Genomic DNA, 57,671 nt, shown 5'->3' with positions numbered 1-57,671 from the left:
ATGAAAAAACACCACGTCATGTGGTGTTTTTTTTGCTTCATTCGCTTGTGCGAGGCTGAAGGTCATTCATTTTTAAACTAAGCATGTTTAGTTATGACGTTGTGAAGTTATTTTAAGTCGTCTTTGGCTTCATATATTTACGACTGATCGCGTAAATAGGATAGAACACAAAATGCAGTAAAAGCAAAAACATACAATTGATAATAAATGCAGCAATATACGGTGGTGCATGCATGGTCGCCACAGCAGCGACAAAAGATTGAAAAAGTAATACCGCACTCAAAACGACATAAGCCCAATAGCGATGCCTATCCCAAAATTGGCTCAGTTTTAGTAAATTACCGACTACAAAATAGAGGGAACAATATCCACAGACCATCGCAATCGCGCTATGATCGGCCGTCATTTGCTCGCCACTAATATAGTGCGGATAGGGTTGAATGCCAGTATAAATAATATGTGCAAGGGCGGTGAGCCAAACCAGATTAAAGAGAATGAACATCAGCGGTTTTTTGACAGACAGATTTATGGACATGTTATAAGCAACTTTTTTCATTCTATTTAAATTATTGTATGGGATAGCTTATGGAACCCGTAGGTCCCATAAGCGGTTCAAATTAAAAATAAAAAAAATTAAGCTTAATCGTTCGCTTGGGTTAATTCTAAAGCACGTTGATAGGCCACTTTCTTTTTAATCCCAGTTAAATCTGCAGCCAACTGAGAGGCAGCTTTAACGGACAAGTCTTGAAGTAAACGGGTCAACAATTTGTCTAACTTTTCTTGCTCTAGGTCTTTTTCTTCGGTCGCACCACCAATCACCAATACGATTTCGCCTTTTTGCTGATTGTGATCAGATTCGACAAAATGAACCAATTCGCCCAAAGACATTTTTTTAATAGTTTCAAATGTTTTGGTAATTTCACGTGCAAAGCCCACAGGACGATCTGCACCAAAGACATTCGACATATCTTTTAGGCAATCCACAATACGGTGCGGCGCTTCATAAATAATCATGGTTTGAGTTTCGTCTTTCAGTTTTTCCAGTGCTAAAAGACGTTGTGACTGTTTAGACGGTAAAAAGCCTTCGAAACTAAAACGGTCACTGGGTAGGCCGACAGCACTGAGAGCTGCAATGGCAGCACAGGCACCCGGCACAGGAATGACACGAATATTTTTTTCTTGTGCAGCACGAACCAGTTTAAAGCCGGGGTCACTGATCAATGGTGTGCCTGCATCACTAATCAGCGCCATATTTTCACCCTTTTCGAGGCGTTCAATCAGCTGGTCTATTTTGTTGCTTTCGTTATGGTCGTGGCAGGCGGTTAAAGGTGTATTGATACTAAAATGTTTAAGTAATTGTGCTGAAGTTCGTGTATCCTCAGCGGCAATAATTTTAACCGACTTCAAAACATCAATTGCACGATAACTAATATCATCTAAGTGCCCGATTGGAGTCGCAACAACAAATAACTGAGCACTCATAGGTTTCTCCATGTTGGATAATAAGAAAAAAATAATGGTTTTTTGCTTGCTAAGCAGTTTAATTTCAGCAGCACAAGCAGACGTATTGGTCATTCTACCTGAATCTGGCCCTATGGCGCGAGCTGCATCCAGTATTAAGCAGGGTTTCAACAGCGCGTATAATTCATCCGACTATAAAGTACCCGTAAAATTTATTAATTCGGATCAAAAGCAGATCGCAGCTTTATTAAAAAAACACGTCAATAAAAAAACACAACTGGTCATTGGACCACTTGCACGTCAAGACGTCGAAGCCTTGGTCAAGGCCAAACCGAAAGTCCGTGTACTTGCATTAAATGAATCTTCAAATCAAATCACCAATGTTTGGCAATATAGTTTGGCCAAACGTGATGATGCTGTAGCTTTAAAAAATATTTTTGAAAAAGATCAATTAAAAGAAGTGATGGTGTTCAGGCAGCCAGGGACAGAGGATGAGCATGAACTGATGTTAATGGTGCTCATGAGTCAAACACCTCTGCCATTACATGTTATTGATCAATTGCCTGCAAAAATAAAGAAATATCAGGGGGTGTTATTGCTCGGTAATAATCAGTGGTTAAATAGTCAAAATAATTTACCTAAAAAGCAAATTTACACGTTGGCCAATGCAATTGAGGCCGATCAACCAGTACCAATGGGGGTGAAGTTTTGTGATGCACCAGCATTGTATGATGCGAAGTGGTCAGATGTAATGCGGGCTTATGAACATAATCCTGTTGCGATGCCATATCAACGTTTAATGGCTTTCGGTGGTGACGCGTGGCATATCGCGAAGCAATATTTACAAGAGCCCAAATTAAAAAGTTTAGAATTTCAGGGCAGGACAGGATTAATTAAAATCAGTGACAATCAAATTCACCGTATTCCACATTGCTATCAACGAACTAAAAAGGGTATTGAGCCGATTTCAATTTAATAGGAAAAGTTAGATTGAGGGTGTGGATATGATGAACTTAGGCCAGTGGGCAGAGCAGCAAGCGCTAACATGGGCACAGCAGCAAAATTATGTCTTGGTACAACGTAATTTACATAGTCGTTATGGCGAAATTGATTTGATCGTGGCTCGAGAAAAGGATTTGGTTTTTATTGAAGTTAAAGCGCGTTCAAATACCCAATATGCGCAAGCGATAGAAACAATCTCGATTCACAAACAACGTAAAATGATGAAGACCGCGTTGCATTTTTTAAATGAACAGTCACATTTTTATGATTATTATTGTCGCTTTGATGTGATTTGTTTTGATTTTTATCAACACTTTGCAAAAACACTACAGCAAGACTTTTCAAAATACCCGTATGATCAGCAATGGATTGAAAATGCTTTTACTTTTGATCAAGAGTTGATTAATCTCTGATAAAAGAAACTGTGTAAATGCATAGAAAAATACCGGTGTAAAAATTTTAGGAGTTGTGCTGAGTGGTTAAGCGTATTGCAATGACGATGCTTTGTGTCGCGAGTTTATCAGGATGTGCGAGTTTTATTTCAAATGGTACAGGCTCAGCACCTGTAGGAACGGAAAGTGGTGCACGCTCTTTGGGGCAAGTATTTATTGACTCATCTATTGTTCGTACTGCAAAAATTAATTTATATAAATTAGACAGTCGTTTTAAACAATCTCGTGTCAATATTGAAAGCTTTCATGGCAATGTGTTGTTAACAGGCCAAGTGCCTGATAATCACTTAAAAGAATTGGCTGAAGAAAATGTTCGTTCAATGAGTGATGTTAAAACCGTACATAATTATATTACTGTGGGCAACCAAATTAGCTACAGCACTATTATGCAAGATACAGCTGTAACAGCTAATACCCGTGGGCTAATTATGAAAGCGCCTGTGGTATCTGACAGCAAAGTACACATTCATACTGAAGATGCTGTTCTTTATGTGATGGGCCGTTTAAACAGTGCGGAAATCACAGACTTAAATCAAATCTTGCAACAAGTGGGTAATGTAACGCGAATTGTCACTTTAATTGACAATGTTGAACAAAGCTCAAATCCACAAGAGCGTAGTATCAACTCGAGCTTTACCACACCAACTGTTAGTAATGTGCAGCCTGAAGTACAAACGCCCGTTGCCATTGATCCAGATGCAGTTGATCCAAACCACGCACAATAAATCTCAATTATTTAGTATCGAAAATCTATGTCGAGCAAGTTTCAGCTTTGGTCACAACAGCTTCAACAAAAGGTGGAGCTGGCAAAATCACTTTATCGAGACTTTAGAATCTATGATTTTGGTAGTCTTGCACTCAATCGGCTCACACCTAAAAAAGGTTATAGCATCCAAAGTAATATTGCGTATGGCTTAAAAGCCCGTCATCGTTTGGATTTATATCGTACTGAGCAACCACGTCAAAAGCGCCCACTGATTGTATTTGTACATGGTGGCGCATGGATGCATGGTGATAAAAAAGACTATGGTTTTATTGGTGAAGCCTTTGCTAAAGAAGGTTTTGATGTTGCGGTTATAAACTATCAACTTGCACCAGAACATATTTTTCCTGCATCAATTGATGATTTGAGTCTAGCATTAAACTATTTGACGCAATCACAGCATAAGTTGCAGATCGAACTAGAAGATTTGGTGTTGATGGGGCATTCAGCAGGGGCATTTAATGTCATGTCTGCGCTGTACCATCCTCAGCCATATCAATTACAAATCCGTGAAAACATTCGTGCCATTGTCGGCTTGGCTGGGCCTTATCATTTTGACTATAAAGGTGACCCAATTTGTGCTGAGGCTTTCGATCAAGATGTCCCATATCAGCAAGTGATGCCGTATTATTTTGTTGAATCTAACAAAGTAAAACACTACTTATTTACTGCCGCGAATGACGATATTGTTGGGGTAAATAATAGTGAAGATTTAGACCGTCAATTAAAGGCATTGGGAAATCACAGTCAGTTAATAGAAATTCCTCGTGTCGGTCATATCACGATGATTGGGTCAGTATCGAGCTTATTTAGTCGTTTCTTTAAAACCAAAGCTGAAATTATGCGTGTTTTAGATGAAATTAGCCCGAAGGTTTAGAGAGCTGTAAATGGTATGGATAAACCGCAAATCTATTGCGGTTTATTTTTTTGTAAATACCTTTTGCTGCTTGATTAAAGCCAAGCCTCTGTATCATCAGCTACCGCTGTTCCATGTATCGCATGCATAATCATGGCGTGGGCAATACTACCTTTAAAGGGGATTTCTGGCAGATGATCAAACTTGAAAAATGCGGCATCCGCAATTTCTTCTTCTTGTAACTGTAATTCACCAGCTGCATATTCGGCTTTAAAAGCAATCATTAAATTACTCGGGAAAGGCCAAGGTTGGCTAGCTAAGTACTGGATATTTTTAACCTGTATGCCAACTTCTTCCAAGGTTTCGCGACGTACAGCTTCCTCTAAAGTTTCGCCAACTTCAACAAAACCGGCAATTAAGCCATACATTTGCCGTGCGTTACGCGCATTTTTTGCTAAGAGGATTTCGTCCTTGCCACGTGTAATAACGGTAATGACGCAGGGATTGACCCGTGGATATTGGTGATAGCCACAGGCAGGGCATACCATTGCATATTCAGTCGCGTGAACTTCAGTTGCTGTACCGCAATGGCTACAAAATTTATGATTACGACGCCATTCTAAAAGTTGAATTGCACGACTAGCTTGTTCAAACTCTTTGACATTCCAGAGTTGCAAAAGCTGACGTATTGGAATGAGTTGTAAGCCTTGAGGAATAGGCTCATCTTCGAGGAGGTCACGGGCAATCACTTGATCACCCGTACCTATATTTAAATCACTTGCGAGTTGCTCAACTTCTGGAAGTTGAAAGTTTTCATCGACCAACAATTGCTGTTGTTTAAAGATATAGGCAAGTGACAATTTAGACATTAGGCTGCTGCAGATTTCAGTTTTTCGCTACTGTCCAATGCTACCTTAAACATCGTGTGTAATACAGGTTGTTTGTTCTTTAAATTGTCAATGAGCATGTCAGCACTTGCCAATGAATCTAATGCTTGATTCACTTCATTTGCATCAATCGCTGTTGATGATTCAACTCGTTTCAAAATGAATTGAGCAGTTGAATTCAGCGCATTTTGAGCTGCATCTGCATTGAGGAACAACATTGCACCACCAATTTCGCGGAATTGAGTTGCAGTCGCTTCAAGTTGTGTTAAATCTTGGTTTTGTAAATACTGAACCAAAGATTGGCTAGCAGCATCAATTAAAACCTTGGTCTCATTTAACAGGGCAGCATGTGCTTCATCTAAACGGTCGAGTGAAATATTCATATTATTCACACGAAGTTGTAAGCGGCTAGAGGTGTGATGACGCTCAAGCACACCAATCGAGTTCATGGCAGACAAGATATTGTTCATCAACTGCTGGGCAAAGCTTTCATCTTGTAAAATCTCAGCATTACCTAATGACGCAGCTTGACGCGACAGGTCGTTATAAGCTTCATTTAAGTTCAAGACTTTGAAAATATTTGCCAATTCGTTCAATTTCGCTTGAAGTTCTTGGGTTTTTTCAGGCGTCATATTTTGATAGTTAAATTCAATATCATTACGAATTTGCGTCATTTCAGTCGTAACCAATTCACCAATGGTATGCATGGTTTCGAAGTCAGGACCATATAAATGACGACTGAAAACTTGCAATTGGGTGTCGGTAAGAAGATCTTCACCGATATTTAACTTGCCACGAATATGATGAGAAATGTCATCTTCTTGGCTAATGCTTAGACTTAAGACATTGGCTAAATCAGAAATGGATGCTTTAAAGCGCTCAGTTCCTGCAAAATATTGAGCCATATTGCGTTCAATGCTTACCAAGGTACGTAAACGAGCATCGGTAATTAAGATTTGATCAATTTGATTAAACGCAACAAAAACCAAGTTCCAGTATTGTTTGCTTGGATGTTTGTCTGAAAGACCTGCTAAATACGTACCGACCAATTTAATCGCTTGCAGATCCAGCTCAGTTTCTTCTTGTTTAATCAATTTATTCAACGCCAACTTATACAGACGGTGAACGTATTTTGATTTTTCAAGTGCAGGCGCTTGAGGTAAGTCAAAGTCAGGAGTAATACAATCGAGTAGGGACTCAATGTGTTGGCCTTCCGACGTTAGAGGTTTACCCAAAGACAGTTCTAGACGATTCAGACTGTCGAGTAGGAACTGTGGAATTTTAACTTCACGCAGGCAGATAAATTCGATATAGCGTTTCAGCATGGTTGTGCCTTCGCTCAGTGCGATGACATTTTGAGTGTTAATTTGCGCAGGATTCCCCATGATCTTGCGCATTAACTCTGCTGAATATTGAGCGATTTTTGCCAAACTTGGCATATCAACTAAAGCTAATACTTGAGCACATTGTTCAAATTGAATCAGTGCATCATCAATCCCGAAAGGTAAAGTTTGATCTTCAACTAAGGTGCTGACTGCTGATTCGACTAACTTGATTGAGTTATCAACCTCATTTTTTATTATCAGCAAAGCCGTTGGATCAAAATGGATAGAGGTTTGGTAAGACATGTATCTGCACCTTTCCTAGATGTTTTATCTTGTTTATTAACCGCCCCTTAAGGCGGTCCATGTTTATGGTTTTACTATAGCGTATGTAAGAATTGTTTATATACAAAAAGTAACACGAAATTTAGATTTTATTTCGCAAAAAGGCAAGGTGTACCATGTTTTTCTTCAAATTGTTTGACCCATGTCTCATGGGCTTCAAGTTCATCTGCTGAAGGTAAAATCACTGGTAATTCAATTTCAACAGCGGCGCGGGTTTGCGAACCATCTTCATTTTGCGAGTGGGTCAGTGCATCGATATCAAAGGATACCTGACCGCCCGTCATTGCTAGGTAAACGTCAGACAGAATTTCAGCATCGAGTAAGGCACCATGGAAGGTACGGTCTCGTTGTGGAATTTCATAGCGACGCACCAACGCATCGAGTGAGTTTTTCTGGCCTGGATGCTTGGCTTTGGCCATAGCCAAGGTATCGGTAACTTCGCAAACTTCCGATAAGGCCACAAAACCTGCGCGTTTGAACTCCATATCAAGGAAGTTCATATCGAAGGTTGCATTATGCGCAATGATTTCTGCGCCTTTTAGATAGTCAAATAATACATCAGCAATTTCAGCATACAGTGGTTTGTCTTTTAGAAAGTCATCACTGATTCCGTGAATATTTTCAGATTCGCCGACAGGTTTTTGCGGGTTGATATAAATATGAATTGAGCTGCCGGTCAGTTTACGGTTAATCATTTCCACCGCACCGACTTCAATAATGCGGTCGCCATCTTGGAAATAGAAACCCGTAGTTTCCGTATCCAAAATTAATTGTCGTGGGCCAGATACATCGACGGTTGCTGGTGTAATGACAATCATCGGATGGATTTCAGCAGCTTGTTTAGACTGTATAGGAGCAGCTGCGCTCAACGTTGAAGCAGTGTCAGTTGTTTGTTGTTCTATCGCAATGTCATCAATCTGCTCTGCATTGTTCGCTGTCTCAGCAGCGATTTCAAGTGACGGAGCAATTTCTAGCGGCTGAGCAATTGAAGATTCCTGAATTGAAGCGTCAACAATGCTTTCATTTGAAATCGTAGCTTCTTCAGAGATTTCTTCTTCATCATCACTATCAGCAAATTCGAGTCCAAACGGATCATTTAATAGCCAGTCAGGTTCAGCTTTTTTTTTAGGTGCTTCAGCTGTAGATGCTGCTTGTTTGATGCGTTCGAGGGTTTTTTCTGCGCCTAGATTGGCCAATTGATCAGCCATTTCATTTCCCGGATGGCCTGCATGCCCTTTAATCCAGTTCCATTCAATTTCCCGACCCTGACAAGTTGCATCCAGTAATTTCCACAGATCAGGATTTTTAACATCTTTCCAGTTTTTCTTTTTCCAACCATGTATCCACTCGGTAATGCCTTGTTTGACATAGTTAGAGTCTGTCCAAATAATCAGTTTTGCATCGGACGGACAGTGTTGAATACCTTCAATTGCAGCAGTCAATTCCATACGGTTATTGGTGGTTTCAGCTTCGCCGCCGCAGAGTTTTTCTTCTCCAGTTTCACGGATGATATAGGCCCCCCAACCCCCTAAGCCAGGGTTGCCTTTACATGCACCATCAACATAAAGCGTGATTGTTTGAGACATAAATCAAATCCGGAGAAAAACAAGCATTCAGAACCGTATATTCTATAACGCAAATGACAGAGAGAAATCCATTTCTGGCGATTTTTTTAATTTCTTGTAACATTTATACTGAAATAGCGTTAAATTAACGCCTTGTGTCTGTGTTCTGCTTCACTACAATGGCATATCTAAAAAATAAATTTTATATGAGTTGTCTGGATTTTTTTATGTATAAATCAACTGCGACTGTCTGGCAGCCTACGTTACCACAAATTTTTAAATTTACAGTCTTGGGTTCTGCGCTCGCAGCTCTTGGTCTGACGGGCTGTTCTTCATCGCAAACGACTAAGCAGAACTCAGCAAGTAAACAAGTTGGCTCAAACTTTCTCGATGCCAATAGTTTAGATTCACTCGAAGATTTACTTTCTGCAACAGACATGCGTGCCGTAGAAGGCGACCGCCTTTTAGTACTAAAGCACGGTGATGTTTGGAAGCGAATGACCGTTGGTTTCAAAATGGATTTGAACCACTGGGATACGCGAATTGAAGCACAGCGTGGTTGGTTTATTTCACGTCAACCGTATATTGACCGTTTAAGTGCGCGTGCGTCCCGTTATTTATATCACACGGTTAAAGAAGCAGAACGTCGTGGTTTGCCGACTGAGTTGGCGTTATTGCCAGTGATTGAAAGTTCTTATGACCCAGCAGCAACTTCAAGTGCTGCCGCAGCAGGTTTATGGCAGTTTATTCCAAGTACTGGACGTATTTACGGCTTAAAACAAACCTCAATGTATGATGGTCGTCGTGACGTAGTTGAATCTACGCGTGCAGCTTATGAGTTTTTAGGTGCGCTACATAACCAGTTCGGTTCGTGGGAATTGGCTTTGGCTTCTTATAATGCAGGGCCGGGGCGTATTCAACAAGCGATTAACCGTAACCGTGCAGCAGGTTTGCCAACCGATTATTGGTCGTTAAAACTGCCACAAGAAACCATGAACTATGTCCCACGTTTCTTGGCTGTTGCTCAAATTATTAAAAATCCAAGTGCTTATGGCGTAAGTTTACCGCCAATTGCTAACCGTCCACATTTTCGTGAAGTGGCTGTAGGGCCTGCAAATTTAAATGAAATTGCATCTATTACTGGTTTAAGTCGTGCAGAACTTTATGCACTAAACCCGGGTCATCGTGGCGATGTGATTGATAGCAGCAGCCCAATGCGGATTTTAATTCCTGCGGATGTGAGTCCATCAGTCGATGCACGTTTGAAAAAATTACAATCAGGTGGTTCATCAGGTTATTGGGCAAGTAATTCAACTTATAACTTACCAAAAAATAATGTTGAAATAACACCGTCACGTGTTACTCCGCCGGAATTAAATAGTAAAACTATTCAGCCCGCTAAAGTGACGCCACCTACGCTGACCACACAGCCGACAGTGACAGCTTCTGCCAAACCACCTGTAGTCGCTGCAACGGTAACGCCAAGTATTCCGTCAGGAACGAAAGGCAAAACACCAATGGGATCATCTGCTTTAGCTGCATTTGCATCGAATAGTGATATTCCAAGTGCGCCGCGTATACCAGTCGCTGTAACACCTTCGACTCCTGTGAAAGCCGTGTCTGTCGAGCCACCACTCAGCGCAAATGAGCGTGAGCAAATCATGGCGGCTATTAAAGCCGAAGGTGAGACCAAAACAGTTGATGAGGTGTTAAAACCAGTAGCGACCAAAGCAGAACAAGAAGAAGTCGTTCAGGAAATTAAAGCTATTGCGCCGAAGGGCACTGAAATTGTCGATCCTTATGATGGTAAGATTAAGTTGACAGCGATTCAGACCAGCCAGTCGATTGCGGATCAACAAGGTAAAGAACTGACCAAAGGTTTCTCTTACCCGAAAAGCGTGGCTGAAAATACAGGTGCTGATTCTGAAGAAGCCAAACGCAACCAAGGTAAAAATGTCATTCGTACAGATTCTGAAATTGTAGTTGTACCACCTAAAGGTAAACGCAGTACTTATACAGTTTTGGCAGGTGACACTTTAGCGTTGATCGCGATGAAAAATGGCGTGAATTGGCGTGATATTGCAGCTTGGAACCAAATTTCGCCAGATTCGACTTTGTATGTCGGTACGACCATCTATTTATATGATGCGAAACCGATTGTTCAAAATAACGAAGAGTCGAAAGCCAAGCCTATAGCAGATAGCTACGTAGTGAAAGCAAATGACAGTCTTACAGCTGTTGCGAGTCAATTTGGTTTAAGTACGAAGCAACTCGCAGACTACAATGGTTTAACCACCACGAGTGGTTTATATGTTGGGCAGAAATTGTCCTTAAAAGAAACACCTGCATCTAAAGCAAAATTGGAAGCTAACAAGAAAGCAGCTCAAGTTGTCGAAAAATCTGCAAAAGTTCAAACAAAATCCTACACGGTAAAACGTGGTGAATATCTAAAACTCATTGCAGATCGTTATGCGCTGTCAAATCAAGAGTTGGCAGATTTAACAACAGGCTTAACGGCTGGCAGTAGTTTGATGGTGGGGCAAAAAATTAATGTGCCATTACAAGCAGTAGCCGAGGTTGAGAGCAAAGTTGAAAAGCTTGAAAGCAAAGTCGTAAATCGCATTGAAAATGTCAAAGTTGATCCTGCTTATAAAGTTGAAAGCTATAAAGTTCAGCGTGGTGATACGCTTTACAGCATTGCGACGCAGTCAAAAATCAGTTTGTCTGAATTGGCGAGTTTAAATGACATGTCGGCAAACAGTGGGCTGATGGCTGGGCAAAGTATTAAAGTACCTGCAAGTTCAACTGTTCCAGATACTTATGTGGTGCAGTCTGGCGATACACTGACAGGTATTGCTAGCCGCTATGATTTGGGCATGGACTATGTCGCGAATTTAAATGGCATAGAGCGTAGTTCAGGTCTACGTGTTGGGCAGAAATTAAAATTAACAGGTGATGTTGCACCGGTTAAAGTAGAAACTAAAGTTGAGCCGACCAAAACTGAAAGCAAAACCAATACACGAACGAATTCTGTTGAAGCGACCGATTTTCATGTGGTGAAATCAGGTGAAACGCTGGGTGTGATTGCGAAGAAATATCATCTTCAATTGCGTTATTTAGCTGAATTAAATGGCCTAAATACCAATAGTGCGATTCGTGTAGGGCAGCGTTTAAAAGTAGATGGTGAACTACCTGCTGATGTAGCTAGTAAAGCAACTGAAACCAAAAAAACGGAAGCTAAATCCTCTACGAGCAATGTGAAACCAGCAAATACTGAAAGCTATACTGTGAAATCAGGCGAGTCTTTAAATTCGATTGCTAGTCGGACGGGGTTAACTGTGGCAGCATTGGCTGAGTTAAATAACTTGAACCCGCGTGCTGGGCTTCGTGTTGGTCAAAATTTACAAGTTCCTAAAACCATCAGTGAATACCGTATTAAACGCGGGGATACGCTGATTGGTTTGGCAAGTCGTTATGGACTAGATACATCAAAACTCGCTGAAATGAATGATATGCAACCGTCTGCTCAGTTACGTATTGGTGAAGTGATAAAAGTACCGAACTGAGTCCAAACATTAAGGAGTTAAGTTGAATGTATTCTGCTTCAACTTCGCGTTACGTGTTTGGTATGACCTTGAGCATACTTTCAACAGGGGCGTGGGCTGCATTGCAGACCACGCCTTTTCTTGCCATACATAGTAGCCCTCAATATCATCAATTACAGGCAATGCCCTATGCCAATCCTTTTGCCACTAAAGGGGGCTATATCACGACTTCGAGTATTGGGAGTTTTGATAATTTAAACAGCATGAATGGAAAAGGGCGTTCTGTTGAAGGTATCAATTATCTATTTGATAGTTTGATGAGTTCATCTTTAGATGAGCCGGGCGTGATGTATCCGTTACTTGCCGAAAAAGTGACATTTGACCCGAAAAAAACTAATTTTGTTATTTTTCATTTAAACTCCAAAGCACGATTTAGTGATGGGAGTGCCTTAACAGCTGATGATGTGAAGTTTAGTTTTGATACCTTCCAAACTAAATCAAATCCCGGTCTACAAATGTACCTAGCGGATTTGGACAAAACAGATATTTTATCTAAATATCAGGTGAGGATGAGTTTTAAATCTGGACATAATACGGATATGCCCATGATTTTGGCGCAAATGCCGATTTATTCCAAAAAGGATTGGGCAAAAAAAGATTTTACTCAAATTACATTGCAGCCCATTTTAGGCTCTGGCCCTTACACGATTGAGAAGATCGATGCAGGTAGGAGTATTCGCTACAAGCGCAATCCAGACTATTGGGGGCAGAAATTAGCTGTCAATCGTGGTCGGTATAATTTTAACCATCTGAAATATGTATATTACCGCAGCCCAGACATCGCCTTTGAAGGCTTTAAAGCGGGTCAATTTACGTTATATGAGGAAAAGACCGCACGTAATTGGGTGGGAGCGTACAATTTTCCTGCTTTTAAAGACGGTAAAATTGTCAAATATCGCTTTAAACATGAACGACCGATTCCCACAAAAAGTCTCGTATTTAATACCCGTCGTGCGCCATTTAGTGATATTCGCTTTCGGCAAGCTTTAACTTTTGCTTATGATTTTGAATGGCAAAATAGAGCGTTGTTTTATGGGCAGTATCAGCGTTTACAGAGTTATTTTAGTAATAGTGTGTTAGAAGCAAAGGGAAAACCCTCTATCCAAGAGTTGGATATTTTAAAACCGATGTTATCGCAACTTGATCCTATTCAACGACAGGGGGTTTTATCCAATTGGCAATATCCTGTTTCTGATGGCAGTGGATTTAATCGAAAAAACCTTCTGCATGCACGCCAACTGTTATTGAATGCGGGTTATCGTTATCAAGACGGCAGATTGGTGGATGCAAAATCTCAGCCTGTGAAATTTGAACTTTTGATTCAGCAACAAGATTTGCAGCGAACCTTAATGCCATTTATACGAAATTTGAAACGTTTAGGTATTCAGGTGTTATTACGACAAGTCGATGGACCGCAATACACCGAGCGTATGCGAAATATTGACTTTGATATGATCGTGGATGAAATGCCTCAATCGCTCACTCCAGCGGGTGAGCAAGCTCAACTTTGGGGCAGTCAAGCAGCCGATCAAGTGGGTAATTATAATTATGCTGGGATTAAAAATCCTGTGATCGATAAGCTCATTCAACAGGTGATCAATGCTCCAAATCGGGAGGAATTGATTGTTCGTACGCGTGTTTTAGACCGCCTGCTTAGAGCGGGTTATTATCAAATCCCAATGTTTGGGCAAAGTGAAAACTGGTTTGCCTATTGGCATATGTATAAGCAACCTTATGTCAAACCTAAACTTTCTGTAGGGATTGACTATTGGTGGAGTGATGTAGCTCAAGCCAAGCAAATAACACAATATCTACGGCAGCAATAAATACACCTGAATGACTAGGAATGTGAAAGCAACATGGGCACATATATTTTAAAAAGATTGCTCCTGATTATTCCAACATTGTTTTTCATTTTACTGATTAACTTTGTCGTGATTCAGATTGCGCCAGGAGGACCTGTTGAGCAGGCTATACAGCAAGCAGAATCCTTTCAAGGCATGGGAAACACGGGTGGTGGTGAAACTGCGACGACAGGCAGTAAATACCAAGGTGCAAAAGGCCTCAGTGAAGAAATGGTGGCAAAAATCGAAGCGCAATATGGTTTCGATAAACCATTATTCGAACGTTTTTGGCTCATGTTAAAGGGCTATGTGACACTAGATTTTGGTACCAGTTTCTTTAAAGATAAGCCTGTCACTCAGCTGCTTTGGGAAAAACTGCCAGTATCTTTATCCCTTGGCTTATGGAGTACCTTGCTGATCTATATGGTGTCTATTCCATTAGGCATTAAAAAAGCCCGTCAACATGGTCTGTTATTTGATAAAAGTACGTCTATTTTATTGGCTATCGGCTACGCCATTCCTGCTTTTGCCTTTGCCATTTTACTCATTGTATTTTTTGCAGGTGGTTCATATTTTCAGTGGTTTCCTCTACAAGGTTTAGTTTCAGAGAATTTTACTGAGTTAAGTGTATTTGGCAAAATTGCAGATTATTTTTGGCATATGGCGTTGCCTTTGTTTGCCATGGTGATTGGTGGTTTTGCTGGCTTAACTTATCTGACCAAATACTCTTTTATGGAAGAACTAAATAAGCAATATGTTCTTGCTGCTCGTTCTAAAGGTTTGACCGAATCACGTGTGCTGTATGGGCATGTATTTCGTAATGCAATGCTCATTGTTATTGCTGGTCTACCAGAAGCCTTGATTGGCATCTTCTTTGTGGGAAATCTATTTATTGAAATTATTTTCAATCTAGATGGCCTGGGATTGTTGGGGTTTGAAGCCATCGTACAACGCGATTATCCAGTGATTTTTGGCACCTTGTTTATTTTTACCTTGATGGGGCTGATCTTAAGATTAATCAGTGATGTCATGTATCAAATGATTGATCCACGAATTAATTTTGATTCGCAGGGGGCAAAATAATGTCTCCGATCATGCAAGCGCGATTTCAACGTTTTAAAGACAATAAATTAGGTTTTACATGCTTTATCAGCTTTGCCTTGATTTTTATGTTGTCTCTAGCTGTCGAGTTTATTGCCAATGATAAACCGCTCTTGGTCAAATACGATGATTCTTTATATGTGCCCGTACTAAAAAGCTATCCAGAGACCGCATTCGGTGGGGTATTTGAAACTGAGGCTGATTATAAAGATCCTGTCGTTCAGCAACTGATTGAAGAGAAAGGCTGGGCTGTATGGCCACTAATTAAATTTTCCTATCAAACACCGAATTTAGAACTGGCTGTGCCCGTACCATCTGCACCAACTGCACAAAATTGGCTCGGTACCGATGACCAAGGGCGTGATGTGCTGGCGCGAATTTTATATGGATTACGTGTGTCGCTCCTGTTTGGTTTTGTATTAACTTTTGCTTCAGCAATATTGGGCATCATGGTTGGGGCGATACAAGGCTATTATGGTGGGTGGATAGACCTCATTGGTCAACGGATTTTAGAAGTCTGGGGTGGGCTCCCGATGCTATTCATGGTAATGATTTTAGTCAGTATGTTTACACCGAGTGTGTATTGGCTCTTTGTCATTATGCTGTTGTTTGGCTGGCCCACTTTAGTCGGCTTGGTTCGTGCAGAGTTTTTACGTGCTCGTAATTTTGATTATGTCCGTGCAGCACGAAGTCTTGGCGTCACAGATAGTACGATTATGTTTCGGCATATTTTACCAAATGCGATGAGTTCCAGTCTTTCACAGCTACCTTTCATGCTTACGGCAAATATTACTGCACTGACAGCCTTGGATTTCTTAGGTTATGGCTTACCGCCTGATGCAGCGTCATTAGGTGAGTTATTGCTTCAAGGGAAAAACAATCTGAATGCACCATGGCTAGCCTTATCGGGGTTTTTTACCTTAGCGATCGTGCTGTCTTTATTGATTTACATTGGGGAGGCGACACGTGATGCATTCGATCCTAGAGGTCAATAATCATCAAGTTAATGTACCTCCCATCGTGTTAGAGGTGGAACATTTACATATTTCACATGCAGCACAGGTCTTGGTTGATGATCTAAATTTTAAATTGCATGCAGGTGAAACGATAGCGATTGTTGGAGAAAGCGGCTCAGGTAAATCGATTAGCAGCCTAGCTATACTCGGTTTGTTGTCGAGTGATCTGCAGGTCACAGGCAGCGTCAGCCTGAATGGACAAAATATTCTTGGACTGAGTCCTGAGCAGCACCGAAACATTCGTGGACAGAAAATTGCCATGATTTTTCAAGAGCCGATGACAGCTTTAAATCCCTTACATCGGGTTGAAAAGATTGTTGGTGAGTCACTGTTGTTACAGGGATGGTCGAAGGCAAAAACTCGGCAGCGGGTTATAGAATTATTAAATGGTGTTGGTATTCCTGATGCTGAAGATAAGTTAAGACGATACCCACATGAGTTATCTGGGGGGCAGCGACAACGTGTCATGATTGCCATGGCATTGGCCTTAGATCCTGATATTTTAATCGCTGATGAGCCAACCACGGCTTTAGATGTCACTTTGCAAGCGCAAATCTTAAATTTATTAAAGTCGCTACAACAGCAGCGTAATATGGCCATGATTTTAATTAGCCATGACCTGAATTTGGTCAAGCGCTATGCCGAACATGTGATTGTGATGAATCGTGGACAAGTGGTGGAACAAGGAGATGTTCAGGAAATTTTTGAGCAACCGAAGCAGGCGTATACCAAAAATCTATTAGACCATGATTTTGGTAAAGCAATACAGGTTTCACAAACGCAGACACTTTTAAAATTACACCAATTAGGAGTGAAGTTCCCAGTCAAACAAGGCTTATTGAACCGCATCAAAGATTATGTCGTTGCGGTAGAGGCTTTGGATTTAACAGTGGCTGAAGGTGAGTCGATCGGTATTGTTGGAGAGAGTGGTTCAGGGAAAAGCTCCCTAGCATTGGCTATTGCTCGGCTCATAGAAAGTGATGGCGAAATTATGTTAAATCAACACGCCATCCATCAACTTTCAGAAAAACAGCTCAGACCTTTACGTCGTGAATTTCAAATTGTCTTTCAAGATCCATTCAGTAGTTTAAATCCACGGCTCAATGTAGAGCAAACCATTGGCGAAGGTTTGGCCTTACAGCATTTATCTGCAAATGAAATTGTACAGCGTATAGATGAAGCTTTGCAGAAAGTCGAATTAGCCAGCTCATTTAAGCAGCGTTATCCACATGAATTATCGGGTGGGCAACGGCAGAGAGTCGCCTTAGCACGTGCGTTGGTATTACGTCCTAAATTATTGATACTCGATGAACCCACATCGGCACTAGATCGGACGACACAAAAAGCCATCGTGAAGCTGCTACGGCGTTTGCAGCAAGAATTTAATATGAGTTATTTATTTATCAGTCACGATTTACACGTGGTCAAAGCCCTGTGTCAAAAAGTGTTGGTACTGCGCCATGCCAAAGTCATGGAATTTCAAGACACCGCAGATCTATTTGCACGACCACAAACGGACTATACCCGTAAATTAATTGAAGCCAGCCAATACTAAAATCAAACTTATGGATATTTTGACAAGTGTCATTGTCAAAATATCCTTGACCTTTAGAAAATAGTAATTAGAGTAAATACTCAGGACTTATTATTTCATTTTGGACATTGTCATGAGCCATTTAGCTGAAAGCTTTAAAATTCGTAATACCACGTTTAAAAATCGCATCATCAAAGGTGCAATGAGTGAAGCATTGGCCAATACCGCAGGCCAACCCAATCACTTACATTTTGGGTTATATGAAGCTTGGGCGAAGGGTGGTTTAGGCTGTGCCATTACCGGTAATGTCATGGTGGATTTTTGTGCTAAAAATGAGCCGGGGGTTGTGGTCGCTGAAACTGAGCGAGATTTAGCACAGTTAACACAGTGGGCTGAGTTAGGTAAGAAGCACGGCATGGTGCAATTGGTTCAACTTTCACATCCGGGCCGTCAATGTCCTAAAGGTTTAAATAAGGAAACGGTTGCGCCGTCCGCTGTACCATTTAGTCCGATGTTAGCTACAACTTTTGGAACACCGCGCGAACTTCGTGAAGATGAAATTTTAGATATTATTCAGCGTTTTGCACGTGCCGCACACATTTGTGAAAAGGCAGGCTTCGAAGGCGTGCAATTGCATGGTGCGCATGGTTATTTAATTAGTCAGTTTTTGTCGCCACTGACCAATAAACGTCAAGATCAGTGGGGCGGTTCAAATGAAAATCGCATGCGCTTTTTGCTTGAAATCTATAAGGCAGTTCGCGCAGCGACGACCGATGATTTTATCATTTCGGTCAAACTGAATTCTGCTGATTTCCAACGCGGCGGAATTAGCGAAGCAGATGTGATTGAGGTCTTTAAGGCAATCGATGCCGCAGGGATTGATATGATTGAAATCTCGGGTGGTTCCTATGAAGCGCCAGCGATGGCGGGTGCTAAAGCAGAAAAACGTAAAGCCAGTACCATTGCTCGTGAAGCTTATTTCCTCGATTTTGCGGACAATATCCGTAAAGAAGTGAAATGCGCGTTAATGGTTACCGGCGGGTTTAGAACCGTGCAAGGCATGAATGCTGCACTAGACAGTGGAGCTTGTGATTTTATTGGTATTGCACGTCCTTTCGCTGTAGAAGTCGATTTGGCTGATCGTTTATTGGCGGGGCAGGATGTTCGTTACGGTGTGGACAAAATTAAAACTGGCATACCGATGATTGATAAAATGGCGATTATGGAAATTATTTGGTATGCCGCTCAGTTTAAATCGATTGGTGAAGGCAAACAGCCAAATCCTAAACTTTCACCGTTAAAAGTGTTTTTTAAATATCTCAAAGGAAATTTAACAGCGGTCATTAAAGGGCAAGTCAATTCACGTAAGTCGGCTTAATCAATCATTGAATTATTAGAATAAGGGCAATCGGCATACATCCATGTTATGGTTGCCTTTATTCATATCAATATTGCTTACAATAAAAATGTCTAAAATTTTAATATTAATAGTCATTCTTTCGGGGCTCAGTTCTGCCCTCTATGCCCAGTCCGTATTTCAGACGGGGGATATCATTTTTCATATCTCAAAGTCACAGCAAAGTTTAAGCATTCAAAAGGCCACACATTCGCCCTATAGTCACATGGGCATGATCGTAAATAAAAATAACCAAACCTGGGTGCTCGAAGCTATTCAACCTGTGCAATATACCGCTTTAAATCAATGGATCACGCGTGGGGAGAATGCTCACTATGTCGTAAAAAGGCTCAAACAACCCTTAAATGTGCCGCAGAAAACGAAGTTGGTACAACATGCAGAAAAGTACTTGGGCAAACCCTATGATATATATTTTGAATGGGATGACCGTGCAATTTACTGTTCTGAAATTGTTTGGAAAGCTTATCAGCATGCTTTAGGAATCGAACTTTCTCCATTACAACAACTGAAACAATTTGATTTAAAACAAAATGAAGTCCAGCGTCTAATGCGGCAGCGCTATGGTCAAAATATTCCGCTGAATGAGCAGGTGATTGCCCCTAAGGCCATTTATGATTCAAAACTTTTAAAAGAAATATTTAGAAATTAAGGCAATAAAAAAGCCCAAGTCGCAATGCTTGAGCTTTTTAATGAGTGATTAAAACCAACTCGAATATGGCGTCCCTACGGGGATTCGAACCCCGGTTACCGCCGTGAAAGGGCGATGTCCTAGGCCTCTAGACGATAGGGACAGTACAGAAAGCAAATTTTAAAACCGTTTATTTCAGTCTAAGTTTTTAGACTAAATAATGGCGTCCCTACGGGGATTCGAACCCCGGTTACCGCCGTGAAAGGGCGATGTCCTAGGCCTCTAGACGATAGGGACTTAATAAAATGTACTTCTGAAAATTGGCGTCCCTACGGGGATTCGAACCCCGGTTACCGCCGTGAAAGGGCGATGTCCTAGGCCTCTAGACGATAGGGACGTTTCAGAGGTGGGCGTATATTAGGGTGAAAATCGGGGGGTGTCAAACGCTTTTCTATAAATAAATTCAGTTTTTGTTGTTGAGTGCATAAAATTAAAACAATTTGCTAAAAATGTTTGAAAAATACATTATTTATGTCGGTTTTTTCAACACTTGTAAGATTGTAGCAATAACTTCTGGATGCGTTAAATATCCAGCAATATCGTGTGGGTGTTCAATCGATGTCTGAATTTGCTGGTTGATAATGGCGGGTTGAAAATCAAATGGTGCCTGACTCAGTGGAAAAGCGCTGAGAAAATCATCATGTGAATAAAAGTTTAACCAATCGCCTGAAATTGCATCAGGTCGCTGTAAAGGCTGAGGTAAGTGGGCTTGGATGACACGAAAAGCCAAAGGTGAGCCCAAGGTGATAAAGCGCTGTATGTTGAGTTCAGGATGTAACAGTAAAAAATGATACGCAATCACGCTACCTAGCGAATGTGCAATCAACAGGGTGGGTTTCGTTTGATGTAATTGCTCATGCAGACGAGTATGAACTGCCTGAATAAAGTGTGGATTGGATAAATAGAGATAAGTTTCGACCAAAAATTTATGCAAAAGTGTGGCATGTAATTTTGGGAAATAATTCATTAAAACTGCAAAATCGCGTAGGACAAGATCTTTGCCAAGTGCAGTGATCGATTTGAATGATTGGCTTAATCCAATAGCATCATTGAGGGTGATGTCAGGTAGATTATTTTGTACAGCATGATGCTCAAGTACTTTTGGTGATTTTTCTGGGAGTTCAGTGCGATGGATAAACGGAAAATGTGGCCACGTTTGAGGTGTCAAGGTGCTGGCTTGAAGCATATTCTGCAAATGATAACGCGTGAGTAAGTCTCCATAAAAAGGCATGCGCATATGGTGCTGTATATACGATAAAAAAGTCTCTTGATGGCTTTGCTTTAAGCCTTGAGACAACAGTGCAAGCCAATGCTGTTCGAGCGTACGTGCAGTTTGTTGTTGTTGATTCATGCCATGGATAAAGATGATCTGCATATTGCACCTCATCGACGGACCAGTTTTTATTCTACTTTTATTAAAATATAGCCATAAAAAAAGAGCAACCGAAGTTACTCTTTTATCGTGTTTGGTATGACAACGCAGATCAATCTTTGTTGTGATACAAGGTGTAGTAGCTGATATAACACGCCACAATGAAGATCATACAGCAGATAAAGCCAGTTAACATTTCTGGGTCAAATACCATACTAATACAGGTAATAAGACAGAATACAAAACCGAGTATCGGCACGATTGGGAAGAGTGGTGCAGCAAAAGCTAAATCTTTTGCAGTTTTGCCTTCTTTATACCACTGACGGCGGAAGTTGAATTGGCTTAAACAAATACTCATCCATACCACCACCATGGTAAATGCCGCGACACCTAACAAGTTTTTGAAGATGGTTTCTGGTGCAAATTGCTCAGAAAGTAAGCCCGGCATACCACCGATCATGGTCACAATCACGGCAACATAAGGAATACCCCGCGAGTTCACTTTAGAGAACACTGCAGGTAATTGCTTACTATAGGACAATGACCACATCATTCGAGATGCAGCAAATAAACCTGAGTTTGCAGCAGAAAGTAGGGCTGTGATAATGACAAAGCGGATAATGTCTTCTGCATAAGGAATACCAATGTGCTGGAATACCGTTACGAAAGGTGAACTACTTACACCTTCGGCAGATAAGCCGGCCTCTTGGTGTGGTAATAGTGCAGTAATAACAACAATGGTACCCACAAAGAAAATCAATAAGCGGAAAATCGCCGTGTTAATGGCTTTAGGCACATTTTTCGCTGGATCTTTGGTTTCACCCGCAGCAACACCAATCAGTTCAGTACCTGAGAATGCAAAGTTAACAATCAACATTGTAGCGAAGATTGGGAACAAACCTTCAGGGAACCAGCCTTGTGCAGTGAGGTTGCTAAACAGCGGTGCAGCTTCATAGCCTCGATAGCCTAAAACACCAAAAATGGCCAATAGACCTAAAATAATAAAGGCTACAACGGTAATCACTTTGACTAAAGCTAGCCAAAATTCAGATTCAGCAAACCATTTGGTTGAAATCATATTCAAGCAGAATACAAAAGCACCAAAGATTAAGGTCCACATCCACATAGAGCTGTCTGAGAACCATTCCTGCATTAAAAGTGCAGCAGCGGTAAATTCAGTTCCTAGCGTTACTGACCATGTCAGCCAATAGAGCCAAGTGATGGTATAACCCGTACCAGGTCCGATATAGCGTTTAGCATAAGCGCCAAATGAACCAGATTCTGGCATATGTACAGCGAGCTCGCCTAAGCAAAGCATCACCATATAGGCGATAATACCGCCTAAAAAATACGAAATAATGGCACCTACAGGCCCCGTTTGTGCAATGACTTCACCCGAACCAAGAAATAAACCAGTACCGATTGCGCCGCCAAGCGAAATCATCACCAGATGTCGAGTACTCATAGCGCGTTTTAACGGCGCAGAATTGCCCTGATGCGAAGCATCATTCGGAGAATGTGATGACTGCATAGAGAAAAAGGAGAATCAAATAATGAAGCGAGTAATTGTAGAGAAGAATGTAATGATGATGCAATCAATTAATATAAATTATAGATAAATAAACTTTAAGTTTGTCAGAACTGACAGAAGAATTGGCGTCCCTACGGGGATTCGAACCCCGGTTACCGCCGTGAAAGGGCGATGTCCTAGGCCTCTAGACGATAGGGACGTTTTAAGGTGCTGTCATAGTATGAATAAACATGATGTGAGTCAAAGAAAAAATTTAAATCTCAGCTCATTTGTCTGTTATTTAAACATATAAATCAACGATTAATAAATTATAGAAAAGAAAGGCTTTGAAAATAAAAAAGCGAACCCAATGGCTTTGGATTCGCTTTAAAGATTAATCATTAAATCAGCTTAATCTTGATTATGATATAACCAATAATAACCTGCATAACATGCCGCCATAAAGATCAAGCATCCAATAAAGCCTGAAAGCATTTCAGGATCTGCAGCCATACTTAAACCTGTTGCGGTACAGCAGACAAAGCCAAGGATTGGAACCAGTGGGAACCATGGTGTACGGAATTTAAGTTCTGACACGCTATGACCTTGTTTCAGCCATTGGCGACGGAAGTTAAATTGACTCCAACAAATACTCATCCACACGATCACCATGGTGAAAGCGGCAACCCCCATCAAGTTCTTGAAGATCACATCTGCGCCAAATTGTTCTGACAATAGACCCGGTAAACCACCGATCATAGTGACCAATACAGCAATATAAGGCACACCAGTTTTGCTTAATTTGCCGAAAGCACGTGGTAATTGTTTTTGTGCGGACAGCGCCCACATCATACGTGATGCAGCATATAAACCAGAGTTAGCTGTAGACAGTAAAGCCGTAATAATGACAAAACGAATCAAGTCTTCTGCATAGGGAATACCCATCAGGTTAAATACGGAAACGAATGGACTACTACTTAATCCGCCATGTCCACCGACATTTAAACCTGCATCGGTATAGGTCAACAGTGAACTGATGACGATAATAGTGCCGACAAAGAAAATGATTAAGCGCCATACCGCAGCATGAATGGCTTTAGGCACATTCTTTTCAGGGTTTTCAGTTTCACCTGCAGCGATACCAATCATCTCCGTACCATTAAAGGCAAAGTTTACGATCAATAGCGTGGCAAACAGTGGGAACAAACCATTTGGCAGCCAACCATGTTCTGTCAAATTGTGGAACATTGGAGCTGATTCATAGCCTTGGAAAGGTACGAAACCAAAGATGCAGGCAAAACCAAGGATGATGAAAATCAACACTGTTGCAACTTTCACCATTGATAACCAAAATTCTGACTCTGCAAACGCACGTGTAGAACTTAGATTAGAGATCAGTACGCCAGCTGCAAAGATCAGTGTCCATAACCAAATAGAGGTTTGTGGAAACCATTCCTGCATCAAAATAGCCGCCGCAGTAAATTCTGTACCTAAGGTGGCAGACCAGCCCAACCAGTACATCCAAGACACCATATAACCGGTACCCGGGCCAATATAATTAGTCGCAAAAGCACCAAAAGAGCCAGAAACAGGTAAATGTACGGCAAGTTCACCCAAACAGAGCATGACCATGTAGGCAATCAAACCGCCAATAATATAGGCAAGAACAGCGCCTAAAGGCCCAGCTTGTGAAATAACTTCACCTGAACCCATAAACAAACCAGTACCAATTGCACCACCAAGTGAGAGCATCACAAGGTGTCGAGTCGTCATCGCACGTTTAAGCGATGGACTTTTACCTTCAGCAGACGAGTGTTGCGAAGGTTCAGAGGGAGATTGCATAGTGAAATGAAAATTGAATGAAAGGTATATTTTATGATTGAATGCAGTGAAATGATTGATAAATCGAATTTTTCTTATAATGTGATAATACTGATCTAAAATTTAAATCTTTAGCACTGACCATTGGATTAATGGTCAGGAGTCTGATACTCAGCTTCAGAAGTTGCAGGTACTTGAGTTTGTTCAGCTACAGGGGCTTTGTTGTCATCGCGGCTCACAATATACAGATAGAGTGCAGATGGAAATAAGATGGCTAAAACCAAGAGCAACTTTTTAAACATAGGGTGTTCTTACATCAAAATAGATCAAGCTGAAGTATAAACAAAACCAGTCAGGCTGTAATTAATTAAAGTTTACGGTTTTTCTGTTCTAGATTGGACAGGATGACTTGGTAAATGTCGGGGTAGTGTTGTTTAAAGTTCCGTTGTTGCATGATCGTGATGGTTGAAGCATTTGGCTCAACACCCAGTTTTAAAATTTTTTGGGTTAAAGCGAGTTGTGGGGAGCGACCATCAAAATGTGTATTCAGTAAGTTACCATCGGTATATTTTACTGTGAGTCTAATATTAAGTAGATAATCAAAAACATTAGGCAAACCAAAACCGGCAGCTTTGTAGAGTAAATTATATGTTTCTGCACGATAGCCACGGCCGTATGTTTGATGTGTTTTTAATAATCCTAATGCATTATAAAATTCTAATTTGGCAATAATTTCTTGTTCATTAATAGAACCATCGCCATTTTTTAAAATCCTATTGATGGTGTTAAAAGTCACATCGTTTGAGCTGGGTTTGCAATCAGCAGCAATCAGTCGCTTGATATCTTGAAGTGGAAGTATAAGATGCGCTGTGTCACACATTTTTTTAACTTCTTTATTTTTCATTTTACTGTTTTGAATATTTTTATTTTCAAATTCCTGCACTATGGCTGACCAACCATATATGTTTATAAATTTATAATAACGAGATGCATCATTTGTCATCCCTTTGATCTTTTTAAAGTCGTGAATGTTTTTCACTGATGGTGCATTGGTAGCGTGATTTTGTGGCACTGGAGCATTTGCAAAGCAATACATACTCATTAGCAGGCAGCTGGTAATAACGATGTTTTTCATGGTTTGTGTGCTTTTAATAAATTGTAAACGTCAGGATATTTGGTTGAAAAGTCATTCTGTTCCATTTGTTTATAAACGTTACTATTGGGCTCGATTCCTGCATTCAGTAGTTTTTGAACCAAACTCACAGAAGGGTTACGGCCTTTGATATTGTCTAAAATTAAATTACCATCCACGCCCGTGTAATCGACTCCAATACTCAGCAAATAATCAGAAACGTCTTCAAGCCCCCAGCCAATTGCTTTGGATTGCAAAGAGCTTTTTTCTTCATACGGGCCAAATTTATACGTAACGTGTGTTTGTAAAACATTTTCCGACTTGTAGAGTTTTAATTTTTCAATGATTTCGTTTTGATCTATTTTGCCTTCTGCATTGGTTAATGCGCCATTAATAATCATAGAGGATGAACGGCCATTGAGTGGTTTGCAATTTGCTTTAAATAAGCGTTTGGTTTTATCGGCAGTGCTTTGACTCAGTGCAATTTCGCAAAGTTTTTCTATTTCCCCTTTAGGCATTTTACTTTTTAGGATGGTTCCATTTTCAAAATCACGAACGATTGACTCCCAACCGTATTTACTTGCTGTTCGGTAATACTGTATTGCTTCTTCGCTCAATTTTTTGGTTTTTTTCGCTTGTATTTGAGTGTCATGATCGTTGGTTTCGGGAATAGAAGATTCTTGGTCATCATTCAATGCTGTTTGATTTGTCTGATTGGCATCGTGCTCAACAGTATTTGAATGATTTATCGGTAGGCTGGCTTCGGGTCTAAAAATGTAGATGAAGATACCGAGACATACTATGCACAGGCCAAAGAGTAAGATTATTTTTTTCATGTTTTAGTCTATTTAAAAATGAATCAAGCGCGTTTTGAGGCGCGCTTGATAGGGGAAAGTTTAAAATTTAAATGTGACATCAGCAATGAACTGTCGTCCAATTTCAGATCTAAGTCTGTTGGTCGACTCACTAATACCTGGGGTGGTATAGATATTATGTCGATTGATAATATTGTTAATGGTTAAACCGAATATTGCTTTGTAGTCTTTAGCGAAATTGAAATCATAAGTGGTACGCATATCCCAACTAAATCGAGGTCTAATCGTATCTGTAGCATAGGCTTCCAACAGGACACCATCATATTCAACTTTGTTTTTTAGTTTATACGTATCTTTATATTCAGATTTGTAGCTTAAGAAGTTATTAATCTTTAATGGTAAATTTGAAAACTCAATGTCCCAACCAAAACGAGCAGTCCAAGGCTGATTGAAATTTTCAACAGGACGTTCATTAAATTGGATGAGGCTGCCGTTAAAGATAATATCGCGATCTTCAGCAGCCGTATTACTGTTAACGTTATATGACTCAGAATAGTCTAAATAATTTTTTTCTGATTCAGTGTAATCAAAGCCAAAGTTAAACCCGTGCAGAGAGTTTTTATATACGACTGGCAGCGTATTTCTGAGTGTGAGTGTGTAAATGTCAGCTTTTGCTTTACCACTATTACTGTATTTAAAATGATCGATGGTATTGCTGGTTGTTGGATCAATAAAACGATTTTTTGTGATTTCATCTTTGCTATCGCGATTCACCCATTTCAGACCAAGGTTCCAGTTTTTAACTTGGCTATTAATGGCAAACACAATTTCGTCAGCATAAGGGGTCTTTAAATTGGCACGTTGAATATTGGAATTAGCTAATATTAAATCTGATAACCCAGTTTGAGTCCAATAGTCTTCAGTTTGATTTTTTGTGCGTTTTAAATTGTATTCCAAAAATGCAGGCTGATCTTGCAGTTCAGTGGCTAAGGTATAGTTTGCATAATATCGATTCCATCCCGTAGTGAAGGACAAAAGATCATTTTTTAGCGGCTTATAGTTAAAGGCAGTACGAGGTGCAATATTTAAATTTTTCGACAAGCTGTCATAATCTGCACGTAAACCTATACGCGCTGAAAAATTATCCCAAGTCGATGTGTTTTCAATGAAGGTATGCACACGTTGTTGGTCAATATTAACTTTACCTTTTTGATAATACTTGCCATTTGTTTGATATTGGCCTTGATAGTTATTTTCATCCGTTGCTTCATCACAAAGAATATCACCTGCCGTACAGCTAATGCCTGAACTAGATGTAAAAGTCTTAGGCTGATTATACATATAGGCATCGTTAGGCCGTTCCCATGCAACTTTAGAATAGTCATAGCCCATACCAAAGCTTAATTGTTGCATGCTGTTGCCAATCTGAATGGTATCAAACGCATTTTTTAGACTATACGAAAATGTATCTTGGTGTAATTCAATATCACTACTTGTGGCACCTTCACCTGGATTGGAACTCCAGTTTTTAGTTGGTGTTTGCTTCCAAAGAATGCCGGTAGTTGAATCATTTTCACGTGCTTGGCTTAGCGTTTGATAGCTAATATTTTGTTTTAATGTTGAATTATTGAGTTTACTTTCTAATTCACCAAAAAATGTCAACGTTTCTGTATTGCTAATACTTTTTGAATTTATTCGCTTATCAACGAAATTTAGACTGTCCAAATCCCCTAAATCAAAGCCAAACTTCGCTTTGGTTGTGTCCGAAGGTGTGTAAAAAAGGGTAGTCCCTAAGTTGATATTAATACGCTCGCTTTTGACTTTACTGCGATCTTCTAAACCACTCATTACTGGAACGATGGATTCACGTTTAGAGGCATAACTATTGATGCCCCATTGTTCAGAGAGTTTGCTGTATAGATTCAGGCTTAGGCCGTGTTTTTTATATTCTTTATTATTTGATGATGTTGGATCTTCAAACTCTGCAGCTTCTTCTTCATCGGTAAAATGATAACGTGACCAATCACTTTCCGTGTAGTCGTAAGTAACGGAGCCGTGGATTTTGCCAATTTCAGTATTTGGTGCACAAGTTTCAGCATTAACTACACCACCTGTAAATTCGCCGTATGCTGCAGAAACATTACTATCGATCAATTCTAATTTACAAATTAAATCGGTATTTAGGGCAATCCCTTGTGAGCCACCATCAAGCTTGCCTGAATAGGAGTTGCCGCTTGCCAGAGGGTCAAGGTTATTGGTGGTATTGACGCCGTTAATTACAAATTTATTTCGGTAAGTTTGCGCGCCATTAATAGATATCTCGGATGGTCGTAGCTCAGCCTGTGAATCTGCAGAACGTTGTTCACGGCTAAACTGCACATTTGGATTAACTTTTAAAAAGTCTGTGATATTTTTCGAACTATTCGGCGTTTTTTCTAAATCTTCTTTGGAGTAGACGGTTGTACCTACTTCTGGCTTGGCTTTGACTTCAACTTCAATCGGCGACATTTTGAGATTATTGCTTTGAATAAATTGAGTTGTATCAATTTCATTAGCATAAGCTTGAGATGCTAAAGCAGTCAAAATTGCGAGATTGAGGGGAGAATAGGCAAAGCGCATGGCTGTCAACAATTATGCAGATAAAAACGATAGCGATTATCATTAACCTTATAAAAATAATCAATAGAAATGAGAATTATTTGCAATAAGTGATTTTTTAATACACAGCGAATTCAATGAAAATTTTGAATAATCAGAAGAGATGGTGATGTGTATTCAATAGACTTGAATAATCAGCTTGGAGAAAGTCTGAATAAGAATTGGCGTCCCTACGGGGATTCGAACCCCGGTTACCGCCGTGAAAGGGCGATGTCCTAGGCCTCTAGACGATAGGGACGTTTAGAAGATGGCGGTATCTTATTGATCCGCCATCATAGTGTCAAGTAGGTGAGGGCCGAGTTTGTTCAAAATATAACAGAACAGTTCAGCGGTCTTCTGAGTATCGTAAAGTGCAGAGTGTGCTTCTTTGCCATCAAACTCAATACCTGCCTGAATACATGATTTTGCCAGCACAGTTTGTCCAAACATTACAGCGCTCAAAGTCACTGTATCGAATACGGAAAAACTATGGAAAGGATTTTGATTTTTTGTCCCTGTACGTGCAATCGCTGCCTGTACAAAACCTAAGTCAAAATGGGCATTATGACCAACTAAAACCGCGTGTGTGCAGTTCTGTTGGCGACGTACTTCATTCACTGACTTAAAAATACGTTTTAATGCTGATTTCTCATCTTCAGCCATGGCCATACGCATCGGATTAAATGGATCTACACCAATAAAATCCAGTGAGCGACGGTCAAGGTTGGCACCTTCAAACGGATTGATATGTGCATGGTGGGCTTCACCCGGTACAAAATTACCTTCTGCATCATACACAATAGGAATAGCTGCAATTTCCAGTAAGGCATCGGTCTGTGAATTAAAACCTGCTGTTTCGACATCGACAACAACAGGTAGGAATCCACGGAAACGTTGACCAATGACTGGTCGAGTTTCATCTGTCACACTTTTCTCCATTGGATGGTCTTACCCGCATACAACGGAATAATTTTTTCGCCATCCAAGTAGTCTAAACTTTCAGGGATCACTTGATCTTCTTTTACCAAAGTAATGGTATTGGTATTTCGAGGGAGTCCGTAGAAGTCTGCACCAAAGTGGCTTGCAAAACCTTCTAAACGGTCGATTTTACCGACTTGATCAAATGCTTGAGCGTATAGCTCAATTGCTGTTGGTGCACTATAACATCCTGCACAGCCACATGCATTTTCTTTAGCATTTTTTGAGTGCGGCGCACTGTCTGTACCTAAGAAAAATTTAGGGTTCGCACTGGTCGCGACTTCAAGCAAAGTTTGCTGATGGGTTTGACGTTTTAATATCGGTAGGCAATAGAAATGCGGTTTAATACCACCCACCAACATATCATTACGGTTAAACAATAAATGTTGCGGTGTGATTGTCGCAGCGACATTACGGTCTTGTTCTAATACAAAATGCGCAGCTTCACTGGTGGTGATGTGTTCTAGCACCAATTTTAATTTAGGGAACTGTTTTAACAGTGGAGAAAGTACTTCATCAAGGAAACGTTTTTCACGGTCAAAAATATCGACATGGTTATGTGTCACTTCACCATGTAACAGTAATGGCACTTGGTGCTCTTCGAGTTGCTCAATCACACCATAGACTTTACTAATGTCGCTGACACCACTGTCTGAGTTCGTGGTTGCACCTGCTGGATAGAGCTTAATGGCATTAACATGCTCAGATTCTTTAATTTTTTTAACTTCACTTGCAGGTGTGTTGTCTGTGAAATAGAGCACCATGCGCGGGTCAAAGTGAACGCCTTCAGGAACATGTGCCATGATACGTTCACGGTATGCATTTGCTTCTTCAACGGTTTTTACCGGTGGTACGGTGTTTGGCATACAAATCGCGCGAGAGAATTGTTGTGCTAAATCAGGAACTGTACGCTTTAGGGCTAGACCGTCACGTAAATGTGCATGCCAATCATCTGGCTGAAGAAGAGTAATCGTATTCACAGCGATTCCAAGCTTGGAAATAAAACAAATGATAATGCAAATAATGTGAAAATGGTAACGAGATTTCTGTACAAATGACTGAACAGATATAAATAAAGAATAAAACTGTGGTATTTTTAAATGACTAAAAGAATTAGATAAATGCTTGGAAATGGAATACAAGTATAACCTTGCAAAGTTGCAATACGATAAAGAAAAAATAGAGGAACTGATTACACGGCAAACTCGTCGTGTAGGGGAAATGTTTCCTAAAAAACTGGAAACTCAATTTTGGACTTTAAGCCTCGATCGTGCGCAAACCAACATACGTCATTTTTTTTGGATGGGAGTGTTGATCTACTTTGTGCTCACGATGCTGATCATTCCCGGAGATTACTGGATAATTAATCAACAGCATTTTGTGCATGATTTTATTCGTTGTTTGCTTGGTCAGCTCAATGGTGCGCTGTGTCTTCTGACTTTATATGCCTTTGCTCGTTACGACCGTCTGAAGCCTTATTTTTCACATGCTAGTATGTTTGTAGTGTTTTGGGCAGTTATTTCAATGTCTTGGCTCACCATGACCGTGTATACCGAAGCACTTAAACATCAGGCCATGATGATCCTTTGTATGATTTACATCTTGAGCTATATTTTGACGGGGGTTAAACCAGTCCAAATGTTGATGTCTGGATTGTTGGCTGCTGTGGTCACCATGTTGATGCTTTTTTCATTAGAAGTGAAATTTGATGTGATGGTGTTGGGGCGTGTACTGATTGGAAGCTGTGTATTGGGTTTTGCAATCAGTAAGATGCTCTGTGCGCGTGAACGGATGATATTTTTGAATATGCTGCGCGCGGATATTAGTGAAAAAATCCATCGTATTCATACCACAGAGCTTTTACATTTAAGTCAGCATGATGAATTAACCAAGATTTCAAACCGACGTACTTTTGATGAAATGCTTGATACATTTTATGAGCAATCTCGACGTAATAACACCTCGCTTGCTGTGCTATTTATCGATGTTGATCATTTTAAAAACTATAACGATTTCTACGGTCATCAAAAAGGCGATGATGTAATTTCAACCATTGCCAAAACCATTAAAAATGCCATTCGACATATGGATTTTGTAGCGCGATATGGTGGTGAAGAATTTGTGGTTTTATTGCCTGAAACCGATGCGCATGGTGCTTATGCGGTAGCGTCAAATATTTATAAAGCAATCGATCGTTTAGAAATTCCACATGCCAAATCACAGGTTTCAAATCACGTCACTATTAGTTTGGGTATTACGGTATATCGTGCTGAAAATATGACGAAGGATGAACTGTTAAATATTGCCGATCAGGCGTTGTATCGTGCGAAACAATTAGGCCGGAATCAAATTTACTATCAGTCGATTCGTTCAGCACATGTGGCTTAATGTTTAATAAAATTGAGAACTTCTCTGAAATCGGCAATAAAAAACCGCGCAAAATGCGCAGTTTTTTATGACTCAACAAATCTTATTTGTTTTTGTCTTTTAATTGAGGCACTGCAGAACCTGTACCTACTGCAAGTAAGCCAGAGTTTGTGTAGATACCTAATTTAGCGCGAGTATCTGTGATATCCAAGTTACGCATAGTCAATTGACCGATACGGTCAGCAGGACTAAACATAGAGTCACCTTTCTCCATAGTTAAACGCTCAGCTTCATAAGTGAGGTTAGGAGATTCAGTGTTTAGAATAGTGTAGTCATTACCACGACGAAGTTCTAAAGTCACAGTACCAGTGATTGCTTTAGCAACCCAACGCTGCGCAGTTTCACGAAGCATTAATGATTGAGAATCGAACCAACGACCTTGGTAAAGAAGACGACCTAAACGCAGACCGTTAATACGGTATTGTTCGATGGTGTCTTCGTTATGAATACCAGTCACTAAACGTTCATAAGCAATATGAAGAAGTGCCATACCTGGAGCTTCGTAGATACCACGAGATTTTGCTTCAATGATACGGTTTTCGATTTGGTCAGACATACCTAGACCGTGACGACCACCGATACGGTTGGCTTCAAGAATGAATTCAACAGGGTTTTCGATGCGTTTGCCGTTTAATGCAACAGGGAAGCCTTCTTCGAAAGTTACAGAAACTTCTTCAGCTTTAACTTCTACGTCATCTTTCCAGAAAGCAACGCCCATGATTGGGTCTACGATTTTGATACCCGCATTAAGGTATTCAAGATCTTTTGCTTCGTGAGTCGCACCTAACATGTTTGAGTCAGTTGAGTACGCTTTCTCTTTTGACATTTTGTAGTCAAAACCGTTGTCGATTAGGAACTGTGACATTTCTGCACGGCCACCTAATTCGTCAATAAAGGTTTGGTCTAACCACGGTTTGTAAATTTTAAGTGCTGGGTTAGTCAATAGACCATAACGGTAGAAACGTTCAATGTCGTTACCTTTATAAGTCGAACCGTCACCCCAGATGTTTACGTCATCTTCTTTCATTGCGGTTACAAGCATCGTACCTGTAACTGCACGACCAAGAGGAGTCGTGTTGAAATAAGGCATACCACCAGTTGAAATGTGGAAAGCGCCACATTGAATAGCCGCAATACCTTCTAATGCAAGTTGTAAACGACAATCAACTAAGCGAGCTTTAACTGCGCCATACGCTTCCGCTTTTTTTGGAATCGCATCGTAGTCGTCTTCATCAGGTTGACCTAAGTTTGCTGTGTAAGCATAAGGTTCTGCACCTTTTTGTTTCATCCACAAAAGCGCAGCTGAAGTATCTAGACCACCAGAGAAGGCAATACCAACTTTTTTGCCAACTGGGACATTCTGCAAGATAGTTGCATTATCAGTCATTGTTAATCCTAACGATATAAATATAGGCACCGAGAATGGGTGGCCTGAAAGAATACATATATGTGCATGATTGTAGCACTTTTCTGCACGGTTTTTCTAAAAAATCATGAGATACAAGCGATGAGGTAGAAAAAAATGATCGTTGAAATCTATTGATGAATACTTCATCCAGTTTTTGCGGGCGGAAAAGGCATTTTCTGAAAGAAAAAGGTTGCACATATAAAGAAATCTATTTGATTTAAATTAATGGTCATACCATTATTGGGTTAATTTGGTTTTTATGCTTTTCATTGAAATGAGACTGAGGTCAAACAAAGCGTGGTTATTAGACTAAAGTATATTTTATAAAGTTTAGTTGTAAATAATAAATACAAAACAGATATTTAAAAGTTGATATGGAGGTTTTTAAACGGAAAAATAATGTTTTTGCATTACATATTGGTCATACCAAAAATAGGAAAAGCTTGAATGATTGAGTTGAAATAATTAAAAATTGCGGAGTATTTCAGCAACAGTATGAGTATTTATGTCTTTGATTTTATATTGGTCATACCAATGATAAAAAGACCACATGCTGATATTGCTTAATAATTAAATCTTAGTAAGCATTTCAAGGAGATGACAATGCTTCAATGGCAGCAAATATATGACCCAATGGGGAATATATGGATATCAAGTTTAATTGCGCTCATTCCGATTATCTTTTTTTTCTTGGCGCTTGCTGTATTTCGTTTAAAAGGCAGTGTGGCAGGTACGATCACCGTTGTACTGGCACTGTTGGTGTCTTTATTTGCCTATGACATGCCTGCGCTTATGGCATTGGCTTCGATGGTTTATGGTTTCTTCTACGGTTTATGGCCGATTGCATGGATCATTATTGGTGCGGTGTTCCTGTATAAAATTTCAGTCAAAACAGGGCAGTTTGACATCATCCGTTCTTCGATACTTTCCATTACTGAAGATCAACGTTTACAGATGCTGTTAGTCGGCTTTGCTTTCGGTACTTTCCTAGAAGGTGCGGCGGGCTTTGGTGCTCCTGTGGCGATTACCGCAGCACTATTGGTAGGTTTAGGCTTTAAGCCTTTATATGCGGCAGGTCTTTGTCTGATCGTAAATACTGCGCCAGTGGCTTTTGGTGCGATGGGTATTCCAATTATCGTTGCTGGACAAGTGTCTGGTGTTGATACGATGGAAATCAGTCAGATGGTTGGTCGACAGCTGCCATTTATGGTGCCGATTGTACTGTTTTGGATTATGGCGATTATGGATGGCTGGCGCGGTGTGAAGGAAACTTGGCCTGCGGTGGTTGTTGGGGCGAGTAGCTTTGCGATTGCACAGTATTTAACGTCGAACTTTGTCGGTCCTGAATTACCCGATATTACCGCGGCGATTGCCTCTTTAGTGTCATTAACGATTTTATTTAAATATTGGCAGCCTAAACATATTTTCCGATTTGCAGATCAAGATGCGACGATGAGTGAAGATGTTGCTGCACAAAAACAGCAAAAATATAGCTTGGGTCAAATTGCAAAAGCGTGGTCGCCATTTGCGATCTTAACGGTGATGGTCACGATCTGGAGTATTAAACCGTTTAAGGATTTATTTACCAAAGACGGTGCTTTACATGATTTGGTTATTTCGATCAAAGTGCCATTTTTACATCAATTGGTTCAAAAGATGCCGCCAGTCGTACCTGAAATGAAGGACTACGATGCCATCTATAAATTTGACTGGTTTTCGGCAACAGGTACGGCAATTGTCATTGCTGCGATCATTACCATTATTTTCTTAAAAATGAAGCCGAAAGACGCGATTGTGACCTTTGGTGAAACCATTAATGAATTAAAAATTCCAATTTATTCGATTGGGATGGTCTTGGCTTTTGCATTTATCGCCAACTATTCAGGGATGTCGGCAACATTGGCATTAGCACTTGCGCATACAGGTCAAGCTTTTACCTTCTTCTCACCATTTTTAGGATGGCTTGGTGTCTTCCTCACGGGTTCAGATACGTCAGCCAATGCACTATTTGCTGCATTACAGGCAACCACTGCACAGCAAATTGGTGTGCCAGAAGTATTACTCGTTGCTGCCAATACCAGTGGTGGTGTGACTGGAAAAATGATTTCACCCCAGTCAATTGCAATTGCATGTGCGGCAGTTGGCTTGGTGGGTAAAGAGTCGGATTTATTCCGTTTTACCGTAAAACACAGTATAACGTTCACAATCATGATGGGGATTTTAATCACCCTACAAGCTTATGTGTTCCCTTGGATGATTCCATAACACGAATTGTGTAACAACGTTAAGGAAAGCAGATGAAAGTCTCTGATAAAACTGTTCAAAGTCTTCGCGTATTGATTGAAGAAAGCAATATGCAAGTTGGAGATCGTCTGCCTGCTGAACGGAAACTGTGTGAACAACTTGGCGTCTCACGCACTTCTTTACGCGAAGCGATTTCTCAATTGACCAGCATGGGCGTGTTGGTCAGTAAAGTCGGTGCGGGGACTTTTTTAAAGCAATTACCAGCGACTTGGTCGAGTTATCAAATTGTGCAGCCTATCAGCAGTTTGATTAGTGAAGACCCTGCCTACCGTTTTGATGTGCAAGAGGCGCGCATTATTTTGGAAGGCGGTACTGCATGGTATGCGGCACAACGTGCTACAGCAGAGGACTTGGCACATATCCGACATTATTATGATCAGATTAATCATTTTCAGGCTTTAGGCAATGACGATGAAGCAGCGCGTGCAGATGCCAAATTTCATTTGGCGATTGCTGAAGCTTCACACAATTTAGTGTTGATTCAGATGATGCGTGGTCTATTTGATCTGTTGCAATTTAATGTCGTTTTAGGTCGTCGAAAAGTTTATAGCGAAGCACACCGATTTGATCAATTGCATGATCAGCACTTTCAAGTCATGAATGCAATTGAACGTCGTGATCCTGAAGCTGCACGTAAAGCAGTCTGTGGACACATTGAGTTTGTAGTACAACAGGTGCGTATGATTGATGAAGAAGAAGCTCGACGTCAGCGTGCCAGTCGATTAAACAGGATATAAGCATGATTATTTCTTCTGCCAATGACTACCGTGAAGCTGCACGTCGTCGTTTACCGCCATTTTTATTTCATTACATCGATGGCGGGGCGTATGCCGAATATACCTTAAAGCGTAATGTAGAAGATTTATCAAAAATAGCGTTGCGTCAACGTGTGCTAAATGACATGTCACAGCTGAGTCTAGAAACCCAACTGTTTAATGAAACCTTATCGATGCCTGTGGCTTTATCACCTGTGGGTTTAACAGGGATGTATGCACGCCGCGGCGAAGTTCAAGCAGCCGTTGCTGCAGATAAAAAGGGCATTCCGTTTACGCTGTCTACAGTTTCTGTATGTCCAATTGAAGAGGTGGCGCCAGCGATTCAGCGTCCCATGTGGTTTCAGTTATATGTGCTACGTGACCGTGGCTTTATGAAAAATGCTTTAGAACGTGCCAAAGCAGCTGGCTGTTCAACTCTGGTGTTTACCGTGGATATGCCTGTTCCGGGCGCGCGTTACCGTGATGCGCACTCGGGGATGAGTGGTCCAAATGCAGCCATGCGTCGTTATATGCAGTCGTGTTTCCACCCACACTGGGCGTGGAATGTGGGGTTGTTAGGTCGTCCACATGACTTGGGGAATATTTCTAAATACTTGGGTAAACCAACAGGTTTGGAAGATTATATTGGTTGGTTAGGTTCTAACTTTGATCCGTCTATTTCGTGGAAAGACCTTGAGTGGATTCGTGAGTTTTGGGATGGGCCAATGGTCATTAAAGGAATTTTGGATCCTGAAGATGCCAAAGATGCAGTGCGTTTCGGTGCAGATGGGATTGTGGTTTCAAACCATGGTGGTCGTCAGCTCGATGGCGTTTTATCTTCTGCACGCGCACTTCCACCAATTGCAGATGCAGTCAAAGGTGATATTAAAATCCTCGCGGATTCGGGTATTCGTAATGGTCTAGATGTTGTGCGTATGCTGGCGTTGGGTGCAGATACCTGTATGCTTGGTCGTGCCTTTGTTTATGCTTTAGGTGCTGCGGGTGGAGCGGGCGTTTCAAATCTTTTAGAACTGATTGATAAAGAAATGCGTGTTGCCATGACTTTAACGGGCGCGAAAACCATTGCTGATATTACGTCTGACTGTTTAGTGAAGTTAGAGAAAGAGTTGGCTGGGTGATTTTTTGAATAGATCTCTTGGAAAGTTATTCGTCATCAAAAAAATTAGCAATGAAAGTTCCCTCTCTTTGTAGGAGAGGGTTAGCGAGAGGTATTTATTGAATAATTCTCCTAACCCTCTTGCGTAGCACTGCTACTCATCCCAAAGGGAGAAGGGGTATTCATTATAGATTTTAATAACAATGACTAAAAACTTTTGATATGTGCAAATAAACCTACGTTGTTTAAATTATTTAAATCAATATTTTTTCATTGCACAACAATGCAATTCCTCTTTAGCGAGAAGAGAAAATATTGAAAATGGAAAATTCTACGAGCATGCAAACTCAATCATTACAAACCATTCAAAACCTCATCAACATCGTCGGTAAGCAACACGTTTTAACTGAAGATAAAGATACACGTTTATACCGCCAAGGTCGTCGTTACGGTGCAGGGAAAGTACTGGCTGTGGTTACACCGGGCTCATTACTTGAGCAATGGCATGTGTTGCAAGCTGCTGTAGATGCAAATTGTATTGTGATTATGCAAGCCGCCAATACTGGTTTGACAGGTGGTTCAACGCCTTTTGGTGATGACTATGACCGTCCTGTGGTGCTGATAAGTACTCGCCGTTTGGTTGGCATCCAAGTGATTAATGAAGGCAAGCAAGTGATTTGTCTACCGGGTGCAACATTAGACAAACTTGAAAAAGATTTGCTGTCATATAATCGTGAACCTCATTCGGTGATTGGTTCTTCTTGTATTGGCGCATCGGTTTTGGGCGGCGTATGCAATAACTCAGGGGGGGCTTTGGTACGCCGCGGTCCTGCCTATACAGAGCTTGCACTGTATGCACAAGTGAATGAGTCAGGTGAGTTAGAGTTGGTCAATCATCTAGGTGTCAATCTTGGCAATACGCCTGAAGAAATCCTCACAGCGCTGGAAAATAAAAATTATCAAATCAATGACATTGTGAATAATTCAAGTTGCTGTGCATCAGATCAGCGCTATTCACATGACGTTAAACAAGTTGATGAAAATACGCCTGCACGTTTCAATGCTGATCCAAGCCGCTTATTTGAAGCATCGGGTTCAGCGGGTAAAGTGTGTGTCTTTGCCGTACGTTTAGATACCTTTGAAAAGATTCCAAGTCAGGTGTTTTATGTAGGAACCAATTCACATGATGATTTGACGGAAATTCGCCGTTTTTTACTAAAAGATTTGCCGCGCTTGCCGATTGCAGGTGAGTACATTCATCGCGTGGCATATGACATTGGGGCTGAGTACGGCAAAGATTCTTTTGTATTTATTGAAAAATTTGGCACGGCAAAAGTTCCAGCTGCTTTTGCCATGAAAGATAAAGTCGATGGCTATTTAGAAAAACTGGGCTTGCGAGGTTTGTCAGATAAAGTCTTGCAGCTAGTGACAAAATTTTTGCCGAATCATTTGCCGAAACGGATGAATGCCTTCCGTGATTTATATGAACATCATTTGATGATTCGTATTGAAAATCAGGATGTTGATCAAGTTGATGCGTATTTGAAAACGTATTTTTTAGATAAAACGGCAGGCAATTATTTTAAATGTACGGATGAAGAAGGAAGCAAGGCATTTTTACATCGTTTTGCGGTGGCAGGTGCTGCAATCCGCTATCGTGATACGCATCGTTCAGAAGTGGAAGACATTGTTGCATTGGATATTGCATTACGTCGCAATGATCGTGAATGGGTCGAAACTTTGCCGAAAGCCATGGATGAGCAAATTATCCATAAACTCTATTATGGTCATTTCCTCTGCCATGTGTTTCATCAAGATTATATTGTGAAAAAAGGCGTAGACCCTTTGGCAATGGAACATGCAATGTGGCATTTACTCGATGATCGTGGCGCTGAATATCCTGCGGAACACAATGTTGGGCATTTGTATGTGGCCAAGCCTGCATTAAAAAATCATTATCAAAAACTGGATCCAACCAATAGCTTTAATGTCGGGATTGGACAAACCAGTAAGCTGAAACATTGGAAATAATGCTTTATAAAACAACACGCCGTGATGTGATATATCACGGCTTTTTTATGAGTGAATAATTTATGCGTCACACGGTATTGACCATAAAAACGAAGAATATTTTCTAAATTGTCATCCCAAAATATAAAAAAACCGCTAAAGTGTTATGCAACAAGTTGCAAAGCCAAAATAAGGATTCAGCATGACAACGACTAGCTATGCAAATATTTTAAAGCCTTTACATTTGGGTTTTACCACGATTAAAAACCGTGTCGTGATGGGGTCCATGCATAGTGGGCTGGAAGATCGTTTTTATAATTATCCTAAGCTTGCAGCTTATTTTGGTGAGCGTGCGAAAGGTGGTGTCGGCCTGATTATTACAGGCGGTATTTCGCCAAACCGTCAAGGTTGGCTGTTACCTGCTGGCGGTACCATGAATACGTTAGGTGATATCGCTCCGCATCGCTTGGTGACCCATGCCGTACATAAACATGGCGCCAAAATTTTAATGCAAATCTTGCATGCTGGGCGTTATGGCTATCAGCCTTTTGCAGTGTCAGCAAGTCCGATTAAATCTCCGATTTCACCGTTTAAACCGCGTCAATTAACGGACAAACAAATTCTTTCAACCATTGATGATTATGTCAAAACGGCAAGCCTTGCACATAAGGCCGGCTATGATGGTGTAGAAATTATGGGTTCAGAAGGCTACTTGCTGAATCAGTTTTTAAGCCGTCATGTCAACCAACGGACAGACCGTTGGGGTGGTGAAATTGAAAATCGTATGCGCCTTGCGGTTGATATTGTAAAATCAATACGTGCTGAAGTGGGTGAGAAATTTATTATCTGCTTCCGTTTGTCATTGCTTGATTTGGTTCATGATGGGAACACCATGGCAGAAGTCATTACTGTTGCTAAAGCATTGGAAGCAGCAGGTGTGACGTTATTGAACACGGGGATTGGTTGGCATGAAGCACGTATTCCGACAATTGTGACCTCAGTGCCTCGCGCAGCGTTTGTGGACTATACCGCTGAAGTCAAAAAACATGTTGCGATCCCTGTCATTGCGTCCAACCGTATCAATATGCCAGATACTGCTGAAGAAATTTTAGCTTCAGGCAAGGCGGATATGGTGCAGATGGCACGTCCATTCTTGGCAGATCCGTTTTGGGTAAATAAAACGGCGACCAACCGTGTCGATGAAATTAATACCTGTATTGCCTGTAACCAAGCCTGTTTAGATCATACTTTTAAAAATCAGCGTGCGACGTGTTTGGTCAACCCACGAGCGGCATATGAAACTGAATTGGTTTTTTTAAAGACCAAAAAACCGAAGCGTATTGCAGTCGTCGGTGGTGGCGTTGCTGGGATGTCTGCTGCAACGGTAGCGGCAAGCCGAGGCCATGCGGTGACACTATTTGAAGCTGGTGCAGAGGTAGGTGGTCAATTTAATTTGGCGAAAGTCGTTCCGGGCAAAGAAGAATTTCACGAAACGATTCGCTACTTTAAAGTTCAAATCGAAAAAACGGGTGTGGATTTGCGTTTAAATACGCGTGTAAACCGTGAACAGCTTGAACGTGAAGGGTTTGAGGAAGTTGTTATTGCAACAGGTGTGGTTCCTCGCAGCTTAAAAATTGAAGGTAGTGATGCACCGAATGTCTTGTCTTATGCAGAAGTGCTGAAAGGCGCAGCTGTGGGCAATAAAGTTGCTGTGATTGGTGCAGGCGGCATTGGCTTTGATGTATCTGAATTTTTACTCAAACCACCACATCAGCCACAACCAATGCCTTTAGCGGATTGGCAGCGGGAGTGGGGTGTTGATCCAAATCCAAACTACATAACAGAAGGTGGTATGCAGGCTGCTGAGCTCGAACCTCCTGTTCGTGAAATCTACTTATTACAACGTAAAACAACTGCAATTGGTGCTGGGTTAGGTAAAACATCAGGCTGGGTACATCGTGCACAATTAAAGAAAAATGCGGTTCGTATGCTGCGTGGTGTTCAATACAAAGCCATTACTGATGAAGGTCTTTGGGTTGAATATGAAGGGCATGATCAATTATTACGTGTAGATACGATTGTCGTTTGTGCAGGTCAGGAATCGGTAAAGCATTTGATGCCAGAACAGGGTGAGAAAACCCTTGCCAATTACCATATTATTGGTGGTGCAAAACTAGCAGCAGAGTTAGATGCAAAACGCGCAATACGTGAAGGTGCGGAGCTCGCGGCTAAACTTTAAGGATTTGGCGAAACAATATTCATTTGAAAGGTTTAGTTGTAATTTTTACTTGTCAGATGAATAAAACCTCCGTATTATGGCGCACATGGAAGCGTGGCAGAGCGGTTTAATGCACCGGTCTTGAAAACCGACGAGGGCGCGAGTCCTCCGTGAGTTCGAATCTCACCGCTTCCGCCATATTCAAAAAAGCCTCTGTAGTGATACAGAGGCTTTTTTTTGTCTTAGATTTTAATTTGAGACGGCAATCTTATTCATTAGTATTTTTAAGCAATGCTAAAAATGGATATCAGACTTAAAATTCAAGTCAGAAATTAATGCAAGGGTTGTCAAAGGTTGAATTAAAAGTAAGAGAAAAGAATGTTTATAGATTGATAGTGTTGAATTTATTTTTAATGGCCTATTTATTTAAATCTTTCACAAGCATTGGGCCGAGCTATGATCGCTTATTTTGAAAAAATATCAATTGTATTTTATTTGATCAAATGTTTAGAAGTGTCACGCCCCCTTGGCAAGGGGTAAAAAAGTGCTATATTTAAATCACGGTAGGTCATAAAACGACGCTACCAATAAGTTGGACGGATCAATGACAGCTCGTTGAGTTTAGTAATATTTAAGATGTTTTTGAATGTTACAAACAAGAAATCAGCACTAGCCTTCCAACATAGAGCCCGCAGCAATGCGGGCTTTTTAATGTCTTTCAAAATGTGAAAATATAGTGTTTTTGTCAAACAATAATTAAATAGTCAATCTATGTTATTGATATATATTTACTAAAGTAAAATAAGTTTACATTGCCATGAAATCTAACATTTACAAAGCAGGTTGTTGCGTAAAGGTGTGATATAAAAAATTCAATTATTAAAACAAGTAGAGACGTCACTATGACACAGATGATCGATATTAAAGTGAAAGACCAATTTAGTCAGGTTTATGAAGCACAAGCTTTGGTGCGTAATCCTTCAGAAGAAGATTCTCGAGCGCTATTTCATCGCATTGAACATATCATTATTGCAGGTGAAATCATCCTACCCAGTATCGAACTACTTTTTGAAAGTCAAAAATCGGACAGTATTTACAAGCTTTTAGAAGCTTAAATTGAATGAATAAAAAAAACTCACCTTATGGTGAGTTTTTTATTTTTAGAGACTGAAATTTAAGCTGTTTGATCTGCTTTAAATTGATTCAAAATATATGAAAGTAACTGATAGCGCGTCATCGGGTTGCTAGAAGACAGTTCAACGTCTTGTTTACGTACTTGGATTTCTTGAGTTAAAACCCCAGCTTGAAAACGTTGCACGATCATATGATCTTTCGATACATCATGGTCGGTCAGCACTAGTTTAGGGCCAAGGTGCAGATGTCCAATCGCATCTAGACATTGTTCTAGGCTGCTATATAGGTTGAAAAGGATGAGTGCCTGATCATTAGAATAATTGGCTAAATTCATTTTTATTATCCATGGTCAAAAATTATTGAGCAGGAATAGTGTATACGAATTGAGCAATAATAATCTGTATGGATTATTTTTCATTTAATGTCTGTCTAGCTAACTTTGGTTAAATCATTGAGACAGCTTAAATCTTTATGAAAAATAAGTTGGAATTCGCTTTAAATTAAAGCGGCTTGAATACCAATGGGACATCATAACGGGCAAATTCCTCAATGATACTGTTTAAAACCAATTGAGCTTGAGGTTCCGCTGCTGTAAAGGTGAGTTCTTGGTTCGTTTGGCTGTTGAAGCATTCGACTTGTTCTATACGCCAAATTGTTTCAATGGCGGTATTTTGAATGACCACTCGTCGAGGTTGTAATTCATCACTAATTTTTCGTGGCATGACATAGGTAATGGCCAATTGAACATTAGGCAATTCGTCTTGTGAGGTTAAGAAGGTAAATACCCAATTGCCAATTTTGCTGAGTTGCATAGGATTATCGAAAGAATCAAATTCTAAACAAAATTGTTGTGACATTGACATGCTCAAACGCTGGGAGGTCGGTTTTATTCTTGCGATTTTTTACTGTTGATTGACATTAGGGGAAGGTCGTATAAAACAGCAGTTAAAACCATAAAAGAAATAAGTGAATCGATAAAGTTAATAAAATTCAATTCTTTATATTGATATTTGTGAAGAATAACTCACCTCATTAAGTTGTTTTTTGAATGAGAAGTGAGGAAAAGTCTCTAAGTTAAACCAGTTGTTGCAGATTTTTTAGACTGTAATTAATTTGCTGTAATGCATGTTGTAAGAGTTTAGGTTGAATATTGGATTCATTTAGACAGGTTATCCATTGCATCTGACAGGCTTTTAATTCTGCAATGTCCGTGGCCTGTTGAATATTAAGCATTAATTTTTTTGCCATCAGCCCACAATAACGCTGTAAGTAACTGCACATAAAATTCTGTAACTCATCAAAATCGTGCTCGATGAAATCAACGGTTTTTTCTGGCAATACAGGATTGTTTGTTGTCGTAGTTTCAGGTGTGGATTGTGGGAATTGATGGGGTGTAGAGCCCATCGCATCCATTGGTAGGGAGGTCGTCAGTGCGTACTGTGTCTGAGTCTGAGGAACTTCCATTGTAGGCATTGAAAGTTCATTAAAAGTCACATGTTCTTGCGCTGTGAGATCAGATGCAAGGCTAAGGTTATTGAGATCGGACGTATTGCTAGGCGCTTTTTTAGGAGTATTAAAAGCAGAAAAATCGGATTTTTGAAGGCGTTGATGATCATGTGCTGTAATTGGCTGAATCAGCCCAAGTTCCATTAGTTGCTCGAGCAATGTCTCTTCAGCAATCCGCTGCTGATAATGCACTGGCATTTGGTTAAAGTCATCACTACCAATTAAGAGTAGCAGACGACGTTGTCTTGCATTTAATGCGAGCTGTCGGTCTTTTAAAGTTTGAAAACCCAGCTCAGTTTTTTGATAGTTGAACATGCCTTAATTCCATAGCTCAAAAGAATTAAGGCAATCCTATGCAGTGATAATGACAGTAATATTAAGAAAATATTAAACAATCAATGATTTATAGAGTAATGACAGCAGAGTTTTCTAAAGCTTTGCGCAAATAAGGGTCTAAGTCATCTTGACGTAATAGCCATTGCACATAGTCCGCAGGTAATTCTGCAATTGCGGTACCACGGTGTTTACCAAAATTAATACTGCGTGGAATGCGAGCATCTTCCGAAGCTTCGTATAATTCTTCGATGCTGTTGATTTTTAAGTGATGCACAATATGCATCAAAATATTGGCAGTTAAAATAATATCCATATCTGCGCGGTGAGCTTTACGGATCATTTCACGGGCTTTTTCACTGCCTTTGGTGATCATATATATCAAGGCAGAAATATTATGCGCTTCTGCATCAGGCCAAACACGACGAGCTAGCGCAAGGGTACAAATGGCTTTGATTTTTGAACTATCTACACCGCATTTTTCGAGCGCTCGAATATCGTAGTCGATATTATGCCCAATGATATATGTCGTCTCTGATGGGAGTTCAAAACTGCTGTAGTGGGGCTGACCTTCAAGATCTGATTCTAAAATATGATGAACAGCCATCGCTGCAAAAGAAATCGCTTCATCACAACGATATAGTTGATCAAAAATTTTAGATTTATCTAAGGTGATTTTGGCATCTGCCACCTGAATTGGAGCATAGGCAATCTCGATGGGTTGTCCATTTAGTGTATGGGTTTCTGTGTCGAGAATGATGGCTTGCATGTCCAGTTCCAGCATGTTGAATAATGTTTATGAATGTACATGATCACATCCATACTGACAAACCCATGCTGTGATTATTTGTAGGAATATTATGAAGATGGCTGCGCAGTGTTTAAATAATCTGCTTTTATCGCATCTGCCGAAATAAAACCTTTACAGCGGGACAAAGCTAAACCATCTTCTAAATCGACTTGTTTTAAAGGCTTTTGTCCATCTTGATATCCAAAAATGTCGCTAAGTGGATTAAGCACTAGAGTATGTTCACGATCAATGGCATGGTGGTTTTTCGGCTTTACTTTTGTGCATATGTTTGTGTAGTTGGCAGGGGGTACAGCATTTTTGTTGATTTTACATTTTGCTTTAACCTCCGAAAAATAGCCCAATCTGTATCCAATGATCAGAAATATAAGTTCAGCCATTTTTCTGAGATCGGGGTGGCTGATGTATTCGGATACTGTTGATTAATATCAAGTTAAAACAAAGTGTTAATTCAAGGTTATTTTAGTATATTAAAATAAGAGTAGTTGCTTAAAAATTAGGCTTGAACAAAAGTTTGTTCCATGTATTTAATGATTCATATTCAATGAAAAATTGACTTTAAAACAACAAACAAAATGATCATGGAATGAAAATGCTGCGTTTAACGGTTTTAGTCAGCAGTGCGCTATTTTTAGCAGCCTGCGGTAATGATAGTAATGACCAACAATTTAGTAACCCTGAAACAAACGCTGATCTCAATCAGATCAAAAATCCAGTGGTAACTACAACCGCCTATAGTCAAGACAATATGTCTGCTGTGAGTGCAGACAGCCGTTTGATGACCTATAAAATGCTAGGAGTAGATGGCAAAGTTGTTCAAGCCACAGCCTTAGTCTTTACCCCAAAAACTGTTGCTCCGGCAGGTGGTTGGAAAATTGTGGCTTGGGCACATGGAACGACCGGTGTGGCTGATAAATGCGCACCGAGCCGACAAGGTTTGCAAGGCACTGAATATTTATTGCAAATGTTATTGGCAAAAGGATATGTCGTTGTGGCACCTGATTATGAAGGATTAGGGGAACCTAGTGGACGTGAAAACCATCCTTATCTGAATCTAAAAAGTGAAGCCTTTTCGATTACCGATGCCGTTGTCGCTGCTCGAAGTTACTTAACCAGTCAAGGTAAAACGGTGTCGAAGGATTGGCTTTCGATCGGACATTCTCAAGGTGGTCAAGCCGTATTAGGTGCAGCTGAATTCGCATCGCGTGCTGACTTAAATTATAAGGGAACGATTGCCATAGCACCTGCAAATAATCTTGCGCTCATTCTTGACGCAGGCGAGAAGTTAGCAGTAGGTAAACCTGCAACTGTGCAAAGTATGATCTATGCACCTTTAGACAGTTTTACTGCGCAAATCATTGCCGGTATGCAAGGACATAAAAACAGTGTGGATTATTCGAAAGTATTTAGTGGACATTTGGCTGCGATTGCACCTCAAGCTGAAACAGTGTGTTCAGGTGAGTTAACCAAGTTAATTCAAGATGACATGCTCAGTTATGCGAGTCAGAACACGACTTTGGATAACTATGGACGCACGCAGTCAGATTTCTTAACTTTAAAGCCAATCCAAAACTTTATGAGTGAAGGTTCACAGCCTTTAACGACAGCGGTGAAAACGCCGATCATCATTTATCAAGGTAAAGCGGATCAGACCATTCCAGCAGATGCGACTAAATTTATGATTAGCCTGGCTAAGCCTGGAACATCAATTGACTATCGTGAGCAAGCGACAGCAGATCATATTAGTATTTATACCGATAATCTGGCAAATTTTGTGCAAGATGTAGAGACTCTCATGCCAAATCAATAAGTTGATTTGACTTAAATAGTGCTCGTGTACATTCAACACGGGCATTATTTATTTAAAAACAGCACAAACTTCCCTCTCTTATTTCTAAAACTTCATGCTACAATACGCGCCAATCTTAGCACGGCTTAAAAGCCCTAATTTAATAGGACCTCGCTAATGTTTGCCAACACCTCTATTGCTCAATTTGACCCTGAATTAGCTCAAGCGATCTCGAATGAAGATGCTCGCCAAGAAGCGCACATTGAGTTAATCGCTTCAGAAAACTACTGTTCACCTGCAGTAATGGAAGCTCAAGGTTCAAAACTTACTAACAAATATGCAGAAGGCTACCCTGGTAAACGCTACTATGGCGGTTGCGAGTATGTAGACGTGATCGAACAATTGGCCATTGACCGTGCTAAAGAATTGTTTGGTGCAGATTATGCAAACGTTCAACCACACGCTGGTTCACAAGCAAACTCTGCAGTTTACCTTGCGCTACTTAACCCAGGCGATACAGTTTTAGGTATGAGCTTGGCTCACGGTGGTCACTTGACTCACGGTGCTAAAGTTAGCTTCTCTGGTAAAACTTACAACGCAATTCAATACGGTTTGAACCCAGAAACTGGCGAAATCGACTATGAAGAAGTTGAACGTTTAGCTGAAGAACACAAGCCAAAAATGATCGTGGCTGGTTTCTCTGCGTATAGCCAAGTTGTTGATTGGCAACGTTTCCGAGATATCGCGGACAAAGTTGGTGCTTACTTATTCGTAGATATGGCTCACGTAGCTGGTCTTGTTGCTGCTGGTGTTTACCCAAGCCCAGTACAAATTGCTGACGTAACAACAACGACTACTCATAAAACACTTCGTGGTCCACGTTCTGGTTTAATCCTTGCGAAAGCAAACGAAGAAATCGAGAAAAAATTACAATCAGCTGTATTCCCAGGTAACCAAGGTGGTCCTTTAGTTCACGCTGTAGCGGCTAAAGCGATCTGCTTCAAAGAAGCAATGGCGCCTGAATATAAAGCTTACCAACAACAAGTTGTTAAGAATGCGCAAGCAATGGCTGAAGTTCTAATCGAACGTGGTTATGATGTTGTTTCTGGCGGTACTAAGAACCATTTGTTCTTATTATCTTTAATTAAACAAGACATTACTGGTAAAGATGCCGATGCTTGGTTAGGTGCTGCTCACATTACTGTGAACAAAAACTCAGTACCAAACGATCCACGTTCTCCATTCGTGACTTCTGGTATCCGGATCGGTACTCCTGCTGTAACAACACGTGGTTTTGGCGAAGCTGAAGTACGTGACCTTGCAGGCTGGATCGCTGACGTTCTAGACAGCAAAGGTGACGAAGCTGTGATTGCTGCAGTGAAAGAAAAAGTTGCTGCTGTTTGCGCTAAATTCCCAGTTTACGCAAAATAAAACAGACTTGAGAAAAGCCCCCTCAAGGGGGCTTTTTTTATGTCATCAGAAAAATTCAAAAGTTATCTAAACATTTATATTTCTGATATAACGGAATAAGAGATAACAAAAAATTTGCCCATCGCTATAGATCTGTTGGCAAGGTCGCAAAGGAACTTTATATGAAAAAACCCAATATTATTCTTTCAGAACAAGATTTACATCGCTTAGAAACCATGTTGGAGCATCAGTCTAAGTTGACGCCGACGATGGAGCATTTGGAAGATGAGATGGCGCGCGCTGAAGTGGTTGCTCCACAAGATGTCCCTGCCAATGTGGTGAGTATGAATGCCAAAGTTCTCATTAACATTGCACCTGCGACAGAAGCAACCGAAATTACACTGGTCTATCCACATGATTTTCGTGGCGATAAAGGTCAAGTCAATGTTTTGGCTCCAGTGGGCGCTGCCATTTTAGGTTTGGCTGAAGGGCAGGAAATAGAATGGCCGCAGCCTGATGGTCATACCATGAAAGTCAAAATCATTAAAGTGCTCTATCAACCTGAGCGTGAAGGGAATTATCTATAATTCCGCTGCGATGTACAGATAAATTCCGCACACAAAGCCATCGATACCGATGGCTTTTTTATTTTTTCTTTATTGCATTTTTAGATATGAAATGTGTAAATGTTGTTAAGCAGATTTCATTACAACCATAGCAGTTTAACTTGGGAAAACTGTCAAATAATTGACAGAGTCATGGGCACGAAGTCGGCACACTTTATTTCAACAACACCATCGTTGCTTAATAATTTGAAGAATAAGGTAGAGCCCTATGACACAATTAGAATCGAATCATTACAATCCAGACTATCAATATCAGCATATTGAAGTAAAACCTGTAACCGGTCGTATTGGTGCCGAAATTTCTGGCATTCAGTTGTCTGGAAGTTTAGACAAAAGCGTGGTCGATGAATTTAATCATGCACTATTAAAATATAAAGTTGTATTTGTGCGTGGGCAGCAAGATCTCACCGATTTAGAACAAGAAGCCTTTGCACGACTTTTAGGAAATCCGTTGAATCACCCAAGTGTGCCACTCAAAGATGGTACAGCACATACGTTGTCAATTGACTCACGTGGTGGGCGCGCAGATTCATGGCATACCGATATTACATTTTTACCCAATTATCCCAAAGCCACAATTTTAAGAAATGTAGTTGCACCTGAACATGGTGGCGATACAGTTTGGGCCAATACCGTGACGGCTTATGAAGATTTAAGTCCGGAGCTGCAAAAACTGGCGGAACAATTACGCGCGGTGCATAGTAATAGTTATGACTATGCGACTCCCAAAGGTCAGTACAATGAAGAAGGTCGCCATTTATTCCGTACCGCGGTAGAAGTGGAAACCGAGCATCCATTGGTGCGTGTACATCCTGAAACAGGTGAAAAAAGTTTGGTTTTAGGTCACTTCTTTAAACGCTTCAGTGGATATAGTCCGGCACAGTCACGTCGTTTATTTAAACTGTTTCAAGAGCAAATCGTGCAATGGGAAAATATTGTGCGTTGGCGCTGGGCGGTTGGTGATGTTGCCATTTGGGACAATCGTGCAACGCAGCATCGTGCCATCAATGACTATGGTGATGAGTTACGTATCGCCTCACGTGTCACCATTGAGGGTGATGTACCTGTCGATGTAAATGGTCAGCCGAGTACTGTACTGAAAAATATTCAAAACACCGATATTTCAAACTTGCGTTCAGAAGCAGGCCGTATTTATGAGAAAGCATCTTAAGTATGAGAGCGTCATTTAAAACAGCATAAAAACAGATAAATAATGCGAAAAACAATGGTTTTACATTTTTAAGCACTTGCCTAAGATCAATGAGATCTTAGGCATTTTTTTATAGACGTGAGCGATCAAAAGAACACCGCCCAACAGCATTTGTTGCAAATTTTACGTAATGAAGACATCTTTCAGGGCTTTAGCGATCAGACTTTAGAACAGCTTGTGCAACAGGTGAAATATTCACGGTTTCATGCGCAGCAGCACATCTTAAAACAACAACAAATCGTGCAAGATATTTATATTTTGCTTTCAGGTACGCTACAAATTGGTTGGTTGCAAAATAATGGTGAATTGATTGTCAATGATTATATTCGTCGCCAGTCGGTATTTAATTTTGTCGCACTCTTACAACAAAAGCCTTTGAATTATGATTATTTTGCTGCGACCCATGTCGAGGTGGCGATCATTTCTGGAACAACGTTTTTAGCAGTTTTACAGCGTGATCCGAAGGCGCTTTGGAATGTCGTGCAATCTCTCAGTCGACGCATGTATTTGATGTTTGAGCATAATCGTTATTTGCGAACGGCAACGCTAGAGCAGCGTATTGCTAGACATTTGATTCGACTCTATGAGCAATATGGATGTCGGCAGGAAATTCCCCTGAAACTCAGTCAGCAGGAATTTGCAGAGTCATTTAATATTTCACGCCAAACGTTGAATAAACATTTACAGCAATTTGTTCAAACACAGGTGATCGCGTGGAATTATGGACAAATCGTGATATTGGATCTTGATCGTTTAAGGCGAATGAGTGAACTCGATGAATAACTAGATTTTAAATTTGACGAGAAGCCATAATCGCAAATGGCTTCATTGACCTTACATAGATTAGTGCTTACTGATTTTATCTAAATAACCCATCATAAAAGCGGAAAAAACAAAGGTTAAATGCATGATGATGTACCACATGATTTTGTCATTGGGGATGTTTTTCGCATCCATAAAAATACGTAATAAATGAATCGAAGAAATTGCCACGATTGATGCTGCAACTTTGAGTTTTAATGAATTGGCATCCATAGTACCGAGCCAGTTCAAGCGATTGGTCGATTCATTTATTTTCAGTTGGGAAACAAAGTTTTCATAGCCAGAAAACATCACCATCACAATCAGTCCGCCCACCATAGTCATATCGACCAAAGAGAGGATGACTAAAATCAGGTCAGCTTCTGAATATTCTAAAATATGCGGAAGGACATGAATGACTTCTTGGAAAAATTTAATCGCGAGCAGTAGCAGTGCAAAGGATAAACCAAAGTACACGGGAGCCAGAATCCAACGTGCTGCATACATTGTGTTATGGAAAAAACGTTCCATTTAAGCCTCTAAAATTATTGATCTATTATTTGGTTCTAAAGTATATGAATTAAATTTTACGATAATTTTGATAATAATTCATGTAGAGTCAGTTGTTTAATTTAAATCTAGATTGAATCTTTGGGTGTCTTAAGCTTGAATTCATCTGTGTAGGTCATCATATCAGTGGAAATGATGCTGTATAGCTGCTTAGGCGGATCTATAGGCAACGGTTGAGTTTGATGGCGAAATTTGACTGATGAAATAGATGTATTTTTTGCAAAATACTACAAGACTTTTATGGCAAAACTTGTAGTATAAAAATGATTTTATTGAGTTTAATTGGCTATGTCACAAATTGATGTATTGGTGCCGTTAAAGGATATTACGGTAGATCGGGCGGAAGTGCTTTCGATTAAGCGGAATGACCTTGTGCCATTACTGACCGATCAATATCGTCTAAATCATTATGCAGATCAATTAATTCAAGCACAGTCGGTACTGCTAGATGGTGTTGACCCTCAGTTGACGAAGCAACTTAGTCAAACCATTGAGCAGTTGATTCAAGCCTTAGCCAATTCAAAAAAATATTTAAAAACACGCAAATTTAATGCCTTGCAAAAATGGTTAGGCATTGATTTGGAGTACGGTTCAGGACAAGTTGAATATTATAAAAATTTGGATCAATTGCTTGATCGGGCAAATCATCTGAGCCAAAAATTACAGTTAGAAATTCAAAAGTCCCAAGCACGTTTTAATCAATTACAGGGTTTACGTGAGCAAATGGCGCGCTATATCGTCGCGGCTGAAGAATTTTTGCTGGAATACCCACAGTTTGTTAAAAATCAGCATCCGCTTGATAACTTTGCAGAACGCTTATCGAAAAAGGTGAATACGTTGCAAACCTTACAAGCCAGTAATGATATTGCAATTACACAAATGCAGCTTTCTCAGCAGCTTTCTTTTGGTTTATTAGATCGATATAAGGAAGCTCAGCAGGTGTTGATTCCAGCATGGCAATATCATGTGAAACAAAGTCGTCAAAGTAACTCGACAAGTTCATTGGAAAAGCTTGATAATAGCCGTGAAAATTTGATTAAAACTTTAAAAAAATCATTAGAGAATTCCTCTAAGTCTTAGAAATATAAGGTGAGTTATGACCGATTTAGATGCCAAAAATTTACCCGTTGAAGTTAGCAAAGAATTGACTGAAGAAAAGTTTCAGCAACTCAATTTGCAGGAAATTGGCTTACAAACTTCCGATTTTCACGAAGTCGAAGCTGCACGTAAGGAATTGGCAGATTTAAGTCATAATAGTGTTGCTGAATATGGTAAAAACATTGCCACCAAGACGTCGACCTATACCGATGAATTATTAAATTTGGTGCAAAATAAAGATCTAGATGCGACAGGTCAAAAGCTCAATCAGGTGGTACAAGTCGCACAGCAGCTAAACACTACGAGCATTTTAAATAAATCTAAAAGCTCAGGATTTTTTGGTGGGTTACTGAGTAAATTTAAAGGTGCCAAGCAAAGTTTTGATCAGCACTTTAATACCACCAAAGAGCAAATTGATGCTTTGGTCAAAGAAATTGAAACTTCGCAAAATGGCTTAAAAGCGCGTGTAAATACCTTAGATAAAATGTTTGAAGGCGTACAAGACGAATATAAACAATTAGGGGTGTATATCGCCGCAGGTAAGTTGAAAGAGCAAGAAATTCAACAGGAAATTGCAAGCTTAACCACTCAAGTTCAAGATCAAACCACTACGCAAAAAATCTATGACCTCAATCATTTGGCAAATAATCTTGAAAAACGTGTGAGTGATTTACAGATCTTGCAACAGTCTGCGATGCAGACCTTGCCGATGATTCGCATTATTCAATCCAACAATTTGATGTTGGTCGATAAGTTTTACGCAATTAAAAACATCACATTACCTGCATGGAAAAACCAAATTAGTTTGGCGATTTCATTGCAAGAACAAAAGAACAGCGTGCAATTGGCAAATAGCATTGATGATGCGACCAATGACCTATTAAAACGCAATGCAGATTTATTGCATCAAAACTCTGTCGATACAGCGAAAGCCAATCAGCGTTCAGTGATTGATATCGAAACACTTGAACATGTGCAAAATACCCTCATTAAAACTGTTAATGATGTGATTCAAATTCAGAAAGAAGGTGTGCAAAAGCGTGAAGAAGCAACGACACGTATTCGTGCCTTACAAAACAATTTGAATCATTTGGTGATTGAATCGAGTGGTTCAAACCCTTCTTCATAGGCTATGAGGGAGGTGAAAATATAATCTGAAGGAGTATGTCTTTGCCTCCCATTGATGAATATGCGCTAAATCCGCAGCAACTGGAATCTGGGCTTCAAACCATTAAGAAGCGTCAACGCAATTTGACGTTATTGACCTTAACCAGTGTTTCTGTGCTGATCGTTTCGGCTGTGATGCTGTTTATTCAGCATGATATGGTCTATAGTTTTTTTGGCCTAAGTTCTAGCGTACAGCAACTGCATATCCCTGTTAGTGCAGGTGATTTGGCATATCAACTCGGTGAGTCCTCCGACTATTTTTCAAATTTTTTATCCTTTATTGGTTGGTTATTTCTCAAACTTATCGTTTCATTTATTGGCGCATTTTTCTTGGTTGGATTTCTAAAGAAATTTCAATTTTTTAGAATTCGATTCCAATCTTTTGTATTGAAATTTGTCGGCTGGATTTTATCGTTTATCGTGCTTTGGTCAGGCTTAACGTATGTGCAATATGACCTTAATCATGATGACCGTGCAGCAGATCAAAAATTGGTACATTATGAAAAAAATATTCAAGAAAGCCAGCTGGCTTTCGAGATGGAAGATGCACAATTGGCAAAACCCGTGCAAGCCTATTTACTTGCACAAGCTGCTTTGATGCATAAGCCTGTAGATCGTGCGACAGCAATTCCTTTGGTGCAATCCTTAATCAATGCCGAGCAACAAAATCCAGCAAAATTCCGTGAATACGGTTTTCAGCCTGAACAGCTCTGGGCGATGCAAAATCAGCTATTTGATAAAACCATGACACCGATGGCGCAAAGCGTGGAAAAACAAGTTCAGCAAGCCAATGTAGTAGAAGTTGTTGTACGTTGGGTGTTGATCGTCGTGATGGTACTCACACTGGTTTTGAGCTTAATTTTGTATCTACTATCTCAGCAGTTCAAATCACGGATAAATCGAATTGAGCAGGGACTTCATTAACACGCCTATTTTCTTTTTAGATCATTGCATTACTCAGAATAAAAATCCCCATCACATTGTATGGGGATTTTTTGATATTGGGGTAGATTAACTTGCGCGATGAAAAAGTTGTCGGAGTTCCTGTGTAGAAAAAGTCTGATCATTCACTTCGCCATCCACGAGGTAAAAAGGAATGGGGTGCTGTCCCTTTGATTTTACATACTGTGTAATTTCATGCTGACGGTCTGCAATATCTTTATGTTGAATTGAGCGCAGTACTTTTGAGCCATCTAAACCAATGCCTTCAATGATGCTTTTTAAAACGTGAATATCAGCAATATTTTGACCGTGTGCAAATAATGCATGGAATAGGGCTTGGGTCAGGGCATATTGGTCCAGAATATTGTCCAAGGCCAATATAGCTTGATGTGCCAGTTGACTGTTTGGCATACGTTTCATGTGTTCAATATTGACAATCACATCTTCGCTATAAGCGGCAAACTTTGTCATTTCGAGTTTTCGATTTGCGGCACTCGCGCCATACTTATCGGTTAAATACTGCAGCACATCTAAGCCTTGTTCAGGAATTTCAGGAACACGCTGAATCGGCAATAGCTCTACACGCGTTGCGGTATGTTCATTCCAGTTTTGCTTCAACTTTTGAAACGCCACATAACTCATGGGATAAACAATATCAAAGACAAATTCAATTTTCATTATTCTGCTCACTGTTGATTTTTATACATGTAGATCGATGGCTGATTGATGCAAGGAATAGATTGCGGCTTTATTGATGGATCTCAAAAGCAGTCAAATCACCTGATATTTCATTTGATTTAATGCCGACTTGCTGAAATGAAACTTAAAGCTTTATAAAGATTTTGTAATTGATCAGGGCGTGCGTTGGGTCTTGTATAGGGTTGGTGTAATTTCAATAAAAAATTAAAAAATGAGGGATTTATCACGATATGTGTGTACGAAATAAATCATTTTAATGTTAATATACGTCCATATATTTATGATTTAGAAAGAAATTTAATCATTTGATTTGTAAAACCGATTAATTTTATAAAAACAAACCGTTTCACCTATTTAATGGTTTGTTCTATCATTCTCTCATCAAATAAATTTACTCCTCTGGAGACGTTAGCAATGTTAGATCAAAATACTTCTGCTCAATTAAAAACCTTACTTGAACGCCTTGAAGGCCCGATTGAAATCGTCGCGACTTTAAACGGCACGGACAAATCAGACAAAATTAAAGAATTGGTAACTGAAGTTGCTGCCTTATCTGATTTAGTGACTGCACGTTTTGACGGTAACAACAGCCGTGCGCCAAGTTTTGGTATTGCAAAAGCAGGTGAAACTCCACGCGTATTCTTCGCAGGTCTACCGATGGGCCACGAATTCACATCTTTGATTCTAGCTTTGCTACAAACTTCAGGTTATGCACCGAAAGTTTCTGACGAAGTACTGAACACTATCAAAGGTCTAGGTCTTAAAACTGACTTTGATGTGTTTGTATCTTTAAGCTGCCATAACTGTCCTGACGTGGTTCAAGCACTTAACTTGATCGCAATTTACAACCCAGGTACAACTGCAACCATGATTGATGGTGCATTCTTCCAAGAAGAAGTGGAAGAACGCAAAATCATGGCTGTACCAATGGTATTCCAAGACGGCAACCACATCGGTCAAGGTCGTATGACCTTGGAAGAAATCATTGCCAAATTGGATATTAACTCTGCAGCGAAAGATGCTGAAAAGTTAAATGCCAAAGATGCCTTTGATGTTCTTGTGATTGGTGGTGGTCCTGCAGGTAATACGTCTGCAATCTATGCAGCACGTAAAGGCATTAAAACCGGTATCGTGGCTGAACGCATGGGCGGTCAGGTCATGGATACCATGGACATCGAGAACTTCACGTCGATTCAAAAGACCCAAGGTCCTAAGT

General features: G+C 40.3%; 49 protein-coding genes and 6 tRNA genes. 28 read left to right on the top strand and 27 right to left on the bottom strand.

Going from position 1 to position 57,671, the window contains the following annotated elements:
• Positions 1 to 112: 112 nt before the first annotated feature.
• Together FTU77_RS12955 and rsmI are read right to left on the bottom strand one after the other, a co-directional pair.
• Positions 113 to 535 (bottom strand): hypothetical protein, encoded by a 423-nt coding sequence (locus FTU77_RS12955; RefSeq protein WP_180055977.1) that lies wholly within the window; start codon positions 533 to 535, stop codon positions 113 to 115.
• A 104-nt stretch (positions 536 to 639) separates the two neighbouring features.
• Positions 640 to 1,482 (bottom strand): 16S rRNA (cytidine(1402)-2'-O)-methyltransferase, encoded by an 843-nt coding sequence (gene rsmI / locus FTU77_RS12950; protein ID WP_180055976.1) that lies wholly within the window; start codon positions 1,480 to 1,482, stop codon positions 640 to 642.
• Between the two features lie 10 nt (positions 1,483 to 1,492).
• Between rsmI and FTU77_RS12945 the strand changes: the two genes are divergently transcribed.
• The 4 genes from FTU77_RS12945 (at position 1,493) to FTU77_RS12930 (ending at position 4,555) form a co-directional block, all read left to right on the top strand.
• Positions 1,493 to 2,437 carry a penicillin-binding protein activator gene (locus tag FTU77_RS12945; RefSeq protein ID WP_180055975.1) on the top strand — a complete coding sequence of 315 codons (945 nt, stop codon included), beginning with the start codon at positions 1,493 to 1,495 and terminating at the stop codon, positions 2,435 to 2,437.
• A gap of 31 nt (positions 2,438 to 2,468) precedes the next feature.
• Positions 2,469 to 2,876, top strand: coding sequence for a YraN family protein (locus tag FTU77_RS12940; RefSeq protein WP_067766314.1), 408 nt, complete (start codon positions 2,469 to 2,471; stop codon positions 2,874 to 2,876).
• A gap of 62 nt (positions 2,877 to 2,938) precedes the next feature.
• Positions 2,939 to 3,640 carry a BON domain-containing protein gene (locus FTU77_RS12935; protein WP_180055974.1) on the top strand — a complete coding sequence of 234 codons (702 nt, stop codon included), beginning with the start codon at positions 2,939 to 2,941 and terminating at the stop codon, positions 3,638 to 3,640.
• A gap of 27 nt (positions 3,641 to 3,667) precedes the next feature.
• Positions 3,668 to 4,555, top strand: a complete 888-nt coding sequence (locus tag FTU77_RS12930; protein ID WP_067766053.1) for an alpha/beta hydrolase — start codon at positions 3,668 to 3,670, stop codon at positions 4,553 to 4,555.
• Between the two features lie 74 nt (positions 4,556 to 4,629).
• Here FTU77_RS12930 and nudC read toward each other — a convergent pair whose 3' ends face one another.
• The 3 genes from nudC to dnaQ form a co-directional block, all read right to left on the bottom strand.
• Entirely contained in the window at positions 4,630 to 5,403 is a 774-nt protein-coding gene (gene nudC / locus FTU77_RS12925; RefSeq protein WP_067766050.1) for an NAD(+) diphosphatase, read from the bottom strand.
• A complete protein-coding gene (locus tag FTU77_RS12920) occupies positions 5,403 to 7,049 on the bottom strand; it encodes a chemotaxis protein (protein ID WP_180055973.1) in 1,647 nt (548 codons plus the stop codon). The genes nudC and FTU77_RS12920 overlap by 1 nt, the downstream gene beginning before the upstream one ends.
• Positions 7,050 to 7,177: 128 nt before the next feature.
• Positions 7,178 to 8,674: a DNA polymerase III subunit epsilon gene (dnaQ, locus tag FTU77_RS12915; protein WP_180055972.1), complete on the bottom strand. Its 1,497-nt coding sequence runs from the start codon at positions 8,672 to 8,674 to the stop codon at positions 7,178 to 7,180.
• A 206-nt stretch (positions 8,675 to 8,880) separates the two neighbouring features.
• Here dnaQ and FTU77_RS12910 point away from each other — a divergent pair, with 206 nt between their 5' ends.
• From FTU77_RS12910 to FTU77_RS12880, 7 genes are all read left to right on the top strand, one after another.
• Complete coding sequence (locus tag FTU77_RS12910) at positions 8,881 to 12,219, top strand: LysM peptidoglycan-binding domain-containing protein (protein ID WP_180055971.1); 3,339 nt, start codon at positions 8,881 to 8,883, stop codon at positions 12,217 to 12,219.
• A gap of 62 nt (positions 12,220 to 12,281) precedes the next feature.
• The gene (locus FTU77_RS12905; RefSeq protein ID WP_257222254.1) at positions 12,282 to 14,084 is read left to right on the top strand and encodes an extracellular solute-binding protein; all 1,803 of its coding nucleotides are present in this window, start codon (positions 12,282 to 12,284) and stop codon (positions 14,082 to 14,084) included.
• Positions 14,085 to 14,117: 33 nt separating this feature from the next.
• A complete protein-coding gene (locus FTU77_RS12900) occupies positions 14,118 to 15,185 on the top strand; it encodes a microcin C ABC transporter permease YejB (RefSeq protein WP_180008291.1) in 1,068 nt (355 codons plus the stop codon).
• Entirely contained in the window at positions 15,185 to 16,198 is a 1,014-nt protein-coding gene (locus tag FTU77_RS12895; RefSeq protein WP_180055969.1) for an ABC transporter permease, read from the top strand. The genes FTU77_RS12900 and FTU77_RS12895 overlap by 1 nt, the downstream gene beginning before the upstream one ends.
• On the top strand, positions 16,173 to 17,774 hold the full coding sequence (locus tag FTU77_RS12890) for an ABC transporter ATP-binding protein (RefSeq protein WP_180055983.1): 1,602 nt from the start codon (positions 16,173 to 16,175) through the stop codon (positions 17,772 to 17,774). The genes FTU77_RS12895 and FTU77_RS12890 overlap by 26 nt, the downstream gene beginning before the upstream one ends.
• Before the next feature lie 112 nt (positions 17,775 to 17,886).
• The gene (locus FTU77_RS12885) at positions 17,887 to 19,131 is read left to right on the top strand and encodes an NADH:flavin oxidoreductase/NADH oxidase family protein (RefSeq protein ID WP_180055968.1); all 1,245 of its coding nucleotides are present in this window, start codon (positions 17,887 to 17,889) and stop codon (positions 19,129 to 19,131) included.
• Positions 19,132 to 19,174: 43 nt separating this feature from the next.
• Positions 19,175 to 19,819: a YiiX family permuted papain-like enzyme gene (locus FTU77_RS12880; RefSeq protein WP_306669904.1), complete on the top strand. Its 645-nt coding sequence runs from the start codon at positions 19,175 to 19,177 to the stop codon at positions 19,817 to 19,819.
• 66 nt (positions 19,820 to 19,885) lie between these two features.
• On the opposite strand, the gene FTU77_RS12875 is transcribed toward FTU77_RS12880, so the two are convergent.
• The 14 genes from FTU77_RS12875 to pyrC all read right to left on the bottom strand — a co-directional run bounded on the left by FTU77_RS12875 (position 19,886) and on the right by pyrC (position 31,103).
• Positions 19,886 to 19,961: transfer RNA gene (locus FTU77_RS12875), tRNA-Glu, on the bottom strand.
• 58 nt (positions 19,962 to 20,019) lie between these two features.
• Positions 20,020 to 20,095 (bottom strand) — tRNA-Glu (locus FTU77_RS12870).
• Between the two features lie 24 nt (positions 20,096 to 20,119).
• Positions 20,120 to 20,195, bottom strand: a tRNA-Glu gene (locus tag FTU77_RS12865).
• Positions 20,196 to 20,327: 132 nt separating this feature from the next.
• On the bottom strand, positions 20,328 to 21,233 hold the full coding sequence (locus FTU77_RS12860) for an alpha/beta fold hydrolase (RefSeq protein ID WP_180040730.1): 906 nt from the start codon (positions 21,231 to 21,233) through the stop codon (positions 20,328 to 20,330).
• Positions 21,234 to 21,342: 109 nt separating this feature from the next.
• On the bottom strand, positions 21,343 to 22,761 hold the full coding sequence (locus tag FTU77_RS12855) for an amino acid permease (protein WP_180055967.1): 1,419 nt from the start codon (positions 22,759 to 22,761) through the stop codon (positions 21,343 to 21,345).
• Positions 22,762 to 22,884: 123 nt separating this feature from the next.
• A tRNA-Glu gene (locus tag FTU77_RS12850) sits at positions 22,885 to 22,960 on the bottom strand.
• Between the two features lie 191 nt (positions 22,961 to 23,151).
• Positions 23,152 to 24,582, bottom strand: a complete 1,431-nt coding sequence (locus FTU77_RS12845) for an amino acid permease (protein ID WP_180026815.1) — start codon at positions 24,580 to 24,582, stop codon at positions 23,152 to 23,154.
• Between the two features lie 128 nt (positions 24,583 to 24,710).
• Positions 24,711 to 24,863 carry a hypothetical protein gene (locus tag FTU77_RS12840; protein ID WP_168379378.1) on the bottom strand — a complete coding sequence of 51 codons (153 nt, stop codon included), beginning with the start codon at positions 24,861 to 24,863 and terminating at the stop codon, positions 24,711 to 24,713.
• Between the two features lie 65 nt (positions 24,864 to 24,928).
• Entirely contained in the window at positions 24,929 to 25,696 is a 768-nt protein-coding gene (locus tag FTU77_RS12835) for a hypothetical protein (protein WP_180055966.1), read from the bottom strand.
• Positions 25,693 to 26,529: a hypothetical protein gene (locus FTU77_RS12830; protein ID WP_180055965.1), complete on the bottom strand. Its 837-nt coding sequence runs from the start codon at positions 26,527 to 26,529 to the stop codon at positions 25,693 to 25,695. Before FTU77_RS12830 ends, FTU77_RS12835 begins: the two co-directional genes overlap by 4 nt.
• Before the next feature lie 60 nt (positions 26,530 to 26,589).
• Positions 26,590 to 29,127 carry a TonB-dependent receptor plug domain-containing protein gene (locus FTU77_RS12825; RefSeq protein ID WP_180055964.1) on the bottom strand — a complete coding sequence of 846 codons (2,538 nt, stop codon included), beginning with the start codon at positions 29,125 to 29,127 and terminating at the stop codon, positions 26,590 to 26,592.
• Between the two features lie 201 nt (positions 29,128 to 29,328).
• Positions 29,329 to 29,404, bottom strand: a tRNA-Glu gene (locus FTU77_RS12820).
• Between the two features lie 20 nt (positions 29,405 to 29,424).
• Entirely contained in the window at positions 29,425 to 30,084 is a 660-nt protein-coding gene (rnt, locus tag FTU77_RS12815) for a ribonuclease T (RefSeq protein ID WP_078192915.1), read from the bottom strand.
• Positions 30,069 to 31,103, bottom strand: a complete 1,035-nt coding sequence (pyrC, locus tag FTU77_RS12810; protein ID WP_111885770.1) for a dihydroorotase — start codon at positions 31,101 to 31,103, stop codon at positions 30,069 to 30,071. Before pyrC ends, rnt begins: the two co-directional genes overlap by 16 nt.
• 151 nt (positions 31,104 to 31,254) lie before the next feature.
• Here pyrC and FTU77_RS12805 point away from each other — a divergent pair, with 151 nt between their 5' ends.
• The gene (locus FTU77_RS12805; RefSeq protein WP_180055963.1) at positions 31,255 to 32,511 is read left to right on the top strand and encodes a diguanylate cyclase; all 1,257 of its coding nucleotides are present in this window, start codon (positions 31,255 to 31,257) and stop codon (positions 32,509 to 32,511) included.
• An 82-nt stretch (positions 32,512 to 32,593) separates the two neighbouring features.
• Here FTU77_RS12805 and argG read toward each other — a convergent pair whose 3' ends face one another.
• Positions 32,594 to 33,937, bottom strand: coding sequence for an argininosuccinate synthase (argG, locus tag FTU77_RS12800; RefSeq protein WP_078192912.1), 1,344 nt, complete (start codon positions 33,935 to 33,937; stop codon positions 32,594 to 32,596).
• Between the two features lie 618 nt (positions 33,938 to 34,555).
• Here argG and lldP point away from each other — a divergent pair.
• The 7 genes from lldP to FTU77_RS12765 all read left to right on the top strand — a co-directional run bounded on the left by lldP (position 34,556) and on the right by FTU77_RS12765 (position 43,477).
• Complete coding sequence (gene lldP, locus FTU77_RS12795) at positions 34,556 to 36,223, top strand: L-lactate permease (RefSeq protein WP_171256696.1); 1,668 nt, start codon at positions 34,556 to 34,558, stop codon at positions 36,221 to 36,223.
• A 32-nt stretch (positions 36,224 to 36,255) separates the two neighbouring features.
• Entirely contained in the window at positions 36,256 to 36,999 is a 744-nt protein-coding gene (lldR, locus tag FTU77_RS12790) for a transcriptional regulator LldR (RefSeq protein ID WP_078189144.1), read from the top strand.
• 2 nt (positions 37,000 to 37,001) lie between these two features.
• Positions 37,002 to 38,156, top strand: coding sequence for an FMN-dependent L-lactate dehydrogenase LldD (gene lldD / locus FTU77_RS12785; protein WP_180055962.1), 1,155 nt, complete (start codon positions 37,002 to 37,004; stop codon positions 38,154 to 38,156).
• A gap of 317 nt (positions 38,157 to 38,473) precedes the next feature.
• Positions 38,474 to 40,165 (top strand): D-lactate dehydrogenase, encoded by a 1,692-nt coding sequence (gene dld, locus FTU77_RS12780; protein WP_180055961.1) that lies wholly within the window; start codon positions 38,474 to 38,476, stop codon positions 40,163 to 40,165.
• A 181-nt stretch (positions 40,166 to 40,346) separates the two neighbouring features.
• Positions 40,347 to 42,383 carry an NADPH-dependent 2,4-dienoyl-CoA reductase gene (locus FTU77_RS12775; protein WP_180055960.1) on the top strand — a complete coding sequence of 679 codons (2,037 nt, stop codon included), beginning with the start codon at positions 40,347 to 40,349 and terminating at the stop codon, positions 42,381 to 42,383.
• A gap of 87 nt (positions 42,384 to 42,470) precedes the next feature.
• Positions 42,471 to 42,560: transfer RNA gene (locus tag FTU77_RS12770), tRNA-Ser, on the top strand.
• Between the two features lie 704 nt (positions 42,561 to 43,264).
• Positions 43,265 to 43,477: a hypothetical protein gene (locus FTU77_RS12765; RefSeq protein ID WP_078189132.1), complete on the top strand. Its 213-nt coding sequence runs from the start codon at positions 43,265 to 43,267 to the stop codon at positions 43,475 to 43,477.
• A gap of 59 nt (positions 43,478 to 43,536) precedes the next feature.
• On the opposite strand, the gene FTU77_RS12760 is transcribed toward FTU77_RS12765, so the two are convergent.
• The 5 genes from FTU77_RS12760 to FTU77_RS12740 all read right to left on the bottom strand — a co-directional run bounded on the left by FTU77_RS12760 (position 43,537) and on the right by FTU77_RS12740 (position 46,523).
• The gene (locus FTU77_RS12760; RefSeq protein WP_111885765.1) at positions 43,537 to 43,830 is read right to left on the bottom strand and encodes a hypothetical protein; all 294 of its coding nucleotides are present in this window, start codon (positions 43,828 to 43,830) and stop codon (positions 43,537 to 43,539) included.
• Positions 43,831 to 43,996: 166 nt separating this feature from the next.
• Positions 43,997 to 44,353 (bottom strand): hypothetical protein, encoded by a 357-nt coding sequence (locus tag FTU77_RS12755; protein ID WP_180008268.1) that lies wholly within the window; start codon positions 44,351 to 44,353, stop codon positions 43,997 to 43,999.
• Positions 44,354 to 44,570: 217 nt separating this feature from the next.
• Entirely contained in the window at positions 44,571 to 45,317 is a 747-nt protein-coding gene (locus tag FTU77_RS12750; RefSeq protein WP_180055959.1) for a hypothetical protein, read from the bottom strand.
• A gap of 88 nt (positions 45,318 to 45,405) precedes the next feature.
• Entirely contained in the window at positions 45,406 to 46,104 is a 699-nt protein-coding gene (locus FTU77_RS12745; RefSeq protein ID WP_180004204.1) for a 3'-5' exonuclease, read from the bottom strand.
• A gap of 89 nt (positions 46,105 to 46,193) precedes the next feature.
• Positions 46,194 to 46,523, bottom strand: coding sequence for a hypothetical protein (locus FTU77_RS12740; protein WP_180008264.1), 330 nt, complete (start codon positions 46,521 to 46,523; stop codon positions 46,194 to 46,196).
• Positions 46,524 to 46,729: 206 nt separating this feature from the next.
• Between FTU77_RS12740 and FTU77_RS12735 the strand changes: the two genes are divergently transcribed.
• The 5 genes from FTU77_RS12735 to FTU77_RS12715 all read left to right on the top strand — a co-directional run bounded on the left by FTU77_RS12735 (position 46,730) and on the right by FTU77_RS12715 (position 51,961).
• Complete coding sequence (locus FTU77_RS12735) at positions 46,730 to 47,953, top strand: alpha/beta fold hydrolase (RefSeq protein ID WP_180055958.1); 1,224 nt, start codon at positions 46,730 to 46,732, stop codon at positions 47,951 to 47,953.
• Between the two features lie 156 nt (positions 47,954 to 48,109).
• Entirely contained in the window at positions 48,110 to 49,363 is a 1,254-nt protein-coding gene (gene glyA, locus FTU77_RS12730) for a serine hydroxymethyltransferase (protein WP_111885761.1), read from the top strand.
• A gap of 161 nt (positions 49,364 to 49,524) precedes the next feature.
• Entirely contained in the window at positions 49,525 to 49,929 is a 405-nt protein-coding gene (gene rnk, locus FTU77_RS12725) for a nucleoside diphosphate kinase regulator (protein ID WP_078192900.1), read from the top strand.
• 247 nt (positions 49,930 to 50,176) lie between these two features.
• Positions 50,177 to 51,139, top strand: a complete 963-nt coding sequence (locus FTU77_RS12720) for a TauD/TfdA family dioxygenase (RefSeq protein WP_180009479.1) — start codon at positions 50,177 to 50,179, stop codon at positions 51,137 to 51,139.
• Between the two features lie 117 nt (positions 51,140 to 51,256).
• Entirely contained in the window at positions 51,257 to 51,961 is a 705-nt protein-coding gene (locus tag FTU77_RS12715) for a Crp/Fnr family transcriptional regulator (RefSeq protein WP_180055957.1), read from the top strand.
• A 60-nt stretch (positions 51,962 to 52,021) separates the two neighbouring features.
• Here the strand turns inward: FTU77_RS12715 and FTU77_RS12710 are convergent, their stop codons facing one another.
• Positions 52,022 to 52,510, bottom strand: a complete 489-nt coding sequence (locus tag FTU77_RS12710) for a TIGR00645 family protein (protein ID WP_078189122.1) — start codon at positions 52,508 to 52,510, stop codon at positions 52,022 to 52,024.
• Positions 52,511 to 52,837: 327 nt separating this feature from the next.
• Between FTU77_RS12710 and FTU77_RS12705 the strand changes: the two genes are divergently transcribed.
• From FTU77_RS12705 to FTU77_RS12695, 3 genes are read left to right on the top strand one after another with little or no spacing between them, the layout of a single operon-like run.
• Positions 52,838 to 53,629, top strand: coding sequence for a tellurium resistance protein (locus FTU77_RS12705; protein WP_078189121.1), 792 nt, complete (start codon positions 52,838 to 52,840; stop codon positions 53,627 to 53,629).
• A gap of 16 nt (positions 53,630 to 53,645) precedes the next feature.
• Complete coding sequence (locus FTU77_RS12700; RefSeq protein ID WP_111885756.1) at positions 53,646 to 54,776, top strand: toxic anion resistance protein; 1,131 nt, start codon at positions 53,646 to 53,648, stop codon at positions 54,774 to 54,776.
• A gap of 41 nt (positions 54,777 to 54,817) precedes the next feature.
• A complete protein-coding gene (locus FTU77_RS12695; RefSeq protein ID WP_180055982.1) occupies positions 54,818 to 55,738 on the top strand; it encodes a hypothetical protein in 921 nt (306 codons plus the stop codon).
• An 87-nt stretch (positions 55,739 to 55,825) separates the two neighbouring features.
• Here the strand turns inward: FTU77_RS12695 and FTU77_RS12690 are convergent, their stop codons facing one another.
• On the bottom strand, positions 55,826 to 56,434 hold the full coding sequence (locus tag FTU77_RS12690; RefSeq protein ID WP_078192895.1) for a DsbA family protein: 609 nt from the start codon (positions 56,432 to 56,434) through the stop codon (positions 55,826 to 55,828).
• Positions 56,435 to 56,869: 435 nt separating this feature from the next.
• Here FTU77_RS12690 and FTU77_RS12685 point away from each other — a divergent pair.
• Positions 56,870 to 57,671 (top strand): thioredoxin family protein (locus FTU77_RS12685; protein ID WP_180055956.1); only part of this gene is annotated, 802 nt, incomplete at its 3' end.

The organism is Acinetobacter sp. YH12142 (genome assembly GCF_013418435.1).
Classification (GTDB): domain Bacteria; phylum Pseudomonadota; class Gammaproteobacteria; order Pseudomonadales; family Moraxellaceae; genus Acinetobacter; species Acinetobacter amyesii.
Note: the sequence above shows the minus strand (reverse complement) of the source record. Positions and strands in the feature narration are given on the sequence as shown.

Coding starts and splice junctions, on each gene's coding strand:
- rsmI (WP_180055976.1), bottom strand. CDS start 1,482: ATGAGTGCTCAGTTATTTGTTGTTGCGACTCCAATCGGGCACTTAGAT.
- argG (WP_078192912.1), bottom strand. CDS start 33,937: ATGACTGATAATGCAACTATCTTGCAGAATGTCCCAGTTGGCAAAAAA.
- FTU77_RS12760 (WP_111885765.1), bottom strand. CDS start 43,830: ATGAATTTAGCCAATTATTCTAATGATCAGGCACTCATCCTTTTCAAC.
- FTU77_RS12825 (WP_180055964.1), bottom strand. CDS start 29,127: ATGCGCTTTGCCTATTCTCCCCTCAATCTCGCAATTTTGACTGCTTTA.
- FTU77_RS12755 (WP_180008268.1), bottom strand. CDS start 44,353: ATGTCACAACAATTTTGTTTAGAATTTGATTCTTTCGATAATCCTATG.
- lldD (WP_180055962.1), top strand. CDS start 37,002: ATGATTATTTCTTCTGCCAATGACTACCGTGAAGCTGCACGTCGTCGT.
- glyA (WP_111885761.1), top strand. CDS start 48,110: ATGTTTGCCAACACCTCTATTGCTCAATTTGACCCTGAATTAGCTCAA.
- FTU77_RS12840 (WP_168379378.1), bottom strand. CDS start 24,863: ATGTTTAAAAAGTTGCTCTTGGTTTTAGCCATCTTATTTCCATCTGCA.
- nudC (WP_067766050.1), bottom strand. CDS start 5,403: ATGTCTAAATTGTCACTTGCCTATATCTTTAAACAACAGCAATTGTTG.
- FTU77_RS12895 (WP_180055969.1), top strand. CDS start 15,185: ATGTCTCCGATCATGCAAGCGCGATTTCAACGTTTTAAAGACAATAAA.
- FTU77_RS12710 (WP_078189122.1), bottom strand. CDS start 52,510: ATGGAACGTTTTTTCCATAACACAATGTATGCAGCACGTTGGATTCTG.
- FTU77_RS12945 (WP_180055975.1), top strand. CDS start 1,493: ATGTTGGATAATAAGAAAAAAATAATGGTTTTTTGCTTGCTAAGCAGT.
- FTU77_RS12855 (WP_180055967.1), bottom strand. CDS start 22,761: ATGCAGTCATCACATTCTCCGAATGATGCTTCGCATCAGGGCAATTCT.
- rnt (WP_078192915.1), bottom strand. CDS start 30,084: ATGGAGAAAAGTGTGACAGATGAAACTCGACCAGTCATTGGTCAACGT.
- dnaQ (WP_180055972.1), bottom strand. CDS start 8,674: ATGTCTCAAACAATCACGCTTTATGTTGATGGTGCATGTAAAGGCAAC.
- FTU77_RS12720 (WP_180009479.1), top strand. CDS start 50,177: ATGACACAATTAGAATCGAATCATTACAATCCAGACTATCAATATCAG.
- FTU77_RS12845 (WP_180026815.1), bottom strand. CDS start 24,582: ATGCAATCTCCCTCTGAACCTTCGCAACACTCGTCTGCTGAAGGTAAA.
- FTU77_RS12905 (WP_257222254.1), top strand. CDS start 12,282: ATGACCTTGAGCATACTTTCAACAGGGGCGTGGGCTGCATTGCAGACC.
- FTU77_RS12930 (WP_067766053.1), top strand. CDS start 3,668: ATGTCGAGCAAGTTTCAGCTTTGGTCACAACAGCTTCAACAAAAGGTG.
- FTU77_RS12955 (WP_180055977.1), bottom strand. CDS start 535: ATGTCCATAAATCTGTCTGTCAAAAAACCGCTGATGTTCATTCTCTTT.
- FTU77_RS12830 (WP_180055965.1), bottom strand. CDS start 26,529: ATGAAAAAAATAATCTTACTCTTTGGCCTGTGCATAGTATGTCTCGGT.
- FTU77_RS12890 (WP_180055983.1), top strand. CDS start 16,173: ATGCATTCGATCCTAGAGGTCAATAATCATCAAGTTAATGTACCTCCC.
- FTU77_RS12735 (WP_180055958.1), top strand. CDS start 46,730: ATGAAAATGCTGCGTTTAACGGTTTTAGTCAGCAGTGCGCTATTTTTA.
- FTU77_RS12705 (WP_078189121.1), top strand. CDS start 52,838: ATGTCACAAATTGATGTATTGGTGCCGTTAAAGGATATTACGGTAGAT.
- FTU77_RS12880 (WP_306669904.1), top strand. CDS start 19,175: ATGTTATGGTTGCCTTTATTCATATCAATATTGCTTACAATAAAAATG.
- FTU77_RS12860 (WP_180040730.1), bottom strand. CDS start 21,233: ATGCAGATCATCTTTATCCATGGCATGAATCAACAACAACAAACTGCA.
- FTU77_RS12700 (WP_111885756.1), top strand. CDS start 53,646: ATGACCGATTTAGATGCCAAAAATTTACCCGTTGAAGTTAGCAAAGAA.
- FTU77_RS12885 (WP_180055968.1), top strand. CDS start 17,887: ATGAGCCATTTAGCTGAAAGCTTTAAAATTCGTAATACCACGTTTAAA.
- FTU77_RS12750 (WP_180055959.1), bottom strand. CDS start 45,317: ATGTTCAACTATCAAAAAACTGAGCTGGGTTTTCAAACTTTAAAAGAC.
- FTU77_RS12835 (WP_180055966.1), bottom strand. CDS start 25,696: ATGAAAAACATCGTTATTACCAGCTGCCTGCTAATGAGTATGTATTGC.
- lldP (WP_171256696.1), top strand. CDS start 34,556: ATGACAATGCTTCAATGGCAGCAAATATATGACCCAATGGGGAATATA.
- dld (WP_180055961.1), top strand. CDS start 38,474: ATGCAAACTCAATCATTACAAACCATTCAAAACCTCATCAACATCGTC.
- FTU77_RS12690 (WP_078192895.1), bottom strand. CDS start 56,434: ATGAAAATTGAATTTGTCTTTGATATTGTTTATCCCATGAGTTATGTG.
- FTU77_RS12805 (WP_180055963.1), top strand. CDS start 31,255: ATGGAATACAAGTATAACCTTGCAAAGTTGCAATACGATAAAGAAAAA.
- FTU77_RS12910 (WP_180055971.1), top strand. CDS start 8,881: ATGTATAAATCAACTGCGACTGTCTGGCAGCCTACGTTACCACAAATT.
- rnk (WP_078192900.1), top strand. CDS start 49,525: ATGAAAAAACCCAATATTATTCTTTCAGAACAAGATTTACATCGCTTA.
- FTU77_RS12775 (WP_180055960.1), top strand. CDS start 40,347: ATGACAACGACTAGCTATGCAAATATTTTAAAGCCTTTACATTTGGGT.
- FTU77_RS12765 (WP_078189132.1), top strand. CDS start 43,265: ATGACACAGATGATCGATATTAAAGTGAAAGACCAATTTAGTCAGGTT.
- FTU77_RS12740 (WP_180008264.1), bottom strand. CDS start 46,523: ATGGCTGAACTTATATTTCTGATCATTGGATACAGATTGGGCTATTTT.
- lldR (WP_078189144.1), top strand. CDS start 36,256: ATGAAAGTCTCTGATAAAACTGTTCAAAGTCTTCGCGTATTGATTGAA.
- FTU77_RS12940 (WP_067766314.1), top strand. CDS start 2,469: ATGAACTTAGGCCAGTGGGCAGAGCAGCAAGCGCTAACATGGGCACAG.
- FTU77_RS12745 (WP_180004204.1), bottom strand. CDS start 46,104: ATGCAAGCCATCATTCTCGACACAGAAACCCATACACTAAATGGACAA.
- FTU77_RS12900 (WP_180008291.1), top strand. CDS start 14,118: ATGGGCACATATATTTTAAAAAGATTGCTCCTGATTATTCCAACATTG.
- FTU77_RS12920 (WP_180055973.1), bottom strand. CDS start 7,049: ATGTCTTACCAAACCTCTATCCATTTTGATCCAACGGCTTTGCTGATA.